Source organism: Wocania arenilitoris, from assembly GCF_021728535.1.
Taxonomy (GTDB): Bacteria; Bacteroidota; Bacteroidia; order Flavobacteriales; family Flavobacteriaceae; genus Wocania_A; species Wocania_A arenilitoris.
On sequence record NZ_JAKKDU010000016.1, the window covers coordinates 1 to 57,671 of the forward strand.

The 57,671-nt window shown below is 31.2% G+C and carries 56 protein-coding genes and 1 pseudogene; 27 read left to right on the forward strand and 30 right to left on the reverse strand.

Annotated elements, in window-relative coordinates:
* Positions 1–233 precede the first annotated feature (233 nt).
* Together L3X37_RS12615 and L3X37_RS12620 are read right to left on the reverse strand one after the other, a co-directional pair.
* Positions 234–806 carry a cupin domain-containing protein gene (locus L3X37_RS12615; RefSeq protein WP_237240534.1) on the reverse strand — a complete coding sequence of 191 codons (573 nt, stop codon included), beginning with the start codon at positions 804–806 and terminating at the stop codon, positions 234–236.
* A 579-nt stretch (positions 807–1,385) separates the two neighbouring features.
* Positions 1,386–2,519 carry a DUF7486 family protein gene (locus L3X37_RS12620; protein ID WP_237240535.1) on the reverse strand — a complete coding sequence of 378 codons (1,134 nt, stop codon included), beginning with the start codon at positions 2,517–2,519 and terminating at the stop codon, positions 1,386–1,388.
* Positions 2,520–3,032: 513 nt separating this feature from the next.
* On the opposite strand from L3X37_RS12620, the gene L3X37_RS12625 reads away from it, so the two are divergent.
* Entirely contained in the window at positions 3,033–3,224 is a 192-nt protein-coding gene (locus tag L3X37_RS12625) for a hypothetical protein (protein ID WP_369409901.1), read from the forward strand.
* Here the strand turns inward: L3X37_RS12625 and L3X37_RS12630 are convergent.
* From L3X37_RS12630 to L3X37_RS12670, 10 genes and pseudogenes are all read right to left on the reverse strand, one after another.
* Entirely contained in the window at positions 3,221–3,859 is a 639-nt protein-coding gene (locus L3X37_RS12630; protein ID WP_237240537.1) for a hypothetical protein, read from the reverse strand. The two genes, L3X37_RS12625 and L3X37_RS12630, sit on opposite strands and share 4 nt — an antisense overlap.
* Before the next feature lie 94 nt (positions 3,860–3,953).
* Positions 3,954–4,712 (reverse strand): peroxide stress protein YaaA, encoded by a 759-nt coding sequence (yaaA, locus tag L3X37_RS12635; RefSeq protein WP_237240538.1) that lies wholly within the window; start codon positions 4,710–4,712, stop codon positions 3,954–3,956.
* Positions 4,713–4,835: 123 nt separating this feature from the next.
* Entirely contained in the window at positions 4,836–5,285 is a 450-nt protein-coding gene (locus L3X37_RS12640) for a tRNA (cytidine(34)-2'-O)-methyltransferase (RefSeq protein WP_237240539.1), read from the reverse strand.
* A complete protein-coding gene (gene trpA, locus L3X37_RS12645; RefSeq protein ID WP_237240540.1) occupies positions 5,285–6,049 on the reverse strand; it encodes a tryptophan synthase subunit alpha in 765 nt (254 codons plus the stop codon). The genes L3X37_RS12640 and trpA overlap by 1 nt, the downstream gene beginning before the upstream one ends.
* A gap of 3 nt (positions 6,050–6,052) precedes the next feature.
* A complete protein-coding gene (gene trpB / locus L3X37_RS15460; protein WP_369409902.1) occupies positions 6,053–7,234 on the reverse strand; it encodes a tryptophan synthase subunit beta in 1,182 nt (393 codons plus the stop codon).
* Positions 7,235–7,276: 42 nt separating this feature from the next.
* A pseudogene (locus tag L3X37_RS15465) lies at positions 7,277–7,873 on the reverse strand (phosphoribosylanthranilate isomerase); the annotation flags it as partial.
* Complete coding sequence (gene trpC / locus L3X37_RS12655; protein WP_237240542.1) at positions 7,870–8,655, reverse strand: indole-3-glycerol phosphate synthase TrpC; 786 nt, start codon at positions 8,653–8,655, stop codon at positions 7,870–7,872. The gene trpC and the pseudogene L3X37_RS15465, both read right to left, overlap by 4 nt.
* Complete coding sequence (trpD, locus tag L3X37_RS12660) at positions 8,652–9,644, reverse strand: anthranilate phosphoribosyltransferase (protein ID WP_237240543.1); 993 nt, start codon at positions 9,642–9,644, stop codon at positions 8,652–8,654. Before trpD ends, trpC begins: the two co-directional genes overlap by 4 nt.
* A 12-nt stretch (positions 9,645–9,656) precedes the next feature.
* Positions 9,657–10,223 carry an anthranilate synthase component II gene (locus L3X37_RS12665; protein WP_237240544.1) on the reverse strand — a complete coding sequence of 189 codons (567 nt, stop codon included), beginning with the start codon at positions 10,221–10,223 and terminating at the stop codon, positions 9,657–9,659.
* A 1-nt stretch (position 10,224) separates the two neighbouring features.
* A complete protein-coding gene (locus L3X37_RS12670; RefSeq protein WP_237240545.1) occupies positions 10,225–11,631 on the reverse strand; it encodes an anthranilate synthase component I family protein in 1,407 nt (468 codons plus the stop codon).
* A gap of 350 nt (positions 11,632–11,981) precedes the next feature.
* Here L3X37_RS12670 and L3X37_RS12675 point away from each other — a divergent pair, with 350 nt between their 5' ends.
* The 5 genes from L3X37_RS12675 to L3X37_RS12695 all read left to right on the forward strand — a co-directional run bounded on the left by L3X37_RS12675 (position 11,982) and on the right by L3X37_RS12695 (position 14,663).
* Positions 11,982–12,530: a redoxin domain-containing protein gene (locus tag L3X37_RS12675; RefSeq protein WP_237240546.1), complete on the forward strand. Its 549-nt coding sequence runs from the start codon at positions 11,982–11,984 to the stop codon at positions 12,528–12,530.
* Positions 12,531–12,541: 11 nt separating this feature from the next.
* Positions 12,542–13,165 carry a thioredoxin family protein gene (locus L3X37_RS12680; RefSeq protein ID WP_237240547.1) on the forward strand — a complete coding sequence of 208 codons (624 nt, stop codon included), beginning with the start codon at positions 12,542–12,544 and terminating at the stop codon, positions 13,163–13,165.
* Between the two features lie 293 nt (positions 13,166–13,458).
* Positions 13,459–13,776, forward strand: a complete 318-nt coding sequence (locus tag L3X37_RS12685) for a rhodanese-like domain-containing protein (RefSeq protein ID WP_237240548.1) — start codon at positions 13,459–13,461, stop codon at positions 13,774–13,776.
* A 7-nt stretch (positions 13,777–13,783) separates the two neighbouring features.
* Positions 13,784–14,179 carry a rhodanese-like domain-containing protein gene (locus L3X37_RS12690; protein ID WP_237240549.1) on the forward strand — a complete coding sequence of 132 codons (396 nt, stop codon included), beginning with the start codon at positions 13,784–13,786 and terminating at the stop codon, positions 14,177–14,179.
* Positions 14,180–14,351: 172 nt separating this feature from the next.
* The gene (locus L3X37_RS12695) at positions 14,352–14,663 is read left to right on the forward strand and encodes a hypothetical protein (protein ID WP_237240550.1); all 312 of its coding nucleotides are present in this window, start codon (positions 14,352–14,354) and stop codon (positions 14,661–14,663) included.
* Between the two features lie 76 nt (positions 14,664–14,739).
* Here L3X37_RS12695 and L3X37_RS12700 read toward each other — a convergent pair whose 3' ends face one another.
* From L3X37_RS12700 to L3X37_RS12720, 5 genes are all read right to left on the reverse strand, one after another.
* Entirely contained in the window at positions 14,740–15,579 is an 840-nt protein-coding gene (locus L3X37_RS12700) for a GIN domain-containing protein (RefSeq protein WP_237240551.1), read from the reverse strand.
* 166 nt (positions 15,580–15,745) lie between these two features.
* Positions 15,746–16,483, reverse strand: a complete 738-nt coding sequence (locus L3X37_RS12705; protein WP_237240552.1) for a head GIN domain-containing protein — start codon at positions 16,481–16,483, stop codon at positions 15,746–15,748.
* 107 nt (positions 16,484–16,590) lie between these two features.
* Complete coding sequence (locus L3X37_RS12710; RefSeq protein ID WP_237240553.1) at positions 16,591–18,411, reverse strand: PspC domain-containing protein; 1,821 nt, start codon at positions 18,409–18,411, stop codon at positions 16,591–16,593.
* Positions 18,408–18,749 (reverse strand): PadR family transcriptional regulator, encoded by a 342-nt coding sequence (locus L3X37_RS12715; RefSeq protein ID WP_099564330.1) that lies wholly within the window; start codon positions 18,747–18,749, stop codon positions 18,408–18,410. The genes L3X37_RS12710 and L3X37_RS12715 overlap by 4 nt, the downstream gene beginning before the upstream one ends.
* Positions 18,750–18,964: 215 nt before the next feature.
* The gene (locus tag L3X37_RS12720; protein ID WP_237240554.1) at positions 18,965–19,411 is read right to left on the reverse strand and encodes a DUF4870 domain-containing protein; all 447 of its coding nucleotides are present in this window, start codon (positions 19,409–19,411) and stop codon (positions 18,965–18,967) included.
* A gap of 144 nt (positions 19,412–19,555) precedes the next feature.
* On the opposite strand from L3X37_RS12720, the gene L3X37_RS12725 reads away from it, so the two are divergent.
* The 3 genes from L3X37_RS12725 (at position 19,556) to L3X37_RS12735 (ending at position 21,268) form a co-directional block, all read left to right on the forward strand.
* On the forward strand, positions 19,556–20,011 hold the full coding sequence (locus tag L3X37_RS12725) for a DUF4442 domain-containing protein (RefSeq protein WP_237240555.1): 456 nt from the start codon (positions 19,556–19,558) through the stop codon (positions 20,009–20,011).
* Positions 20,012–20,144: 133 nt separating this feature from the next.
* Positions 20,145–20,945, forward strand: coding sequence for a TIGR00266 family protein (locus L3X37_RS12730; RefSeq protein WP_237240556.1), 801 nt, complete (start codon positions 20,145–20,147; stop codon positions 20,943–20,945).
* Between the two features lie 125 nt (positions 20,946–21,070).
* Positions 21,071–21,268 (forward strand): hypothetical protein, encoded by a 198-nt coding sequence (locus L3X37_RS12735; RefSeq protein ID WP_237240557.1) that lies wholly within the window; start codon positions 21,071–21,073, stop codon positions 21,266–21,268.
* Positions 21,269–21,300: 32 nt separating this feature from the next.
* Here the strand turns inward: L3X37_RS12735 and L3X37_RS12740 are convergent, their stop codons facing one another.
* Entirely contained in the window at positions 21,301–22,245 is a 945-nt protein-coding gene (locus L3X37_RS12740) for a LysR substrate-binding domain-containing protein (RefSeq protein ID WP_237240558.1), read from the reverse strand.
* A gap of 105 nt (positions 22,246–22,350) precedes the next feature.
* Between L3X37_RS12740 and L3X37_RS12745 the strand changes: the two genes are divergently transcribed.
* The 3 genes from L3X37_RS12745 (at position 22,351) to L3X37_RS12755 (ending at position 26,543) form a co-directional block, all read left to right on the forward strand.
* Positions 22,351–22,824, forward strand: a complete 474-nt coding sequence (locus L3X37_RS12745) for a Dps family protein (protein WP_237240559.1) — start codon at positions 22,351–22,353, stop codon at positions 22,822–22,824.
* Between the two features lie 171 nt (positions 22,825–22,995).
* Positions 22,996–25,737 carry a T9SS type B sorting domain-containing protein gene (locus L3X37_RS12750; protein ID WP_237240560.1) on the forward strand — a complete coding sequence of 914 codons (2,742 nt, stop codon included), beginning with the start codon at positions 22,996–22,998 and terminating at the stop codon, positions 25,735–25,737.
* Between the two features lie 32 nt (positions 25,738–25,769).
* Positions 25,770–26,543 (forward strand): 3-keto-disaccharide hydrolase, encoded by a 774-nt coding sequence (locus L3X37_RS12755; RefSeq protein WP_237240561.1) that lies wholly within the window; start codon positions 25,770–25,772, stop codon positions 26,541–26,543.
* 16 nt (positions 26,544–26,559) lie between these two features.
* On the opposite strand, the gene L3X37_RS12760 is transcribed toward L3X37_RS12755, so the two are convergent.
* From L3X37_RS12760 to L3X37_RS12775, 4 genes are all read right to left on the reverse strand, one after another.
* Complete coding sequence (locus tag L3X37_RS12760) at positions 26,560–27,933, reverse strand: DUF2231 domain-containing protein (RefSeq protein WP_237240562.1); 1,374 nt, start codon at positions 27,931–27,933, stop codon at positions 26,560–26,562.
* 3 nt (positions 27,934–27,936) lie between these two features.
* A complete protein-coding gene (locus L3X37_RS12765) occupies positions 27,937–29,385 on the reverse strand; it encodes a DUF1501 domain-containing protein (RefSeq protein WP_237240563.1) in 1,449 nt (482 codons plus the stop codon).
* A gap of 3 nt (positions 29,386–29,388) precedes the next feature.
* Positions 29,389–32,523, reverse strand: coding sequence for a DUF1553 domain-containing protein (locus tag L3X37_RS12770; protein ID WP_237240564.1), 3,135 nt, complete (start codon positions 32,521–32,523; stop codon positions 29,389–29,391).
* Between the two features lie 739 nt (positions 32,524–33,262).
* Positions 33,263–33,970, reverse strand: coding sequence for a peptidylprolyl isomerase (locus L3X37_RS12775; RefSeq protein WP_237240565.1), 708 nt, complete (start codon positions 33,968–33,970; stop codon positions 33,263–33,265).
* Between the two features lie 114 nt (positions 33,971–34,084).
* On the opposite strand from L3X37_RS12775, the gene L3X37_RS12780 reads away from it, so the two are divergent.
* From L3X37_RS12780 to L3X37_RS12805, 6 genes are all read left to right on the forward strand, one after another.
* Positions 34,085–34,957, forward strand: a complete 873-nt coding sequence (locus tag L3X37_RS12780) for an alpha/beta hydrolase (protein WP_237240566.1) — start codon at positions 34,085–34,087, stop codon at positions 34,955–34,957.
* Between the two features lie 17 nt (positions 34,958–34,974).
* Positions 34,975–35,616 (forward strand): NUDIX hydrolase, encoded by a 642-nt coding sequence (locus L3X37_RS12785; RefSeq protein WP_237240567.1) that lies wholly within the window; start codon positions 34,975–34,977, stop codon positions 35,614–35,616.
* 59 nt (positions 35,617–35,675) lie between these two features.
* Positions 35,676–36,473 (forward strand): lysophospholipid acyltransferase family protein, encoded by a 798-nt coding sequence (locus L3X37_RS12790; protein ID WP_237240568.1) that lies wholly within the window; start codon positions 35,676–35,678, stop codon positions 36,471–36,473.
* A 31-nt stretch (positions 36,474–36,504) separates the two neighbouring features.
* Entirely contained in the window at positions 36,505–37,098 is a 594-nt protein-coding gene (locus L3X37_RS12795; protein WP_237240569.1) for a class I SAM-dependent methyltransferase, read from the forward strand.
* A 124-nt stretch (positions 37,099–37,222) separates the two neighbouring features.
* Positions 37,223–39,514: a DNA topoisomerase 3 gene (locus L3X37_RS12800; RefSeq protein ID WP_237240570.1), complete on the forward strand. Its 2,292-nt coding sequence runs from the start codon at positions 37,223–37,225 to the stop codon at positions 39,512–39,514.
* Entirely contained in the window at positions 39,501–40,088 is a 588-nt protein-coding gene (locus L3X37_RS12805) for a pseudouridine synthase (protein ID WP_237240571.1), read from the forward strand. Before L3X37_RS12800 ends, L3X37_RS12805 begins: the two co-directional genes overlap by 14 nt.
* Here the strand turns inward: L3X37_RS12805 and L3X37_RS12810 are convergent.
* The 4 genes from L3X37_RS12810 to L3X37_RS12825 all read right to left on the reverse strand — a co-directional run bounded on the left by L3X37_RS12810 (position 40,085) and on the right by L3X37_RS12825 (position 43,306).
* The gene (locus tag L3X37_RS12810) at positions 40,085–40,726 is read right to left on the reverse strand and encodes a DUF8845 family protein (RefSeq protein WP_237240572.1); all 642 of its coding nucleotides are present in this window, start codon (positions 40,724–40,726) and stop codon (positions 40,085–40,087) included. The two genes, L3X37_RS12805 and L3X37_RS12810, sit on opposite strands and share 4 nt — an antisense overlap.
* A 4-nt stretch (positions 40,727–40,730) precedes the next feature.
* Positions 40,731–41,225, reverse strand: coding sequence for an RNA polymerase sigma factor (locus tag L3X37_RS12815; RefSeq protein WP_237240573.1), 495 nt, complete (start codon positions 41,223–41,225; stop codon positions 40,731–40,733).
* A gap of 87 nt (positions 41,226–41,312) precedes the next feature.
* Positions 41,313–41,981 carry a lysoplasmalogenase gene (locus L3X37_RS12820; protein WP_237240574.1) on the reverse strand — a complete coding sequence of 223 codons (669 nt, stop codon included), beginning with the start codon at positions 41,979–41,981 and terminating at the stop codon, positions 41,313–41,315.
* A 533-nt stretch (positions 41,982–42,514) separates the two neighbouring features.
* Complete coding sequence (locus tag L3X37_RS12825; RefSeq protein WP_237240575.1) at positions 42,515–43,306, reverse strand: phage tail-like protein; 792 nt, start codon at positions 43,304–43,306, stop codon at positions 42,515–42,517.
* 191 nt (positions 43,307–43,497) lie between these two features.
* Between L3X37_RS12825 and L3X37_RS12830 the strand changes: the two genes are divergently transcribed.
* The 5 genes from L3X37_RS12830 to L3X37_RS12850 all read left to right on the forward strand — a co-directional run bounded on the left by L3X37_RS12830 (position 43,498) and on the right by L3X37_RS12850 (position 46,715).
* The gene (locus tag L3X37_RS12830; protein WP_237240576.1) at positions 43,498–44,226 is read left to right on the forward strand and encodes an energy transducer TonB; all 729 of its coding nucleotides are present in this window, start codon (positions 43,498–43,500) and stop codon (positions 44,224–44,226) included.
* Positions 44,227–44,622: 396 nt separating this feature from the next.
* On the forward strand, positions 44,623–45,048 hold the full coding sequence (locus L3X37_RS12835; protein ID WP_237240577.1) for a DUF2141 domain-containing protein: 426 nt from the start codon (positions 44,623–44,625) through the stop codon (positions 45,046–45,048).
* A gap of 366 nt (positions 45,049–45,414) precedes the next feature.
* Positions 45,415–45,573 (forward strand): YqaE/Pmp3 family membrane protein, encoded by a 159-nt coding sequence (locus L3X37_RS12840; RefSeq protein WP_237240578.1) that lies wholly within the window; start codon positions 45,415–45,417, stop codon positions 45,571–45,573.
* A 29-nt stretch (positions 45,574–45,602) separates the two neighbouring features.
* On the forward strand, positions 45,603–46,325 hold the full coding sequence (lipB, locus tag L3X37_RS12845) for a lipoyl(octanoyl) transferase LipB (protein ID WP_237240579.1): 723 nt from the start codon (positions 45,603–45,605) through the stop codon (positions 46,323–46,325).
* A gap of 15 nt (positions 46,326–46,340) precedes the next feature.
* Positions 46,341–46,715 carry a hypothetical protein gene (locus L3X37_RS12850; protein WP_237240580.1) on the forward strand — a complete coding sequence of 125 codons (375 nt, stop codon included), beginning with the start codon at positions 46,341–46,343 and terminating at the stop codon, positions 46,713–46,715.
* Between the two features lie 17 nt (positions 46,716–46,732).
* Here the strand turns inward: L3X37_RS12850 and L3X37_RS12855 are convergent, their stop codons facing one another.
* The 4 genes from L3X37_RS12855 to L3X37_RS12870 all read right to left on the reverse strand — a co-directional run bounded on the left by L3X37_RS12855 (position 46,733) and on the right by L3X37_RS12870 (position 52,551).
* The gene (locus tag L3X37_RS12855; protein ID WP_237240581.1) at positions 46,733–48,193 is read right to left on the reverse strand and encodes a sulfatase; all 1,461 of its coding nucleotides are present in this window, start codon (positions 48,191–48,193) and stop codon (positions 46,733–46,735) included.
* A 462-nt stretch (positions 48,194–48,655) separates the two neighbouring features.
* On the reverse strand, positions 48,656–51,013 hold the full coding sequence (locus tag L3X37_RS12860; protein WP_237240582.1) for a TonB-dependent receptor plug domain-containing protein: 2,358 nt from the start codon (positions 51,011–51,013) through the stop codon (positions 48,656–48,658).
* Entirely contained in the window at positions 51,006–51,902 is an 897-nt protein-coding gene (locus L3X37_RS12865) for a FecR family protein (protein WP_237240583.1), read from the reverse strand. Before L3X37_RS12865 ends, L3X37_RS12860 begins: the two co-directional genes overlap by 8 nt.
* 133 nt (positions 51,903–52,035) lie before the next feature.
* Positions 52,036–52,551, reverse strand: a complete 516-nt coding sequence (locus tag L3X37_RS12870; protein ID WP_237240584.1) for an RNA polymerase sigma factor — start codon at positions 52,549–52,551, stop codon at positions 52,036–52,038.
* Positions 52,552–52,699: 148 nt separating this feature from the next.
* Here L3X37_RS12870 and L3X37_RS12875 point away from each other — a divergent pair, with 148 nt between their 5' ends.
* The 4 genes from L3X37_RS12875 (at position 52,700) to folD (ending at position 57,562) form a co-directional block, all read left to right on the forward strand.
* A complete protein-coding gene (locus L3X37_RS12875; protein ID WP_237240585.1) occupies positions 52,700–54,463 on the forward strand; it encodes a hypothetical protein in 1,764 nt (587 codons plus the stop codon).
* Positions 54,464–54,778: 315 nt separating this feature from the next.
* The gene (ffh, locus tag L3X37_RS12880; protein ID WP_237240586.1) at positions 54,779–56,107 is read left to right on the forward strand and encodes a signal recognition particle protein; all 1,329 of its coding nucleotides are present in this window, start codon (positions 54,779–54,781) and stop codon (positions 56,105–56,107) included.
* Between the two features lie 85 nt (positions 56,108–56,192).
* A complete protein-coding gene (locus L3X37_RS12885) occupies positions 56,193–56,567 on the forward strand; it encodes a four helix bundle protein (protein WP_237240587.1) in 375 nt (124 codons plus the stop codon).
* 116 nt (positions 56,568–56,683) lie between these two features.
* The gene (gene folD / locus L3X37_RS12890) at positions 56,684–57,562 is read left to right on the forward strand and encodes a bifunctional methylenetetrahydrofolate dehydrogenase/methenyltetrahydrofolate cyclohydrolase FolD (RefSeq protein ID WP_237240588.1); all 879 of its coding nucleotides are present in this window, start codon (positions 56,684–56,686) and stop codon (positions 57,560–57,562) included.
* Positions 57,563–57,671 lie beyond the last annotated feature (109 nt).

The window sequence follows — 57,671 nt, forward strand, 5'->3', positions numbered from 1 at the left end:
TTAAAAAAATGGCTACACAATAGCGTCAACAATATGAGTAATGACCTTATTAAATCCATAACGAGTAATTACCATTATACAAATGCTTTCAATACGACTTTATGAATTTAAATTGGTATTATACACGTCTTAACTTAATTGTTTAATCATAAAGAGTCAAAGATAGGGATAAGGTTGTGATATACCCAGAAGCCTAGACTTCGGCAACATTGATAATCCTCTTCTTTTATTACTTAAACAAATTTCAATTTGTATTTTCCGCAAATAGTAGTAACCTTTTCCATGTCTGGTGGTCCAGCGGGTAGTTCCGCTAATTCCGAAAACATACCTTCTAAACCAGCCGGAAAAATACTCAACATAGCTCGAGCTTTTTCTTCTCCGACAACTCTCCACGAATGAGGTATTCCTTTAGGGCAAAAAATCAAGTCTCCTGCTTTTAAAGTTGTTGTTTTATTACCAACGCTCATTTCTACTTGACCAAACAATACTTGGAAAACTTCATCCTCATTCTCGTGAATATGTGGAGGAATTCCTATGCCTGGTTCATTGTTCTGTTCAATTAAGGTGTATTGTCCGTTGGTGTCTTCACCAGTCAACTTAATGTTTTGATTGTCTCCTAAAACATTCAATTTATTTCCTTCGTTTTGTTTAACGATTTTTGGCTTTTGTAATTTTGTAACTTCTTGTTTTGAAGGCTCATTTGTACTACTCTTCTTTAATTCAGATTTACAAGCGTTAAGCATAGGAACAATTGGCAATGCTCCTATTCCTATTGCTGTTGATTTCAAGAAATCTTTGCGTTCCATAATATTTAGTTTTGATTGGTTAGTCTATATTGTGCCTCTTGCACAATTGCTTGTTAAATATACAGAAATTTCTTATTTTGAAGTATGCAAGGCAAGAAAGAATACAGAGCCTCTAAATATCTATGTTTAGAATACCCTATGCGTACTGTATGTCTACAACGGTTTAGTGTATGATTTCGTTACGGAAAAATCGGAAATATTTTCCCACGTTAAAAACAAATATAATTCATTTCGTTTTTCTTTGATTCGGCAATTTATTTTTTACCTAGTTTGAGTAAATTCAGGAGTTTTCAATTCCACAAACTTGCTAATGCATTAAAGCTAAAGTATAGATAAGGTTTCGTTTGTAATGAACTTTATCGGTTGTTAAACGAAGGTGTCAATTTTTTCTGATAAAGTCAAATACGTAAAACAACTAGTAATTTAATTTCTATCCCAAAATTATTATGAATTGGATGACTTTAGATTTATCGCTTTTAACTTGATGATCTTTAACTGTGGTATTTCCATTAGTATTAAAAATCAAAAAAATGGCCGAAGCTTCTTCCGACCATCAATTTACTTTCTACTAGATTTTATTTATTGGGTTATGGCTTTTAAATGTGCATATACAGGATTGCCTTGAACTGTTAATTCTACCTTTCTTTCAAAAATTTTAATTCCTTTTACATCATTCAGTTTGCCATCTGGAGCAAACGCTTTTACGCCATAAAAGTTTTCATTTTCACCGATAGCTTTTACATGAATAAGGTTTCCTGAACGGCTAATACCTTTTACATCAAGTTTAGCATCAGTTTCAGTTATAGCTTTAATGTTGTATATTTTCCCATCGGTACCTATAGCTACTATTGGAGAATATTCGTCCTTGCTATCAAGTATTTTTACAGGTAATGCATATCCATCAACAAAAGCTTTAATATTAATAAAACTATGTTGTTTAGAATCTTGAATAGCTTTTACATCAAATTTATTGCCATCTGCATCAAAAGCTTTTACATTTAAATTTTTACCTTCAGGAGTTACAGCTTTAATATTCCAGATAATTCTTTTAAATTCACTTTCTTTTTTCTTTTTCGACTTACCAGAAATTTCAAAATCGTCTTCGTTCGCTGCAGGATGCATTGCTTTTATATGCGCATGAATATCAACACCATTAAGTGACATCTCTCTGTCTTTAGAGTTAATTTTTATACCTTTAATGTCGTTTTGTTCTCCTGTTGGCGAAATGGCTTTAACACCATAAAACTCACCTTTTTTAGAAATTGCTTTTATAAGAACTATATTTTCAAATCTTGCAACTCCTTTTACATCTAGTTTTTCACCCTCTGGAGTTATAGCTTTTATATCGTATACGTCTCCACCATTAAAGGCTTTAATTGGCTTAAGTTTATCTTTGCTCACTAACATTTTTACAGGCAGTTTTTTATTACCAACAAAAGCTTTTACATTTAAAAAACTACTTTGATCTGAGTTTTGAATTGCTTTAATGTTTAATAAATTACCTTCTTTATCAATGGCCTTGATATCTAATGTTGTGCCATCTGGTAATACGGCATTAACATTCCAAAGAATATCATTAACTTTTGCTATTTCTTTTGTGGTTGTTTTAGCTTTTAAAGAATCATTCTTACAGGCAGTAAACAAAAATAAAAACCCTAATAAAAACAAATAGTTAAAGACCGTTTTACTTAAATAATGTCTTGATTTTTCCATTGAATATAAATTTTACTTGTGTAAACAATAAAAGTACAATTAAAAGGAAAGAAGAAGAATGACTTTTGTCATGTTTTAAAAATATAGAAGAAAAAGGCTTTCATTTTAATTTAGCATCATTTGCAGTCTATATTAAAAGATTTATTGTTTTGGATAAGTGAAATTTAAGGTTTGTTTAGCCTGTTTGTACAAGAATAGTGCGTTTTTGTGTTCGATGATTTTCCGTAGGAAAATCAGAGTGACCAAATACATACTAGCCTTTTGATTTAGAATTAAACTTAAGCATTATTTTTATACATTGAGCCAGTTGCACAATGGCTTGATATATACAGAAAATTAGTATCTTATTACAAGCAAGGTAATAAGATATATCAAGAAAAGTTGTTCAACAGTTTCCAGTTGAGCACTCGAGTTCCGAGAGACAATTTTTATCGTAGATTATCAGAGGTTATGGATTTGAACTTTCTGCGTAAAGAGACGCAAATCTATTAAGGTTCATGTGGTCAAAAGAGTATAGATCCTGTTGTGTTCGTTAAATTCTTTTTGGTGGGTTATTTAGAGAACATTATAAACGACCGCAAACTGGTACCCCATTGTAGCATGCGGATGGAAAAATTGCATTTTGTTTTTTTGGATCTCAAAATTATGATTTACCGATTTTTAATAAAATGTGGTAAATCACGATGCAGATTTTTCATTAATTAAATATTCTTACTCGCTAATAACTTTTCAACATCCTGAATAGTAGCTCTAAACAATTTTTTATTAGGTTTTGTCATGTGTTGAGATTCTGAATATATTTCTTCTAAAATTTCTTTGGCTTCAGTTTCTTTATTTCTACTAATTAGAAATTTTGCAAGTACAAATCGTTCGTTATAAAATGAGTAACGAATATCAATAGCTCTTAAATTAGTTTCAGCTTCTTCAAACTTATCGAGTTTTTCTAAAGCTAAACCGTACAAAAATTGTGATTTTGATTTTTTAAATTCTGGATGGTCTTTAATTTTTTCAGCGTATAAAATAACATTATCAAAATTTTTAATATTAAAATAGGCTTCAATAAGTTGTTTTATGACGTAAAAATCGTTTTGCATATTGCCTTCTATGGCTTCTAAATAGTGCGGAATAGCATTGTTATAGTCTTTAATTTCTAAAAAGGCATCAGCTAAATTAAAACGGTTTTGGTAAGTTTTAGAAAATTGAAGTTGTTTTTCTAAATCTTTAATTTTTTTGGTTGGATTAATTATATGAGTTATTTCGCTGGTAATTTTTTCAGCATCACGTTTGTTGTAAACTTGTGTTATTAAATAGATTATAGAGCCTATAATTGGTACAAACAAAATTAAAAAGAACCAATAATATGAATTTCTATTTTTTATTATGTGATAAAAGCAGAATACTTTAAGTGCAATTATTATATAATAAATCATTTAGCTAACGTATAAAAGCAAGTTCGGTTTCTGTACTCATAGGTTCGCTAAAATTATAACCTTCATAATTAAAGCCTTTTAAATCATCTATTGTTTTTGCGTTAGTATCTATTATATAACGCGTCATGTAACCTCTAGCAAGTTTAGCAAACGTCATAATTGTTTTGTACTCGCCGTTTTTAAAATCTTTAAAATTTGCTGTAATTACTGGTACTTTTAATGCTTTTGTATCAATAGCTTTAAAATACTCATTACTGGCTAAATTTAAAAATAACTCGTTGTCTTCTAACTCCTCATTTAAAGCATTTGTTATGGTTTTACGCCAAAACTCATATAGGTTTTTGTTTTTTCCAACAGGAAATTTAGTTCCCATTTCTAAGCGATAAGGCAGTATTAAATCGGTAGGTTTTAATAAACCATAAAGACCAGAAATGATACGAACTGTATTTTGCAATGTTTCTACTTTTTCATTTGGAATGTTATATACATCTAAACCTCTATAAACATCACCACTAAAGGCATACACAGCTTGTCTTGCATTTTCTTTTGTAAAAGGCAATTGCCAATCTTGATTGCGCAGATAATTTAGCTGTCCTAAATTATCTGAAATATTCATGAGCTTTGATAAGTTTTTAGCAGATTTCTTTTTCAACAATTTATTTAAACGTTCAGCTTGTTTTAAAAAACAAGCTTCGGTTGAAAGATTGATTGGTATTTCGGTTTCAAAATTTAATGACTTTGCAGGTGATAATACTAACTTCATTTAAAATGTGTTTTATTAAACCAAATTTACAATTACTAATTTACATTTAAAATCTAAATTGGTAAATATAAATGATGGAACTATAAATGCAACTAATACATTATTATTTAGCAAAGTTTTAAACTATATGTGTTTTAAGCCTTCATAAACTACTATGCTTACTGCATTGGCTATATTCAAGCTTCTAACATGCTTGCTGTATAAAGGAATTTTATAAACTTGGTTTGAATATTTTTCGATAATAGATTTTGGTAAACCTATAGATTCTTTTCCAAATACTAAAAACATATCATCCTTAAAGGGGATATCCCAGTGGTTTTTATTACCATGGCTAGATAAAAACACCATGTTAGTATTTTTGTTTACCTCAAAAAATTCATCAATATTCTCATAATAAGTAACTAATAAATGCTGCCAATAATCTAAACCAGCACGTTTTAAACGTGTGTCATCAATTTCAAATCCAAATGGTTTTACTAAATGTAGATGAGAACCTGAAGCTAAAGCTAATCTGCCAATATTACCAGTATTGTTGGGTATTTCAGGTTCTATAAGTACAATATTTAAAGCCATTAATCTAGAATATGCTTTACAAACGCATCTACTGATTTTGCACCATGCTTAGTCACATGCTTTACAAACGCACTTCCAATAATAGCACCTTTAGCATACTTAGTGGCTTGTGTAAACGTCTCGTTGTTGCTTATACCAAAGCCTATTATTTGTGGGTTTTTTAAATCCATTTGTGCAATACGTTTAAAATAGTCCGTTTGCACATTACCAAAACCAGATTGTGCTCCAGTAGTACTAGCGCTGCTCACCATATAAATAAAACCGTTAGAGATAGAATCAATATATCTAATACGTTCATCGCTAGTTTGTGGTGTAATTAAAAACACGTTAATTAAACCATACTTTTCAAAAATTTCTTGATAATGTTCATGATATACATCAACAGGTAGATCGGGGATAATTAGTCCATCTATGCCCAATTCTTGACATTTTTTACAAAATGCTTCCACACCATATTGAAACATTGGGTTAAAATACCCCATAATAATTAATGGAATAGAAACTGATTTTCTAATATCTTTCAACTGATTAAAAAGCACCTCAGTAGTCATTCCATTTTTTAAAGCTTGTGTAGAACTTGCTTGTATAGTTGGGCCATCGGCTAAAGGATCACTAAAAGGTAATCCAATCTCAATCATATCTACACCATTTTTTTCTAAATCTTGAATGATAGAAACTGTATCGTTAATGTTTGGATAACCTGCTGTAAAATATATAGAAAGAAGCTTTTTGTCTTCTTTTAGTTTTTGATTTATTCTATTCACAATTTATATTTTAAAATAATCTATATAATTTTCTAAATCTTTATCACCACGTCCTGATAAACTAACAACAATTACATCATCAGGTTTAAAGGTTTTCTGTTCAAATATGGCTAGAGCATGCGAGCTTTCAATGGCAGGAATTATTCCTTCTAGTTTGCATAATTCTAGTCCAGCTTTCATAGCTTCATCATCAGTAATTGATAAAAACTCTGCTCGCTTTGTTTTACATAAATGTGCATGCATTGGGCCAACACCAGGATAATCTAATCCAGCCGAAATGGAATATGGCTCAGTTATTTGTCCGTCGTTAGTTTGCATCAACAAAGTTTTGCAACCATGAATAATACCTTCTTTTCCTAAAACAGATGTGGCAGCACTTTCTCCAGAATCTACACCTAAGCCAGCGGCTTCAACAGCAATAATGCTAACATCTAGTTCGTGTAAGTAATGATAATAAGTGCCCGCAGCATTACTGCCACCTCCAATACAAGCTACAATATAATCGGGGTTTTCTCGATTCTCTTGCTCTTTTAGCTGCCATTTTATTTCTTCAGAAATAACTGCTTGAAATCGGGTTACCATATCTGGATATGGATGTGGGCCAATAGCAGAACCAATAATGTAGTGCGTATTTACGGGGTTATTAATCCAATCGCGAATAGCTTCGTTTGTGGCATCTTTTAAGGTGCGACTTCCTGATAATGCAGGTACGACTTTAGCACCAAGCATTTTCATTCTTGCCACATTTGGTGCTTGTCTTGCAATGTCAATTTCACCCATATAGACAATACATTCTAGCCCCATTAAAGCACAAACAGTTGCTGTGGCAACACCGTGTTGACCTGCTCCTGTTTCGGCAATAATTCTAGTTTTAGCTAAGCGTTTAGCCATTAGAATTTGACCAATGGTATTGTTTATTTTGTGTGCTCCAGTATGGTTTAAATCTTCGCGCTTTAAGTAAATTTTGGTATTATATTTTTCAGAAAGACGCTTCGCAAAATAGAGTGGAGAAGGGCGACCTACATAATCTTTTAAAAGTTGATCGAACTCGTTTTTAAAATCAGGTTCAGTCATTACTTTTAGATAGTTCTGGCGTAACTCTTCTACATTTGGATAGAGCATTTCTGGGATAAATGCACCTCCAAATTCGCCGTAATATCCTTTTTCGTTTACGTTGTAATTCATAATTTCTGTCATTCCTGCGAAGGCAGGAATCTGTTTAAATTTTTTTAAATCTTCAATATTTTTTAATCCAGGTTCTATTTCAAATTTACTATTTATATCTAAAGCATAGCAATACTTTGAAGCTTCACTTTGTTGAAATTTTTTAATATCCTCAATTTGATTCAATCCAATGCCGCCGCTTAAAAAGAATGGTGTTGTAGAAGGGTAGTTGTTTAAAACGCTCCAATCGAATGTGTATCCGTTACCTCCTGGCTGTTTACCTTTCGTATCAAAAAGAAAATAATCTACAATACCTTCATAAGGTTTTAAAACACTAAAATCGAATTCGTCTTTTATTGAGAATACTTTGAAAATTTCAATGTTTTTAGATTGTAATTCTTTACAATAGTTTGGTGATTCTTTCCCATGTAATTGAACCGCTTTTAATCCATGACGTTTAATTTTGTCAATTACAACATCTATATCAGCATCAACAAAAACTCCTGTTTTTTTTATGGATTTTGGTAATTCTGGTATTGATTCAGTATCAAAGTTTCTCGCGGAATTTTTATAAAATATAAATCCAAGATAATCAGGTTGCAATGAAGCAACTTGTTTAATATTATCTTGATATTTCATGCCGCAAACTTTCAGTTTCATTTTTCTAATTTATTTATAAACTCTGTTGCACTTTCTCCTGGATTATCCGTTTTCATAAAGTTTTCACCTATTAAAAAACCTTGATAGCCATAAGGTTGTAATTCTTTAATAGCTTCAATATTACTAATGCCACTTTCTGAAACTTTTACAAAATCATCTGGAATAAGGTTGCTTAAACTTTTACTGGTGTTTAAACTAACATTAAAGGTTTTTAGGTTTCTATTATTAACACCCAACATGTCTAAACTAGGCATGACAGATTTGTTTAATTCTTCTTTGTTATGCACTTCCAAAAGTACCTCCAGATTCAAACTTTTTGCAAATTCTGAAAATTGTTTTATTTCGTCTCTAGATAGAATAGCAGCAATTAATAAAATAACGTCAGCGCCATAGGCTTTAGCTTCTAATAACTGATATTCATTAATAATGAATTCTTTTCTTAAAAGCGGTAAATTACAGCTTGCTCGTGCAGTTAGTAGATCATCTAACGATCCTCCAAAATATTTTCCATCTGTTAAAACAGACATGCCGCAAACACCAGCAATTTGATAGCCTTTGGCAACATCCAGAACATTTAAACTATTATTTATTACAGATTTTGAGGGAGAACGACGTTTGTGTTCTGCTATAATTCCAGAATTGCTATTTCGTAATTTATGAGCCAATGAAACAGTTTCTCTATTGAAAAGCACAGAGCTTTCAAGTTGAGAAATTGGAATCAATCCTTTTCTAAGGTCAACTTCCTTACGTTTATCAATTATTATTTTGTCTAAAATGTTCATTTGCTTAACTCAATTAAAGTATCTAAACTTTGCTTTGCTTTACCAGAAAATAACGATTCTTGTGCCAATTGAAAGCCTTCTTGATGTGAAATTTGCTTGCTAGTTGCAATAGCTAATCCTGCATTGGCGCAAACCACGTTGTTTTGTGCTTCTGTACCTTCTCCACTTATAATATCTACAAATATTTTTGCGGCATCTTCAACTGTGTTTCCTCCAAAAATAGCTTCTTGAGTTATCGTTTTTAGCCCCAAATCTTCTGGTGAGAATATTTTTTCAAAATGATTAGAAACAATTTTAGCTTTTCCAGTTAATGAAATTTCATCATAGCCATCTAAGGCATAAACAATATTGTAGTTATGCCCAGAGTTTTGATGTAAAAAACTATAAAGTCTTAAAACTTCTAAATTAAAAACACCAAGTACATGATTTTTTGGAAATGAAGGATTAACCAAGGGCCCCAACATGTTAAAAAAAGTCTTCACACCTAATTCTCTTCTTATTGGAGCAACATTTTTCATGGCGGGATGAAATAATGGTGCATGTAAAATACATATGCCAGCTTTATCCAAACAGCGTTTTAAAAAATCTTTATCGTTAGAAAATTTTACGCCTAAATTTTCCATAACATTTGATGAACCCGAAGTTGATGAGACACCGTAGTTACCATGTTTAGAAACATGAACACCAGCTCCAGCAGTTATAAAAGATGATAATGTGGAAATGTTGAAAGTATTTTTTCCATCGCCTCCGGTACCCACTATATCTATGGTGTTAAAATCACTAAAATCTATCGATACACAAAGTTCTAAAAGGGCATTTCTAAATCCTGTTAGTTCTTCAATAGTGATACTACGCATCATATAAACAGATAGAAAACAGGCAATTTGGCTTGGGTTGTACATATCATTTGATACGTTAACAATAATCTGTTTTGCCTCCTCTGTTGATATGGTTTCGTGGTTTATTAATCTGTTAAGAATTTCTTTCATTTTTTTCTTTACCTAGTTGTTAACCCAATTTTCTAATATCTTTTTTCCGTCAGGTGTTAAAACAGATTCTGGATGGTATTGCACGCCTTTAACATCATACTCTTTATGTCTAAGAGACATGACTTGTCCGTTTGAATCAAAGGAAGTGGCTTCTAAGCTATCTGGTAAATTTGGATTTACAACCCAAGAATGGTAACGCCCAACTTCAATGTTTTTTTCTAAGTCATTAAAAATATATTCATCATCTACACTTATAGATACATTAGTTGCAACGCCATGATAAACATCATCCAAATTAACTAATGAACCTCCAAAAACTTCGCCTATAGCCTGCTGTCCTAAACAAACCCCTAATATGCTTTTGGTTGGTGCGTATCTTTCAATAATAGCTTTTAATAAACCTGCTTCATCAGGAATTCCAGGACCTGGTGATAACACAATTTTATCAAAAGGTTCTGCATCTTCTAAAACTAATTTATCGTTTCTTAAAACGGTAACATCACAGTTTAAATCTTCTAAATAATGAACAAGATTATATGTAAAACTGTCATAATTGTCTATAACTAATACTTTTTTCATTTTAAATGTCTTCTGCTAATTTAATAGCTTTAGTTAATGCGCCTAATTTATTATATACTTCTTGTAACTCATCTTCTTTATTGGACTTAGAGACTAATCCTGCTCCTGCTTGCCAATTTAGTTTGTAATCTTTACTTAAAAACGTACGAATCATTATGGCGTGATTAAAGTTGCCATCAAAATCCATAAAACCTATTGCGCCACCGTAAAATCCACGACTTGTTTTTTCGTAATCCTCAATAAGTTGCATGGCTCTGTGTTTTGGAGCACCGCTTAAAGTTCCCGCAGGAAATGTATCCGCTACCACTTGCATGGTTGAAGTTGTATCGTGTTTTATTCCTGTAACTTTACTCACTAGATGAATCACGTGCGAAAAGAATTGTACTTCTCTATAAGTTTCAACTTTTACTTGACTTCCGTGGCGGCTTAAATCATTTCTAGCCAAATCCACCAGCATCACATGTTCAGCATTTTCCTTATCATCGTTTTTTAATTTTTCGGCTAAAACCTCGTCTTTTTCGTAATCTCCAGTTCTTTTGTATGTTCCAGCAATTGGATGAATTTCGGCTAATCCGTCTTCTACAATCAATTGCGCTTCTGGCGAACTTCCAAAGATTTTAAAATCACCATAGTCAAAATAAAATAAGTAGGGTGATGGATTTATACTTCGTAAGGCACGATAAATATTGAAATCATCGCCTGTGAATTCTTGGGAAAATCGTCTTGATAGTACCAGTTGAAATACATCACCGCGTTGACAATGTTTTTTAGCTAATTCTACATGTTCTTTAAATTCCTCATCAGTCAAATTAGACATGATGCCCCCTTTAGAATTAAACTTATAAGAAGCAAAATTCTGTACATTAATTAGTTTGTCAATTTCATCGATGTTATTTTTAGCTCCTTCATAGCAATGCGCAAAAATATAAGCTTCATTTTTAAAATGATTGATGGCTATTATGTTTTGATAAACGGCATAGTACATGTCTGGAATAATAACTGAATTTTCTTTTTTCCCAATTTCTACATCTTCAAAATAGCGCACTGCATCATAAGCTGTATAACCAAATATACCATTGTTGATAAATTTGAAATTATCTTCAGATTTAGTATTAAACTTCTTAGTGAAATTATAAATTTCATCTACTACATTAACACCATCTTTTATTTCTATGGATGTTGAACTTCCATCGGGAAACGTTTCAGAAATCACTTCATTCTCTACCTTAATAGACGCAATTGGATTGAAACAGATGTACGAAAAGTTTTTATGATTTCTGTGATAGTCACCACTTTCTAATAAGATACTATTTGGGTATTTATCTCGAATTTTATAATACACTGTAACGGGTGTAATCGTATCTGTTAAGATTCGTTTGTGATGTGTATATAGACTAAATTTTTCCATATGTTTTATGAAAAAAGGCTTGTCGTGAATGACAAGCCTTTTCGATATTTTAAGTTTAAATATACTAGGATTTTACTTCACGAATGTTAGTTTCGAAAGTGCCACCACCAAGTATTATTTAAAATTGTATTCATTTTTATTTTTTACTTAGGCCAAATATAGAAATGAAAATAGTATTACACAAAACTTTAGTTAAATTTTTACATAAAAGTTTGTTAAACTATAATATTTGCAACAAACTATTAATTAATTTTAACCTTATGAAACTTCCATAACGAGATTTTGATGCCCAAAGAAATGATTATATGGAAGCTACATATGACCGATAAAAGCAAAATAATTGTAGACACATGAAATTAAAGATGCTAATTATTGCCGTACTATTAATTTGTAGTTGTGCAGATAAGAATAAGGAGACAGAAGCAGCTACTCAAAACACTAAAAAGGAAGTGGTTATAACTAATAATGAGTCAAAAAAAATTGATTTAGAAGTCTATAATTTTGCAGGGTTTGAAAAGTTTTTGAGTAAAAAGGACGATAAAATTTATGTTATTAATTTTTGGGCAACTTGGTGTGCGCCATGCATAAAGGAATTACCTTATTTTGAAAAATTAAATGAAACTTATAAGAATAAAAATGTTGAAGTTATTCTGGTAAGTCTTGATTTTTCGCATTTATATGAAAAAAAATTAAAGCCATTTATTAAGAAAAAACAGCTCCAATCTAAAGTAATAGCCTTAGATGATGCAGATATGAATTCTTGGATTCCTAAAGTAAATGAAAAATGGTCAGGTTCAATACCAGCAACTGTAATTTATAAAAATGATGAACGTAAATTTTTCGAGAAATCATTTAATTACGAAGAGCTTAAAAAAGAAGTTGAAGATTTTTTTAATTAAATACTATAATTATGAAAAGGATAATAAAATTAACATCTGTAATGGTTACTTTTTTCTGTTTAAGTGCTTTTACAATAATTAATTCAAACCTTGAAGAAGAAGGTTATAAAATTGGAGACCTAGCTGAAGACTTTTTACTTAAAAATATTGATGGTAATATGGTCTCGCTATCCAATTACAAAGATGCTAAAGGATTTATCATTACGTTTACTTGTAATACATGTCCTTTTGCTGTTATGTACGAGGATAGAATTATAGCTTTAAATAACAAATATGCTAGTAAGGGTTACCCTGTAATTGCCATTATGCCAAATAATACAAATATTAAACCAGGAGATAATTTTAATGCTATGAAGCAAAGAGCTCAAGAAAAAGGCTTTACTTTCCCATATTTAATTGACGAGCAACAACATGTTTACCCTAAATTTGGCGCTACAAAAACACCGCAGATTTTTATTTTACATAAAACCCAAAAAGGTAATGTTGTTAAATATATTGGGACTATTGATGATAATTATAAGAATGCATCAGCAGTTAATACAAAATATGTTGAAGATGCTGTTGACGCTTTATTAAAAGGAAAAGAAGTTCAAGTCACAGAAACTAGAGCAATTGGCTGCTCTATTAAAATCTAAAAATTAAACGTTTATTTTCGCTTTCGCAGAAAACTAAATATTTTAAAGCCAGAGTTATGTACTTTGGTTTTTTTAATTCAACTTATCTTAACTTTTTGTGTTTAACCGAAAATGAATTAAAATTTATCCATAAGAGGCGCTTTTTGAAATGCATAGCAGCGATACGAATAAGAAAAGTAACAAAATATGGATGCATTTTGGCCATTTTTCAGGAAATAGAAAAAGTCAAGATGAGTTCATTCATTATTTATTCAGATGTGTTAAATTTGTAAAAATAAATTTCAAATAAAAAAATGGAACATTTAAGTCAAGAAGAATGGGTGTCTAAACTAGAGAAAGATGATAATGCCGTTATTATAGATGTAAGGACTGATGATGAGGTGTCAGAGGGTATTATTGCTAACGCTATTCATATAGATATTTATAAAGGGCAAGAATTTGTTAATGAGATTGAAGAGCTAGATAAAAATAAGAGCTACTACGTATATTGTAGATCTGGGAATAGAAGTGGACAAGCTTGTAGCATAATGAGTCAATTAGGTTTTGAAAATGCCTATAACCTTGAAGGTGGAATTTTAGAATGGGAGGGTGACCTTGTAGATTTAGACTAAAAAACATATGAAACAAATATTAGTTTTAATACTATTATTAATTTCGATACTTGTAATCTTTAGTTGTAGTAAGAGATTACCAAGTAAAGCTAAATTGATTTCTGCAGAAGACATGCAAAGCCTTTTGAAACAAGATAGTGTACTATTAATAGATGTTAGAACACCAAAAGAGTTTAATGCAGGCCATATTAAAAATGCTTTAAACATTAATTTTTTTGCACCTACATTTACTGAAGATATAAAAGCAATAGATAAAGAAAAACCTGTTATTCTCTACTGTCGTTCAGGAAAAAGAAGTGCTAAAAGTGCTAAAAAATTTATTGAAGCTGGTTTTACAGATTTATACAACTTAGATGGTGGAATAATTAAATGGAAACTGGAAGGTTTTAATATAGAAAAGTAAAATACTTTATATTGCATTTTATGCATTTGAAAGGGTATTTTGTACTTAATAATTATTTCAACTTCTTTTTTTGGTACTTTACCTTTTTTATTTTTTAGCATAGTTCTTTTTTTTTACTTTTATACTGATATGTTTAAATAGTACTAAAAAAAACTACCTAAGAGAAAAAGTTATGGGAAACGGTGTGATAATATTGTCGATAATAGCATTATTATTTTTAAGTATTTATGGATTTACTTACGGATCGATTGCTTTAGCTAAAGTTAAGCAAAAGAAGGCTGAAAAAAAGGCTTTAATGCTTGAAGAAATTAGGCTTGAAGAAAGAAAAAGAAGACAAGCTATTAGAGATGAAAAGTTAAAAGAGCAAAATAAAAGACGCGAAGAAATTAAACGCGAACTTAAATTGCTTGAAGAAAAGAAACTCAATAATGAGAGATTAAATGCTATGCGAGTTGAGAAAATGAAAGAGAAAAAAGTAAGTTAAAAATATATTACAAATATAAAAAAGCGCAGTACTTTAAATTTAAAGTACTGCGCTTTTTTATTGGTTATAAAGGGTCTTAGTTATTTTCTCTTTTTTGAATTTTTGAGGTGTTTTCAAATTTGTTAATAGTTATTTTAGGGTTACCGTATAAATAAAGCCCACTAGAACCAGATAAAGAAACCGTAATATTGTCTGTAATTTCTAGCGTCGCATCGCTTGAAGTTTCCGAAAAAAGATTACAGTTTTTTACAGTAAAATTTTTGCCGTTAAATTGTGAGTTATTATCTGTTCTTAAAAGTAAATCGTCACTATGTCCCTCAATTTTAGCGTTAGTACGTTGGTATAAATCGGCAACTAAAATTGGGGAATAAATTAAAGCTTCTAATTTACTGTAGCCATTTAAAACTATTTTGGTACTATCGGCAGTTAAATTAAGTTTAACTTTAGATTTATCTAGACTTTCAATATTAAAGTTGTTAGATTCTATAGTTAATGAAGCTTTAGAGTTTCCTATAGTTTTTAAACTGCCATTTTTTAATTCCATAGTAGCTAACGATAGTATTTCACTATTTTCTCTAGTTTCAATATGAGTTAAAAAATCATCATAGCTTACTTTTATATTTAACCTTTTTTTTGATACTATTCTTTTAGTTTTATTAAATGAAAGGACGCTATCTCTCACATTAAAAGTGATAAATTCATGAAGATTATCATCAGTTTCTATTTCGACTGAAGGTGTTTTACTGTATATAATTTCAATTTCGAAATCTTCATCAACAATAATAGTATGAAAAGCGTCTATTGGAGTTTGTGTTATGGTTACATTTCTGTTGCCTTTAACCTTTTCCATTTTTTGAGCTTGTACTAAAATACAGGCGCTAAATAAGAAAATAAAAGGAAGGGCTTTATTTTTCATTTTATTTTGGATTAATTGTTTTGATAAGCTGTATCAATTATTTAGACACATTAGAAGACCTAAAGTCACTAACAATTATTACTTATAAATTAAAAACCACCCCAAACTACAATTGTAGTTTAGAATGGTTTATAAATTGGTTGGCTATTTTGAGCTTGGTTGTTTCTTACTGTTTTATAACACTACCAGACGAACTCTTATTTTTATTTACTTTTTCTGGGTTTCCATAGTACTTTATATCGCCACCACTGGATGCGCTTGCAGTAAGTTCTTTTGAAGTGTTTACAGTAATATCTGCTCCACTTGTAGCTTTTACTTGACTTGATTCTGCAACTAGATTAGCTGCTTTAATATCGCTACCACTTGTAGCTTCAGCAATTAATCTTCCTGTTTTACCAGATAGTTTTAAATCGCTGCCACTGGTAGATTTGCACTCAAGCGTTGAAGTGCTAACCTCTAATTTCATATCGCTTCCACTGGTTGATTTTAATTTTAAATGATTTGCATTAATTGTATTTGTAGAATAAACATCGCTACCACTTGTTGAAGTTATTGCCGAAATATCTTTAAAGCTTAGCATTATTTTTTTTGAAGATGCTCTACCAATATTTTTACTTGTATGAATTTTTAAAACACCATCAACAACTTCGGTTAAAATAAGTTCATGAAGATTTTCATCAGCTTCAACAGTTATACTTTCACTGTTAGCTTGTGTTAAGTATACATCTAAACCTTCAGTAGCTTTAATAGCTGAAAATGATTCGGTGATATTTCGTTCTTCAATTTGCACATTACCATTACCACGAACTCCAGAGTTCATGTTAATATCAAAATTGCAGGAAAATAAAGTTAGGCTTAATATTGCAAGTAATGTGGCTACTATAATTTTTGTTAGTGTTGTCATAATTGTTTGTTTAGATTGATTTTATTTTTTATAATTCAAATATCTACAATGTTTAAATCAATATTTAACTTAAATATCCGAATTGTCGATTTTTAATGATGAGTTGTTTATTGGTTCTCTTTAGATTTTATTGAAATACCATCGCCATCAATGTTTACATTAATATCATCTCCATGGGCTTTTACTCCGTTTTTATCAATTTTTAAACTAGAGCTGTCTACAGTTACCTTTAAACCTTTTTCATTTATTTTTAAACTAGAATCTTCACCTTTCACATCAACATCTATTTTATAATCTTCTTCCTTTTCTTCAACAGGGCAGTTTAAGCACTCCGTTTTATCTTCTAGAATTCTCAAGTAATTGTTAGTGTTATGGTATGTAACAATAGTTCCTTTAGAATTATGATAGTAAAAAAACGTTTTCGAGTTTTCGTGGCATTTTATAACACTACCTTCAGGTAAATATAAAGTGAGTACTATCTCTTGATCGCTAAATTTATTACTAGAATCAGTTGTGAAATAAGAATCTAAAAGTAGCATATCATCTTTTAAAGCATAATTATAGTTTATGTTTTTGGCACGTTCTATAGCTTTTTCATAACTTCTACCATCTGCACTTCTATCAATACTTAAGGTAGCTAAAGAGTCTGTAGTAGATTTAACTATAATAGTAATGTCAGATGAGTAAATAGTTTTATCCCCATTTTCGTTATGAATAAGTTTAAACGATTCTCTATGTCTGTTTCCTCCATTATTATACAAATCGTTGCCTACCATTTTTAAATTTATAGTATCGTTTGCAGTAATTTGCAACTCCTTTTTTTCTATAACACGTTCATCAAAAGCATGTTCGCTAGCTTGTCTTACACCTACTACAACTAATCCGATAATAGAGATTAACCACACACCTAATAGTGTGAATTTTGCAATATTACCAATCGATTTTAAGTTGTTGATTAGAATCTTTAAACCTAAATAGAATAGGAAAAAGAATGGAATACCAATTGCAAAAAGTGTTAGAAGTGAAGCTAACCAAATAGGAGTGTTACCTGCATTAGCAATATTAGCATAGTCTAACCAAGGGATGTGTATTATATCTACCACACCAACTGAAAACAATGTAACTATTAAGGCGATAAGTGTCGTTGCACCTACTATCATTAATATAATACCAATAAACTTTGCAAATATTTTAAAGAAGAACATTATGACTTCTCCAATGGTATCAAAAAAAGTTCTTGACGACGATTTTATTTTATTGCCTTGTTTTTGAAAATCTACTTTTTTTGCAGCATCCGATACCGAATCTGTTACATTTTTGGCAACATCACTTACGGTTTCAGTTACATTTTCAAAGCCGTCTTTAATTTTTTTTTCGATGTTGCTAATGTTAACAGGTTCACCTGTCATCATTATTTTTTCCGAAGTCGTTTTAGCCTCAGGTACTAAAATCCAAAGTAATATGTATAATAGAATTCCTGTACCAGCACCAAATATTAAAATTATCCAAGCTAAACGTACCCATAGCACATCTATTCCAAAATAATGCCCTATTCCAGATGATACACCACCTATGTATGAGTTATCAGTATCTCTAAATAATTTTTTAGATGCTGTAGTTTTTCTTTTATAAGTCTGTTGAGGTTCATCTTCAAAAATCTCGTCATCTACCAGATAATCTTCAGGTTGCCCCATTATGGTAATCACTTCGTCTACTTCTTTAATACGTATAACTTGTTTATCGTTTTGCACACGTTCGTTAAAGAGTTCTGCTATACGAGCTTCAATGTCTGATATAATTTCAGAACGACCTTGAGAGTCTGTAAATGAACGTTTTATAGCCTCAAGATAGCGTTGCAATTTTAAGTATGCATCCTCATCTATATGAAAAAATATACCTGCTAAATTTATGTTGACTGTTTTATTCATTTTTTTGTTGTTTTTTGGCTTGTTACTATAGTTACTGCGTTGTGTAATTCGCTCCAGGTCGTGTTTAATTCTTTTAAAAACAATTTCCCTGTTTCTGTTAATCCGTAATATTTACGCGGTGGTCCAGAGGTAGATTCTTCCCATCTGTAATTTAAAAGACCTGCGTTTTTAAGTCGTGTTAGTAGTGGGTAAATTGTACCTTCTACAACAAGCAGCTTTGCGTCTTTAAGGGTGCCTAAAATCTCTGCTACATATGCATCGTCGTCTTTTAAGACTGATAGTATGCAGAATTCTAATACGCCTTTACGCATTTGTGCTTTTGTGTTTTCTATCTTCATATTCTAAAGCGTTTTAATATTATGAAACTGTTCATTTTTTGATTGATTTTTGATGATTTATTATTGATTAATTTTATTATTTTTTAATTCGGGCGTTACCCTCTGGGTCGGGCTTTTCGTTACAAGTCCTCGCTCGTGCCTCGCTGTGGGCTTTCCACTGCAATCCCTAACGCGGACTAATCTGCCTTTTTAGTGTGCAATGCATAGTCATAATGCTATTTTAAAAAGTTAATAGTTAACGGATAATGATATATTTCGCCATCTCTAGCTTTTAAACTTGCAATTACAATAAAAACAAGCTCTAAAATAAAACCTATAATAGCAAAAGCTCCTAGCGTACCGCCTATATAAAGTAGTGGTGATGGTTCTCCTATATTAATATGAAAATCATGAAACCCATTAAAATCTATAAAGTCTAAACCGCTAAAAATTTTAAAAATAAAAAACGGAATTGTAAGCGTTCCTAAAATAATAGCATATAATAAAATACTTATTTGAAAATTTATAGCCTGTTTGCCATGTGTATCTATAAACTCAGATTTATCTTTATTAGTAACCCATAATATTATAGGGCCAATAAAGTTTCCAAACGGTATTAAAAACCTACTAAAGGTTGATAAATGAATAAAAGTAGCGATGTTTTTTTGATGATTGTCTAACATGATTTTAAAACATATAATAGTTTCTTATGCAAATATATGTCTAAAAAAAGGTATTATGTTACGCATAGTACTAAAAATTAACAAAAATTTAACAAATTGATATGTCAATTATTTTCAATAATTTTGATTAAAATGAATTACAAAATGAAGTTAACACCTAGTAAAATAAATACATTCAACATTTTTAAGCTGCCAGCAGTTTTCTTAATGGGAGTTAGAGTTAAATCTATTAATAATAAAGCGTGTATAGTTACTGTAAAACATAGATGGATTAATCAAAACCCATTTAAATCTTTATTTTGGGCGGTACAAGGTATGGCTGCAGAACTTACAACAGGTGCTATTGTTATGGCTAAAATTCAAGAAAGTGGAAAAAAGGTTTCTATGTTAGTGACTTCCAATAATGCCACCTTTACTAAAAAGGCAACGGGCAGAATAACCTTTGTTTGTAACGATGGAGAACTAATAGATAAGGCGTTGCAAAAAACTATAGAAACTGGTGAAGGGCAAACCATTTGGATGAAATCTGTAGGAACTAACAAAGAAGGAGTAGTGGTTTCAACCTTTAATTTTGAGTGGAGTGTTAGAGTAAAGCAATAGGCATATAAGGTATATAACGTTTCACTTAGCGTCTTAGCAACTTTGCGAGATTTTTTTTGGAATTTAAAGGTTGAAATTTGTAACAAAATCCTAAACAAATCAACATATAAACAAATTAACAAAAAATAATAAAATGACAGCACACGAAGTAGATTATAGAATATATGGCGAAGAAATGCAATATGTAGAAATAGAACTTGACCCACAAGAAGGTGTAGTAGCCGAAGCGGGTAGTTTTATGATGATGGACGATGGTATTAAAATGGAAACCATTTTTGGCGATGGCTCTCAAAAAGACACAGGCTTTTTAGGGAAAATTTTAGGTGCTGGAAAACGTATACTAACTGGCGAAAGTTTATTTATGACAGCTTTTTATAATGATTTAGTTGGTAAACGCAATGTCTCTTTCGCATCACCGTATCCTGGGAAAATTATTCCGATTGATTTAACCGAATTTGGAGGTAAATTTATTTGTCAAAAAGATGCTTTTCTATGTGCAGCAAAAGGCGTTAGTGTAGGTATTGAGTTTTCAAAAAAATTAGGACGAGGTTTATTTGGTGGCGAAGGTTTTATTATGCAAAAGCTAGAAGGTGATGGTATGGCGTTTGTACATGCTGGCGGCACAATGGCTCGAAAAGAATTACAAGCCGGAGAAACACTTCGTGTAGATACAGGCTGTATTGTTGGTTTTGATCAAACAGTAGATTACGATATTGAGTTTGTAGGCGGTATTAAAAACACCATTTTTGGAGGTGAAGGTTTGTTTTTTGCTAAGCTACAAGGTCCAGGAACTGTTTATGTGCAATCGTTACCATTTAGTAGGTTAGCAGGACGTGTTTTAGCAAGTGCTCCGAGAGGTGGTGGTAAAGATAAAGGCGAGGGTAGTGTGCTTGGTGGTTTAGGCGATTTATTAGGTGGGGATAATAGATTTTAAGTGTTAAATTTTCTTTAATTTACCAAAAAAATACAATTTTTTATTAACTTTATATGTTTAATAAAATATACGAAGCTTATACAAAAATCTACTTTTAATTTAAACCAATAATCCTAATAGTAATTATGGCGAGAGCAATGCTAGAGTACACCAAAACAGTACTAAAAAAAGTAAGTTTTGATACGACGTTGTTTTGCAAAGAAGTACAAAAGGCAGTAAACCGATTGCTACCTTACGAGATTGAAGAGCTTAAACTTTTTATTCATTCTCTAGTGCAGCAGAACCCAGAATTAAATCAATGTTTAATTTATTTAAAAGTATAAAAAAGAAGCGACCATCGGTCGCTTTTTTAGTTCTATTTGTTTGAAGAAATTGGACTAATTATTTCTACATTTTGAAAAGCGATTGCACCACGAATAATGCCTGAGATAACGTCTTGTAAAGCTTCAATAATTTGCATTTTTAATTCGCTTTTGTGGTATATTAAACTAACTTCTCTTGCTGGAGTTGGTTCATTAAAATAGTGTAGGTTTTCTTTTTCTTTTTCTTTTATATCTAAAGTGTGTAAATAAGGTAAAAGCGTCATGCCTAAACCTTCGTTCGATAATTTTATAAGTGTTTCTATACTGCCACTTTCTAATTGAAATTGGTCATCTGTATGATTTTTAAAAGCTTTACAAAGATTAATTACGCCATCTCTAAAACAATGTCCGTCTTCAAGGAGTAACATATCACCAATATCTAAATCTGACACATTAATCTTTTTGTTGTTATATAAACGATGACCTTTAGGAATGTAACTTACAAAGGGCTCAAAATAAAGTACACGTTCTTTAATTATTTCGTTTTCAAGTGGCGTTGCAGCTATGGCTGCATCTAAATGACCTTCTGTAATACGCTCTATAATTTCTTCAGTTGTTAATTCTTCAATTTTAAGCTTTACTTTAGGGTGCTTTTTTATAAAAGATTTTAAAAACATGGGTAATAAAGTTGGCATAATAGTAGGGATAATTCCTAATTTAAACTCGCCACCAATAAACCCTTTTTGCTGATCTACAATATCTTGAATTCTATATGATTCGTTAACAATATTTCTAGCTTGATTAACAATTTTTCTACCAACTTCGGTAAGTTCAATGGGTTTTTTGCTTCTATCAAATATTTGAACTTCAAGCTGATCTTCAAGTTTTTGAATCTGCATACTTAGCGTGGGTTGTGTAACAAAACATTTTTCAGCAGCTTTGGTGAAGTTTTGATTTTCGGCTACAGCCAAAACGTAATATAATTGGGTAATTGTCATAAGTATCAATTTAGGCTATAAAAATATAAAAACTATCAATAAAACTTATAGAAACTACTGTTAATTATAAATTAATTTTGTTGTGAACAATAAAACAAACATAAAATGACACTCAATAGTTTAGGATTAGACACAAAAAAAACAAAAGAAATAGCAACAGATTTAAATCATTTACTTGCAAACTTTCAAATATATTATCAGAATTTAAGAGGTATTCATTGGAATATTAAAGGAAAACGTTTTTTTGATTTGCATGTAAAGTTTGAAGAGTTATACACAGATGCTAATATTAAAGTTGATGAAATAGCAGAAAGAGTATTAACATTAGGCGAAACTCCATTACATACTTTTGAGGATTATACCGCGGTTGCACAAGTTCCTGTTGGCAAGAATATATCTAAAGACGATTTATCGGTACGTTTAATCGTTGATTCTTTAACGGAACTTTTAAAAATTGAAAGATTAATTTTAGATAAGTCTGGTGATGCAAATGATGAAGGAACAAACTCTATGATGAGCGATTTTATTACCGAACAAGAAAAGACTATTTGGATGATGAATGCTTGGTTAGATGAGTAATTCCATTTTGCCAAAATTTTATGTTGATACTTAACATAGTCTCAATTTACAGAAATACTATTTTCATTTGGAAGTTTTTAATCTAGTTATTTTAGTATTAAATTTTATTTTCAATTTAGTTTTTGAAATGTAAGAATATAATTCTAAATTAGAATAATATTTTTATATTGTATGAAGAGAATAGTTTTAATCTTTTTTATAGTTTTTTCGTCTTTCAAGGTTTTTTCTCAATGGGTTCATACTGGAGGTCCATATGGAGGCTATACTAATGAGTTGGTTGAAGCAGGAACATTTTTAGTTCTTAACACTGGTAATGGAGGCATATATAGGTCTGCAAATAATGGAGATACATGGGAATGGAGTAGCTATGGGTTACCTTGTAATTATGGAGTTACTGCTCTTGTTGAGAATGAAGGAATATTATATGCTGCTATTGGTGTAAACGGCATATATAAGTCGTTAAATAATGGGTTATCATGGTCACCAACAAATATAGGAATAGAGGATAAGACATTTTATTCCTTGTTTGTAATTGGTGACAATATATATGCCGGAAATTCTGAAGGTGGCGTGTATTTCTCTCCTAATAGTGGAGAAAGTTGGCTAAATAAAAGTAATGGTATTTCAGATTTTAGAGCCCAGACATTCGAAGTGTTTAACTCCAAAGTTTATATAGGTGGCGCTACTTTTTCTTTAAGTCCATCAAGAGTTTTATATGAAACATCTGATGGTGGAGATACATGGACAAATGTTAGTGTTCCTAATATTGGGAGTAATGGTATAAGTTCAATGGTAGTAAAAAATAATATACTTTATGTTGGTAATGACAATACTGTTTATAAATCTACAGATCTTCTTTCTTGGAATAATACAACTATAAATAGCAATGCAACTATTGTTAATATGGGAGCAACTGCAACTGCTGTTTATGCAACAACATCCTTTGGACGATATTTTTATTCAGAGGATGATGGTGTAACGTGGAATTTGATTCAAAATATTAATGATAATACTTTTGCTAATCATTTATATTTTTCTGCAGATAAGATTATTATGAGTACTTATCGAGGGCTTTATAAGTCTACCAATATGGGACAGTCTTGGTCTGAAAGTAATGTTGGAATAGCAGCCCAACAAATTGAGTCTTTAAATTATAATAGTAATTATCTTTTTGCAGGTACAGATAATCAAGGAGTTTATAGAACTGCAGATGGAGGAGTAACTTGGTCAAATGTAAGTAATGGATTAAATGCTTTGAATTCACAAACTGTTACAGATATTGTTGTTGTAGGTGAAGATTTGTATTTAGCAACAGGAGGAGGAGTTTATTCCTCAACTGATGATGGGGCTAGTTGGGTTAGAAAATTTAACCCAGGAATTAATAAATCTGCTCAAGCACTTGATTATGATGACGGTGTTTTTGTAACAGCTGTTAACGGTAATGGAGTTTATATTTCTCAAGATATGGGTTCATCATGGGTTTTAGTAAATACTAATGGTATAAATATAGATACAAGTTACGAAAGTATAATTATTAAGGGTAATACCATTGTTGTTAGTACAGCTGATTCGGAAATATTTGTTTCAGAAGATTTAGGGAGTAACTGGAAAAACGTTTCTATTCCTATTGGTTTTTTTATTGCAAGTGATTTTGAATTTGAAAACAATAGATTATATGTTGCAACAACGCAGGGTTTATATTTCAGTGATAACTTAGGAAATAACTGGCAAAGGATTAGTTTTCCATTAGAAATTTATGATTTAATTATAGATTCTGATAAAATATATGTAGCAACAAGCTCAGGAATTTATGTAATTTCTGAAAATTATAATACCTGGGATTCACTTTGTGACGGTTTAGGGCTACAGTTTACAAATCAACTTTTAATAAAAGAAGATGTGATTTACGCTGGAACATATAACTCTGGGGTATGGAAACGTTTTAAAGTTGAAGGTGACTTACCTGTAGAAGAAGATGATTTAACTATTGGTAATAACATTATAAACTTATGCCCAAATAATTCGCCTGTAAATTTGTTTACAGAAATTGGATTATCTGAAGATATAGAAGGTCTATGGACACCTGAATTATCAAGTGGAACAGGAATATTTAATCCCTCAAGTGATTTAGCAGGTATTTATAAATTCACATACCTGAATGATATTTGTGGTTGTGAAGCTTATTCAAAAGTTCAAATTTCATTTAATGGTCTTGGAGCTGGGACTAGTAAGGATTTAGCTATTTGTAAGAGTAGTGAATCTATAGATTTAATAGAAAAACTAGGGGAAAATGTAGACCCAAATGGAATTTGGTACCCAAGTTTAATCAGTCAATCTAATATTTTTGACCCATTGCAAGACTCAGAAGGAAGCTATACCTATACTGTTCAAAATAATTGTGGAATATCTACAGCAGTATTGAATATATCTTTGTTTGATTCAGTTGAAACACCTGATTACAAAATAAATATTTCTGAATTCTCTAATTCTAATTCATTGAGTATTGATGTTAATTCTGGGTCTCAATATGAATATTCCCTCGATGGAATAAATTTTCAAATTTCTAACACTTTTTCTAATTTACCAGGAGGTAATTATACGGTTTACGGAAAAGAAATCAATGGTTGTGGTGAATTTCAAGAGGAGGTTTATATATTAAGTTACCCAAGATATTTTACTCCAAATGGAGATGGAGTTAACGATGTTTGGAATATTAAAGGTATTTCTGATAATAATTATGACCTGCTAATATTTGATAGATTTGGAAAGCTTTTAAAAACAATATATGGTGTAAATAATTATGGGTGGGATGGAGTTTTTAAAGGAAATCCATTACCTGCTACAGATTATTGGTTTAAAGTTTTATTTTATGATGGAAAACAGAAATTAGGGCATTTTGCTTTAAAAAGATAAATTTGATTAATGATGTTTTTATTATAAACAAGATGCAAAAACTAAAGTTTTCTTTATTAATAATTGCAATATTATTCTCTTGTAGAACAATTAAAAATGATGATTGGCAAGTATTATTTAATGGTAAAGATTTAAAGGGTTGGGTTACTAAAATACATCATCATGATTTTAATGACAACTACGCAAATACTTTTAGAGTAGTTGATAACAAAATACAAGTGAATTACGATGATTATGATAAGTTTAATGAGCGTTATGGTCATTTATTTTACAACAAACCATTTTCATCATATCATTTAAAATTTGAATATAAGTTTACCAATCAATGGCTGGAAGATGCACCTAGCTATACATACAGAAATAGTGGTATTATGTTCCATTCTCAAGACCCTAAAACAATTTTAAAAGAACAAGATTGGCCAATTTCAGTAGAGTATCAAACTTTAGCTGAAGAGTTAGAAGGGGATCCTAGACCAACTGGTAATATGTGTTCTCCGGGTACCGAGGTATTTTTTAATAACGAAATGGATCCACGACATTGTATTAGGTCTAGTTCTCAAACTTACAAGTGGGATGAGTGGGTTAAAGGAGATTTAATAGTTTATAAAGATTCTTTAGTTATACATAAAGTAAATGGAGAAGAAGTGCTTAGGTATACCAAACCACAAATAGGTGGTGGAGTTACAAATGGATTTAATCCCGATATTAAAACAGACGGAAAGTTACTTACCAGTGGATATATTGCCTTGCAATCTGAAGGGCAAGGTATTGAATTTAGAAATATTAAGATTAAAGAGTTCAATTAATCAACTAATTTCTCTATTATTTTGATTCCGAAATAATATTTAGTTGAGGATGAGTTTTTGATAATGCCTCAATTTTAGAAGAGGTAACCTTCGTTTTCCAAACATATAAATTTTTCAAAGTTTTTAATTCAGTTAAGTCTTTTAAACCCTCGTCAGTTATATATGTGTTATACAAGTTTATTATTTCTACGTTTTTTAGAACTTTTAAAGCTTTAAGACCTTCATCTGTAATTTTATTAGAATGAATATTTAACCTTGTTAGATTTTTTAATTGAGAAATAGATTTTAAATGCGAATCATTCAGATTGCAATTTTTTACTTTAAGCCATGTTATTTGTTCTTTAGCCGTTTCTAATGCCTTAATGTTTTCTTCAGAAATACTATCACCTTTATAAATAACAGAAATCATATTACTATTCTCTCCCATAAAATCAACTTCAAAATTGTTTTTTTCTAAACTGGAAATAGACTTAGTACTGAGCTCGTCGACTTTAACTTTTTCATAAAATGACTTTTCATTAAAATCTAAATTAAAATCTCTTTGCAAAATTCTAATAATATTTTTGTCTAATTCTTTTTCTTCCGAAAATTTAATTAAGCTATCTGCTCCTTTTTTCATCCACCATTCAATAATTTGAATTTCACCAAAAGTAAGCGGAGTTCCTCGAGGGGGCATAAATTTTTTATGTTCTTTAGGTAATGTTACTCTATTTAAAAACTCACTTTCAAGTGGTTTTTTCGTGTTAATTACTAATCCATTTTTACTGCCGTCAATGAGTTCTTTATAGTTGGTCAATAACAAGCCACCTTCTTTTTTGTTAGAGTTGTGACAACTAACACACTTGTCGTTTAGAATAGGTTGAATGATATCTTGAAACACAGAAATTGAATCTTCAGGTATTGTTTTAAAGTTTATTGTTTTGTCTTGTGATTTTGTGCCAGAAATTAGTTTAATAAAATTAGGAGCATAATGTGTTAAATAACTATCTCCATGTGTAAGACTGCCGCCTAAATGACCTGATACTGAAATTAAAACTAGTATAAATATAAGTGTCCATGAAAAAACTTTTTTGTTTAATTTAAACCTATTTGTTTTTAATAGCCAACCAAAAAATGACAGTATTGTAACAAAAACGCCAAGCCATTTATGCCAAAAAAGTGTATTGGGGTTATAATCACCTTGTAATGATAAAAGCCAGCCAATAGCAACAGATCCAATAGAAGCAATGGTACCCCAAAGTAGTGTAAAAGCAATTGCTGGATTTATATCGAACTTTTTATTTTTTATTGAAAAAAGTTGTAATAGTCCTGCCATAAACAAAAAGCCTATTGGTAAATGAACTATTAAAGGATGAAACCTGCCTAAAAATGTAATTAAATTGTCTTCCATTTTTTATGATAAAATATCTTTTACAACATTACCGCTAACATCAGTTAACCTGAATCTCCGTCCTTGGTGTTTATATATTAAGCGTTCATGGTCCACACCCATTAAATGTAATAGTGTTGCTTGAAAATCATGTACGTGTACTGGATTTTCAACTATATTGTACCCAAAATCGTCAGTAGCTCCATAAACCATTCCTTTTTTTACGCCAGCTCCAGCCATAAAAAGGGTAAAGCATTTTGGGTGATGATCTCTTCCGTAATTGGTTGCAGAAAGCGCACCTTGGGAGTAATTTGTTCTTCCAAATTCTCCACCCCAAATAACCAACGTGTCCTCTAACAACCCGCGTTGTTTTAAATCTTTAATTAATGCGGCTGTTGGTTGGTCTGTTTCTTTACATTGATTACGTAATTCTTCTGGTAATCCTCCATGATGATCCCAACCTTGATGGTAAAGTTGAATAAACTTTACATCACGCTCTACAAGTCTTCTTGCAAGTAAACAATTAGCAGCATAGGTTCCAGGAATTTTGCTGTCTGGTCCGTACATATCATAAATATGTTCAGGCTCACCTTCGGTATTCATAATTTCTGGTACCGAGGTTTGCATGCGGAATGCCATTTCATATTGAGACATACGTGCTTTAATTTCTGGGTCTTCTAACTTATTATACTGTAATTGTTGTAATTTATTAAGGTGGTCTAATTGATTTTTTCTACTTTCAGAGGAGATTCCTGGAGGATTTTGTAAAAATAGTACAGGGTCTTTTCCAGCCCTGAATTGTGTGCCTTGATGTTCAGATGGTAAGAATCCATTTCCCCATAATCGTGAATAAAGGGGTTGACCTTTTTTGTCTTTAGTAACTAAAACTACAAAATTTGGCAGGTTTTCATTATCAGAACCCAAACCATAGCTTATCCATGAACCAATTGATGGTCTTCCAGAAAACTGAGAACCTGTTTGCATAAAAGTAACGGCAGGGTCATGATTAATAGCTTCTGTGTACATGGATTTTACGAAACATAATTCATCCGATATTTCTGCTATATGAGGCATTCTATCACTTATCCAAGCACCACTTTGGCCATGTTGTTTAAATTTGAAAATAGAACCAGCTAGAGGGAATGATGTTTGTCCTGCTGTCATTCCTGTTAAACGCTGTCCATTCCTAATGCTTTCAGGTAATTCTTGCCCATTCATTTTTATTAATAAGGGCTTATAGTCAAATAAATCTAATTGAGATGGTGCACCACTTTGAAACAAATAAATAACACGCTTAACTTTTGGTGGAAAATGAGATTTTTCTAAGATAGGATCTCCGTTAGGCCCTAACAAGGTAGATGCTCCCATTTGCATAGGATTCATTAAAGAACTAAGCGCAACTGCTCCTAGACCCAATGATGTTTTATTGAGAAAGTCTCTTCGAGAATAATTTTTATTATGATTATTGCACATAAATTATCTTTTAGTATACATTTCGTCCATATTAAATAAGGTGTTTGCAACCATAGTCATAGCAGCGATTTCGCTAACTGGATATTCTTTTGGAATTTTATAATCTCCAACTGATAAATATTCTAAGGCTTTATCATTATTTTCTGTAAACTTGGATAATTCAACGGAATATAAATTACTCATTATTTCTAGTTCTTTATTACTTGGTTTTCTACTTAAGGTTAGTAAAAATCCAATTTCAAGTTGACTTTTTAATGAAACACCACCTTCTTTTTTCATGCGATAAGCAAGTGCTTTTGCTGTTTCTACAAATTGCGGATCATTCAGTAATGATAACGCCTGTAAAGGAGTATTCGTTTTTTCTCTGAATACAATGCAATTCTCTCTACCAGGCATATCAAAAATTTCCATGTATGGTGGAGGAGAGGTTCTTTTGTTAAAAGTGTACATGCTTTTTCTGTATTGCTTATCATCATGGTCTTGAACAAAATAGAGTAAGTCTTTAGAAAAATTTCCTTTTTCTATCCAAAGTCCTTTTGGTTGATAGGGTTTAGCACTTTTGCCTCCAACTTTAGTGTTTATCAGCCCGCTTGCTTTTAAAGCAATATCTCTAATAAACTCTGCCTGTAACCTGTAAGATGGTGCTCTAGCTAAAAGTAAATTGTCAGGGTCTAATTCTCGTAAGGACTTTGAGGTTTTTGATGATTGACCATACGTATTACTCATAACCATCTTTTTAATTAATTTACGTAAATCCCAACCAGATTCAATAAAATCTATTGCTAACCAATCTAATAATTTTGCATGAGTAGGAAGTGCGCCTTGATTTCCAAAATCGTTCATGGTAGTAACTAAACCTTGGCCGAAAATTAATTGCCAATATCGATTTACCGCTACTCTTGCTGCAAGTGGATTTTTAGAATCGAATAACCATTGGCTTAATCCTAATCTATCTTTAGAGTATTCATTGATATTCTCAGAAATATGAGTTGGAGTACCTCTTTCTACTTCTTGTCCGTAGTTATCATACTCACCTCTATGTAAAATATAAGTTTGTCGTTGCTTTGGCATTTCCTCCATTACCATAATTTCCTTAACAGTATCTAAGGCTTTTAGTTTATCATTTCTTAGCTCTTTTAAATTTGCAGATAGTTTTAAATAATTCTTTTCAAAAGGTTTATAAGCAAAATTATCTTGACTTGCTTTTGATTGTTGGTAAACATATGAAACTTGTTTAGTAGGTATTTCAAAATCGTAAATTGATAATTCGTCAATTTTCCCTTGAAAAATACCATTATCTCCTGTTTGTACTCTTAAAGATTTTCCTATTACCAAATTCTTTTTCGCATTTGGAATCATGCTTTTATACAACCGACTATACTCAATGCTTTGATTCACATCTTTTCCGTTTAGGTAAACATGTAGCCCATTAGCACTTTTAGATCCATCATATGTCATTAATATATGCGTCCATTTATTTAATGGAATGGTGTCTTTGGTTTTTATGTGAATATAGTTATTAGGTAAAGCACTTATTAAGCGCGATGATACTTGTCCGTTTGATTCTATGTAAAGATCCCAACCTCGGTAAAGTTCATGTTTAACACTAGAGTTTCCAATTACCGTCATAGTTTTTGTTGGAATCAGTTTGTCAATATAAACCCAAACCGATACAGAAAAAGCATCGGCAATTTGAAAAGGAGCTAAGCTTGTAATGTTTATTTGATCGTATTGATTATCAAAAATTGCTGATTTACCCTTTATTCCAGTATCTAAAGTTAATTTAGAACTAACTGTTGTTTTATTATTTCCATCTAAAATTTTCTTTTTCTTATTTGAAGAAATGCTCTCAAATGAGTGATGCAATACAGGTTTAGCTTTTTTAAATCGTTCTGAATTTTTAAAATCAGATTCAGAGAGGAAAGACTTTTTAAATTCTTTTTCTAAGATTTCTAAAGAATCAATTTTATACTGAATGCCATCGGTAATACTATCTAATTTATCGTCTGTTAAAAGCAATAATGGTCCAGAATTTCCATCGTTGCTAGTCATTCCTAATTCTTTTATATTGTTAAAGTAGGCAAACAATTGAAAATAATCTTTTTGAGTTATTGGGTCGAATTTATGGTCGTGGCATTTAGCACATTCCATAGTTAAACCCAAAAATGCAGTTCCAAAAGTATTTGTTCTATTAGTTACGTAATCAACTCTAAACTCTTCATCAATAGCACCACCTTCTGCTGTGGTTGGGTGATTTCTATTAAAGGCTGTTGCTAATTTTTGTCTCTTGGTAGCATTTGGTACTAAATCTCCTGCTAATTGTTCTGTAACAAACTCATTATAGGGTTTATTATTATAAAACGCATCAATTACCCAATCCCTCCATTGCCACATCATTCTTGCTCCATCTGCATGATATCCATGTGAATCACTATATCTTGCAACATCAAGCCACTCTAGGGTTAGCCTTTCTGCATGGTCTATAGAGTTTAGCATTGTATCAACTAATTTTTCATAAGCATTTGGATTTGTGTCATTTAAAAATGAATTTATTTCTTCAATAGTTGGAGGTATGCCTCTTAAGTCTAAAGAAAGTCTTCTTAATAATTGTTGCTTATTTGCTGGTTTATTGGGCTTTATTTTTTTCTCCTGAAGCTTAGCATAAATAAATTGATCAATTTCATTGGAAACTTCCCAAGGTAGCGAATCTGGTAATTCGGGAAGTTTGGGAGGAATAAAAGCCCAGTGCTTTTTCCATTCAGCACCTTGTTCAACCCATTTTATAAGAATGGCTTTTTCTCTTGGGTTTAACTCTAAATGAGCCTCTGGAGGAGGCATTAATAAATTGGGGTCTTTACTTAGTATACGTTTAATAGATTCACTTTTACTTAAACTTCCTGGTTTAAAAGCAAAATTGCCATTACTAGATTTTTTATAAAGACCTTCGGGTAAATCAAATCTTAAATCTGCTTCTCTAGCATTTTTGTCTGGTCCGTGACACGAGTAACATTTATCAGATAATATAGGTTTTACATCAATATTAAAATCAATATTATTTGGTAATTCTCGATATGGTATGTCTACGTATTCTGGTATGTTCTTCTTGCATCCTACAAATATTAGAAAAACAAAAGTCATAACTAGAATGATTTTAATACTTAGTAATTTACCAGTAAAAAAGGAAAGCATTTCAAGATAATTTAACAAAGCCAAATATATATATATATAATTAAAATTAAATTATGCTTTTTTGTTTAATTTTAATTAATTAAAGGTTATGTAAAGGTGTTTTTTAACTTTTATATAAAAGATTTTATTTTTGTTTATAACATTGATTCATATTTTATTAAGCCCAAATCAGGTATTAAAAAAGATATTACACCCAATTACACATTAAAATGAGCTAAAAAGGGTTTATATAATTTTTGATTATAAGCAATCGATTTTATGATTTCAATGTTTAAGTTATTATTAAAAAAATCATATAGTCATTGTTTTACGTTATCAAGGGTTTCGAACACATTGTTTTTGTAGTGTTATTCACCATGAATACCAAAGCGGGAGAGTTGTAAAAAGTTCAACCTTCCTTTTATGCTAATAAACAGCATGAAGACTTCCAGTAAAAAATCATATTGCCATTTATTTATCGGTTTCATTTTGTCAAGTATCGTTTTTATATGATATTTATACTGTGATTTCTCCTTGTAAATCAATGTAATAGTCTTTTGAGATAAACTATTAATTTATTGAATATCAAAGGGTTGGCTTGGTTTTTTAATTACTTTTTTCGGTTTGTTTTACTGATTTTCAATTGTTTAAATAAAATCTTAACGGACTATTGTAGAACATTAAGTTAAAAAGGCTACTAGGTTATTAATCAATCAATAATCTCAACATTTCTAATAAAGACGTTTTTATCAGGCCAATCTCCATCATCTGTTTCAACTGCAGCTATTTTGTCAACAACAGCCATCCCTTTAATTACTTTTCCAAATACAGTATAATCACCATTTAAAAAATGAGCTCCCCCTTTTTGGCAAACAATAAAAAACTCAAAAGGAGAGGCTAATTTGTGCGGATTATCAATTTCTCCACTTGGCATAGAAATAACACCGCGGTCGTGTTTAAACCCTTTTTTTGTATCTGTTGGTAGTAAATACTTTCCAATATCAGCTCGTTTTCTGGCGGTCTTTCTATCATCACTATTACCACCCTGAATTATAAAATTATCAATAACACGATAAAATTGTGTGCCATTAAAATATTTTTGCTTTGTTAAAAAAATAAAGTTAGAGCGGTGATACAAAGTTTCGTTGTACAATAAAATGTCAATAGTGCCAAAGTCTGTAGTAATACGCACTTTGTTTTCTTTATGCTTTTTGTTGTAATCTTGAAAAAAATACATTGCATTTTTATCATTTAGTTTAGGGTATTTGCGTTCTTGTTCTTCGGTAATTACAACAGGTTTAACTTTCTTTTTAGTTGAAGTTGTTTTAGGAGGCTCAGAAATATTTTTCTTTTTAGATTGTTTATCTTTACAATTCAAAAAAAGAAAAAAAACTAGAAGCAATAATTTAAAGTGCATTTTAATAATTTTAAAATCGATATCAAAAGTAAAGATTATACAAACATTAAACAATTTGAAAAAAAATGACTTGTTTTTTTGTGACAAGTGAATTGGAAATATATAATTACTCTTATGGCACTCATAAAAATAAATAAAGTACCAGTTGTATTATTAACTTTTATTAGCCTTTTTTTTACATCGTTAAACATTGCTCAATCTATGGAAACTATATATTTATGGGCTAACCAAGTGCCTAATGAAATAAATAAAAAACATGATGCCGTTAAAACTGAAAACACCAGTGGAAATGTAACTAGACTAACAAATGTAACTAACCCTGTTTTAGAAGTTTTTAAACCAGATACAACAACAAATAATGGGGCAGGTGTAATTATTTGCCCAGGTGGAGGCTATCATATTTTGGCAATTGATTTAGAAGGCTATGAAGTTGCTAAATGGCTAAATAAGTTGGGTTTTACAGCGTTTGTGTTGCAATACAGAGTGCCAGAAAATAGGCTAGGAGCTTTAAACGATATACAAAGAGCTATTAAAGTTGTTAGGAGCAAATCAAAATTATACAATATAAATCCAGATAAAATAGGTGTTTTGGGTTTTTCAGCTGGCGGAAGTTTAGCGGCAAGGGCTTCTACCAATTTTAATAACGAAACATATAGTAAATTTGATGAAATTGATAATGAATCGTGTAAACCAGATTTTGCAGTACTCGTATATCCAGCTTATTTAAATAATGGTAATAACAATACGATAACACCAGAATTAACAATAACTAACCAAACACCACCAATGTTTATTTTTGCGACTGCCGATGATGCTTATTCAAACAAAGGTTCTTTAGTGTTGTCAAAAGCACTTATGGATTCTAAAATACCTGTAGAACTTCATCTTTTGCCTTCAGGTGGTCATGGATACGGATTAAGAAAAGGAAATATAGCTGCAGAAACATGGCCGGTTTTGGTTGAAAAATGGCTTAAAAAAAGCATTTAATAATCGCTTTTATTTGTATGAATTTTGATAAATTTTTAAAATCTATATCAGCCATAGAAAATATACCGCTTCCAGCCGAAGCATCTCACCTTAAAATGGTACCACCATTTCGTAGGGAATTATTACGTCAACAAAAAAATGCTATTAAAAATGCTAAAGAAGCTGGTGTTATAGCTTTGTTTTATCCGAATAAAGACTTTAAAGCAACCCTAGTTTTAATTTTAAGAAAAACCTATAATGGTGTGCATTCAGCACAAGTAGGGTTTCCTGGCGGTAAGTTAGAACTTGAAGATAATTCGTTGCAAGATGCTGCAGTTAGGGAAACTTTTGAGGAAATAGGTGTGCCCATAAAAGATATAGAAGTTGTAAAAAAATTAACCCAAGTTTATATACCGCCAAGTAATTTTTATGTGCAATCGTTTATTGCGATTTCTTATAAAACGCCAAAATTTATTAAGCAAGAAGATGAAGTTGAAGCCATTATAGAAGTAGATTTACTACATTTTTTAGACGATAATCTACTTATTACAAAAAAAGTTTCAACATCCTATAGTGTTGATGTTGAGGTGCCTGCTTTTAAATTAAATAATTATACAGTTTGGGGAGCTACTGCAATGATACTTAGCGAAATTAAAGATATGTTAAAGCAAATCATGTAGTTTGCAAGATTTATTACATTTGTAGCAACTAACTAACCAATTGATTTGACGCGTGATTTATGGGATTATTTAAAAAAAATCCATTCGGACATATACTTTTTGTAAAAAAATGGCTTATTAGAATACTCGGAGTTATAACGCACAGACGTTTTAGAGGCTTCAATGAGTTACAAATAGAAGGCTCTGAAATTATTAAAGCCTTGCCAGATACAAACGTACTATTTATTTCAAATCATCAAACCTATTTTGCCGATGTGGTATCTATGTTTCATGTATTTAACGCGAGTTTAAGTGGTCGTGTAGACTCTATAAAAAATGTTGGCTATCTATGGAATCCTAAGCTCAACATTTATTATGTAGCAGCTAAAGAAACCATGAAATCGGGATTATTGCCAAAAATTCTAGCTTATGTAGGGTCTGTTAGTATAGAGCGGACTTGGAGAGCAGAAGGAAAAGATATTAATAGACAGGTTAAAATGAGTGATATCTCAAATATTGGAAAAGCACTCGATGATGGTTGGGTAATTACGTTTCCGCAAGGTACAACAACACCCTTTAAGCCTATTCGTAAAGGTACAGCGCATATCATTAAACGTTATAAACCTATTGTTGTACCTATTGTTATAGATGGGTTTAGAAGGTCTTTTGATAAAAAAGGATTGCGTATAAAAAAGAAAAATATACTTCAGAGTTTTGAAATAAAACAGCCTTTAGATATCGATTATGATAATGAGTCTATAAATGAGATTGTTGAAAAAATAGAATATGCTATCGAGCAACACCCGTCTTTTTTAAAAGTTATTTCTCAAAAAGAGTTAGAAGCTTTAGAAGCATTAAATAAAAAGCGTGAGTGGTAACTCTTAAATAGGTAAACTTGTTTGATTTTGAATGAAAGGGATAGTAAAAGCAAATACTGTTGATAAATATTTATGTTCTATTCGTTTTCAAATAGTAAAGCTAGTTGAGTCTAATTCTACAGTAATAGAATATGGTTGTGGGAACGGAGATTTACTCTTTAAACTGTCTGTAAAAATTAAAGAAGGAATTGGTGTCGATAAATCTAAACAACTAATATCATTTGCTAAAAATCAAGTAATTGAAAACCAAATAAAGAATCTTGAATTTAGATTATTAGATGTATTGCAAGATGCTTATTCGGTGCCAAAGATGGACTATTCTATAGTAAGTCTTCTATTTCATATTCTACCATGGGAAAAATCGGTTGAGTTAGTTGAAAAACTTATAGCGACATCAGAAACAATAATTATTTGTGGTTTCTGTAAACCAAATAACATAAAACAAAAAATACTTCTATGGTGCGACCAAAGATTCACAGGACATTATTCTAACTTTTTAAATTATAGTAGAAATGGATTCACAGAAGGACTACTGAATTCAATAAAGCATATAAAATATAATAAGATAGATACGTTTGATCCTGTTATTAAAATTTATAAAATTACAAAAGAGGACATTAATTAGATGCATTCAAGTTTAAACAAGCCTTTTTGTTTTTCTTCAAACACAGTTAATAACTCCTAATAAATCCCTTTTTAAAACCACACCAAAATAGCTATTTTGCACTTTTGTTTTAAAAAAGAATAAAGTGAAAGTCTGTATCGCAGAAAAACCTAGTGTAGCCCGCGAAATTGCCTCTGTTTTAGGTGCAAATACAAAACACGATGGGTATTATGAAGGCAATGGTTATGCGGTAACCTATACTTTTGGGCACTTATGTACGCTTAAAGAGCCTAATGATTATAAATCTTATTGGAAAAGTTGGGACTTAAATAACTTGCCTATGTTGCCTGAAAAGTTTGAAACTAAAGTGGTTGCAAACTCGGGAATTCAAAAGCAATTCAAAATTGTAAAAAGTCTATTCGATAAAGCCGAAGTGGTTATAAATTGTGGTGATGCGGGGCAAGAAGGGGAGCTCATTCAACGTTGGGTAATGAATGAAGCTAATTATAAAGGCGAAGTACAGCGCTTATGGATTTCGTCGTTAACTACCGAAGCTATTAAAGAAGGTTTCCAAAATCTAAAACCAGCAACAGATTACGATAATTTATATTATGCAGGATTTTCTAGAGCCATTGGAGATTGGCTTTTAGGAATGAACGCCACTAGATTATACACTGTAAAACATGGTGGTTACAAACAAGTATTATCTGTTGGTCGTGTGCAAACACCAACGTTGGCTATGGTTGTTAATCGTTTTAAAGAAATAGAAAATTTTAAACCACAACCGTATTGGGAATTACAAACACTTTATAGAAATACACTTTTTAGTTATGAAGAGGGGCGCTTTCTTAAAAAGGAAGATGGCGAAGCTTTGTCAAATAAAGTAAAAGAAAGTAATTTTGAGATTGAATCTATTACCAAAAAGAAAGGAAAAGAATACGCCCCTAAACTCTTCGATTTAACAGGCTTGCAAGTGTATTGTAATACGAAATTTGGATTTTCGGCAGATGAAACCCTAAAGATTGTTCAGAGGTTGTACGAGCAAAAGGTAGTTACTTACCCTAGAGTAGATACTACGTTTTTACCAAATGATGTATATCCTAAAGTTGCAGGTATTCTTCAAAAGCTAACAAATTATTCAAAACTAACGCAGCCACTTTTAGGAAAAAAAATAAAAAAGTCTTCCAAAGTTTTTAATGATAAAAAAGTGACTGATCACCATGCGATTATTCCAACGGGGATTCAAATTAATTTGCAATACAACCAGCAACAAGTTTACGATATTATTGTAAAACGGTTTATTGCTGTTTTTTATGATGAATGTATTGTGTCAAATACCACGGTTTTAGGTAGTGCTTCAAAAGTAGTTTTTAAAACCACGGGAAAAGAAATTTTGGAAAAAGGTTGGCGTATCGTATTTGAAAATCCAAATGCAAAAGAAAAAGAATCTGGGATTTTACCAGCTTTTGAAAAGGGAGAAAAGGGGCCGCATGAACCCTCGTTTTTAGAAAAAGAAACCAAACCACCAAACCAGTTTACAGAAGCCTCTTTGCTACGTGCTATGGAAACAGCAGGAAAGCAAGTTGATGACGAAGAATTACGCGATTTAATGAAAGAAAATGGTATTGGAAGACCATCTACACGGGCTAATATTATTGAAACCCTTTTTAAAAGAAAATATATAAAACGCAATAAAAAGCAGGTGTTGCCAACGATTACTGGTATTCAGTTGATTGGCACGATTCAAAATAAACTACTAAAATCTGCAGAATTAACAGGCTCGTGGGAAAAACAATTAAAGGATATTGAAAAGGGCGAGTTTAGCGCAGGTGCCTTTATAAAAAACATGAAACGTATGGTTGATGCTTTGGTGTACGAAGTGCGTAGCGAAACCAAACGTGCCAATATTTCGCAGGCTACAGTAATTAAAAATAGAACTGCAAAAACTGCAGCAGTAAAACAAGCAGGAATTGTTGCAGAGGGTTGCCCTAAATGTAAAAAAGGACAACTTTTAAAAGGAAATACAGCCTATGGCTGCAATGCTTATAAATTAGGTTGTGATTTTGTGTTGCCTTTTAAGTTTTTAGATAAAAAAATTTCTGAAAAACAGTTTGTTAGGCTGCTAAAAAAAGGAAGTACAGTTAATTTGAAAGGCTTTAAAACAGAAACAGGAACTGTTGAAGGTTTGTTGCGTTTTGATAATGATTTTAAATTAAAATTAGAACCCAAAAAAACTTCTACTAAAGGGAAAACAGACGAATTATTTTGTCCTAAATGTAAAAAAGGAACCATTATAAAAGGTAAAACTGCCTATGGTTGTACTGGTTATAAAACGGGATGTGATTTTAAAATGACTTTTGATGCTGTAAGAGAAAAAATAAACGGACAAGCACCTACAAAAGAGCTTGTACATAAAATTTTAAATGGAAGCGTTTAAAGTAAATCATAAACATTTTATTATTTACAAACCTTATGGGTATTTAAGCCAGTTTATTAGTAATGCTAATAAACAACGCAATAAAAAATTTCTTGGAGAGCTTTATAATTTTCCTGAAAACGCCATGGCAATTGGTCGTTTAGACGAAAAATCGGAAGGGTTGTTATTAATCACTACAGATGGTAAAATGAGCGATTTTGTAAATAGTCAAAAAGTAGAAAAGGAATATTATGCACAAGTTGATGGTGATATTTCTACAAAAGTGATTGAGCAATTAAAGTTAGGTGTTAAAATTGGTTTTAATGGCACAAAGTATAAAACAAAACCCTGTAAGGTTTTTAAATTGAGTGATATACCAGATTTACCGAAGCGTTCTAAAAAAATTAGAGATGGAAGGCATGGTCCAACATCTTGGATATCAATTACGTTAAACGAAGGGAAGTTTCGTCAAGTTAGAAAAATGACATCAGCAGTTGGGTTTCCTACATTGCGACTAGTTAGAATTAGAGTTGGTAATATTAACCTTGGCGCGATGCAAGTTGGCGATGTTATTGAAGTTGATGAGTTCTTTTAAGTTTCTAATCGTTTAAGTTCTTTGTAATTTCTATTTAAGTGCTTTAATAAAATGCCATAAATTAACCAGTAAAACAATAGCAAAATACCAATTACAGTAGCCAAAATTAAAATGCTAACAATAATAATAGCTGCATAAAATTTAAAAACCTCTCCATTTGCTGATGCTTGTTGTAGTTTGGTTCCAATATCTGCATCATGATTTAGCGTGTATGATGCCCCTAGAATAGTACCAATAACAAGAGAAGCTAAATTGAATATAACATAATATTTTACTGTTTTTCTTGTTTTTAAAATATTCTCCATTAAGGCTTTTGAGTTGTCTGTTGCAGATATGTTTTTGTAATTTTTATAGAATAAATAAAAGAAATATATAAGAATTAGATAGCTAACAATGGTTATTGGAATTAATATATGATCCATATTTAATTCTTCCATTTTTCCAGATAAAGATGAGCCTTTGAAAAACAAAGAAATAATTATCCAAAAGGCGAATTCAAGTAAGCTTATAATAAAGATCCATTTTACAATGGAAGACGATTTTTTTAATATCATCTTATAAATTTCATCATAAGATAATTTAGGAAACTTATTATCATCCTTTTTCCAATCTTTTTTTAATAAATCTAATTCATCCATAATGTTACGGATTTAGTATGGTTCTTAGTTTTGTTTTAATTCTATTCATCTTCACACGCGCATTTACTTCACTAATACCTAATGTTTCACTTATTTCTTTATAATCTTTGTCTTCCAAATACAAGAAAACAAGGGCTTTTTCAATGTCATTTAACCTATGTACCGCTTTGTAAAGCACTTTTAACTGTTGTTCTTCGGTGTCATCATAATCTTCAGCCTTTATTTTAAACTCAACGCCTTCAAAATTTTGAGTGCTTATTCGGCGTTTCGATTTTCTGTAAAGTGTAATTGCTGTATTTAATCCAACACGATACATCCAAGTGCTAAATTTAGCATCACCACGAAATTTCGGGTAGGCTTTCCAAAGTTGTATGGTTATCTCTTGAAATAAATCGTTATGTGCATCGTAATTATTAGTATACAAACGGCAAACTTTGTGTACAATATTTTGATGCTTTTCTAGCAATTCAACAAAACTATGTTCTAGTTCTTTATTCAATTTGATGGTTTAGTTACACATGTAAGTAGCTTAAACATTTAAAATGTTACAGCAACTTAAAACAATATTTTTAATTACAGAAAAAAATCAAAATTGTTTTTTAATGCCAAAAACAATAAATAATTGAGCAATTGAGTAGGTAAACATAATACTAATGTTTGAAAAAGGCAATGGACTATAAAATTTATTTAGCGCCAATAAACTATCTGAAGTTATAAAAAAAAGGGCACCTAAAAAAACTAAAATAAAACTGTTTTTTGGCACACTTCCCTCTCTGTAAAAGGCTGTAATTGCCATTAATAAAATAACTAACATGTACACAACAACAGGTAATAATAAATCGCCTACTCCATCCTTTAAAAAATAAAATAAAGTTGTTGCATAAATGAGTAAAAAAACAGAGAAATAAAATATATTTTTTGAGTTGTTTTTATGCTTCAAAAAAATTAAAATATACATAATATGCGCTATTAAAAATGCAACCAAACCACTTGCAAGAAAGGTAACAGATATGGTGTCAAACATTAAAAGCACGTCGCCAAACAATGAAAATGTTAATGCTAAAAGCGTTAACCATTTTGTTTTTGCATCGAGATGTTTGCAATACTTTAAAAAGAATAAAATAAGAGATAATAAAATTAAAGGTTTTGTAAAATAATGATACGTGGTTAAACTTTTAAACGACACACAAATTAATTCTGCAATAACAATAATTGAGAAAATTAATGCGAATATTTTTTCTTTTTTGCTGAGCATTTAATAATCAATTTATTCAAATATATTCAATTCATCATTAAAATTTTACAATTCGGTTAGATTTAGTTTTTTCAAAACAAGTTAGTTTTCAGCTCAAATTATTATAAACAGAAAAGTTGCAATTCTTTTTTGTTGGTTTCTTTTGGACAATTAGTGAGGATAAAAAGAGTAATAGTTAGATAATTTGTAGGGTTTGTTTAACGGTTTGACATTAAGCGTAGTAAGATAGAAATTAAAACTTGCTTTTCGGTTAAATTATTGGCAAGTAAAATTTTTTTGGGTCAAGTAAATCGGCCCTTATTACACTTATGCATTGTTGTTATGTTGTTGTTTCTAAAAGTTTGAGTAAATTTAGTAAGTGTTTTGTAGCCCAGACAAACTAAACTTACATTGTAATTTTCACTAAGTATTTACTCGTTATAAATAAGTTGTTGCTAAAGTCTAATTTTTTGATTCAATTGAGTTTATCTCTTAATATTAAATAAGTTAATGTGTGTTGTTTTTACTTTTAAAATACTATTTTTTGAAGAGATTTATAAACCATTGAAAGTAAATATAAGATGTATTGTTCTATCATTCGCACCAAATGAGTAATGTCCACTAGCTATATACTCATTATTTGAATTTCCTCCAATAGAAATCAATCTAAATTGAGTTGAATTATACGGTATAATAACAGCACTACTATAATAGCCACTTGCTGTATTTATATTTACTGTTGTTGGTAATGCATAAGCACCTACAATACTGTTGCTAAGTACACTAGTACCCGTATATGTTGTATGTTTAGCAGTGTCAAATTGTAATCCATTAGGTAGTGTAAAAAGGTAAGTGCCACTACCGTTTGATGCTCCAGAATTGGAGTCAGCTGCATATATCATTTTAACCTCTATTTCTCCATTAGGAAGAATGCGATGACTAGCTATATCAAATTGACGAGTAGTAGCTTTTGTTGGATTTGTACCTGTACTAGATATTTGGAACCCTGCAGAATCATTTACCCAACTACCTGTACCACTTGTATTAATACGATTCCAAGCATTAGCATCCCAATAATAAAATCCCTTTATATAACCGTTAACCGAATCATCCACTGTTAAATATACTAATTGACCATTTTGAGAGCCTGAGACACCTAATGAATTTACGCGAGGCACTAAAACACCATCAGAACCAGTAACAGCTCCTAAGTGGTTAGTAGCTCTAATGTCTAGTGTAGTTTGTGGTGTGGTTGTACCAATACCAACTTGAGCAAAGGTTAAGTTAGATATTGCTATTAACATTATTGTTATAAATGTATTTATAACTTCTAATTTTTTACACATCTTTAAAATATTTTGATCTTTATACTATTTGTTTCTTAATATAATGATGTTAAGCGTTAATCAAATTTAATTAATTTTTCTTACATAATCATGTTCTTTAAGCTCTTATTTAAAGTTAAGCTTAACATGACAAAAGTCATAGTATTTGGCTTGATATTAATATACTTTTAGAAGTATAAAATGTGTGAGTCATGAAACCTAAAAAGAATCCAGAATTAGAGATAGGACGCCATAGTAGCCTGTACTTTGCTATAGGTTTAAATGTGATGCTGTTTTTGTCTTGGCAAGCTTTAGAGTATAAAACTTACGATAAAGAACTTGTAACTATTGATGTGTTAAGTATTGATGAGGAATTAGATGAAGATATTCCTATTGTTAATATTGATGCACCACCACCACCGCCACCACCCGCTGTAATACAAGAAGCTATTACAATTGTTGAAGATGTAGAAGAAGTTGAAGAAACTATAATTGAAAGTACCGAAGCAAACCAATCTGATGCTCTTGAAGAACGTATTGTAGCCGTTAGCGATGTTGATGTTGAAGAAGTAGAAGAAGATGTTGAAGTGCCATTTGCAGCCATTGAGAATGTTCCTGTTTTTCCGGGTTGTGAAGGTCAACCAAAGAAAAAAATGAAAGATTGTTTTCAGAAAAAAATTCAAGAGCACATTGTAAAGAATTTTAAATACCCAGACGTTGCTTTAGATATGAGTATACAAGGTCGAGTGTCTGTAATATTTGTTATAGATTCTAAAGGGCATACAACCAATGTAAGGTCAAGAGGTCCAGATAAGGTCTTAGAAACCGAAGCCGAAAGAATTATTGGCTTACTACCAAAAATGACACCTGGTAATCAACGTGGCAAACCTGTAAAAGTAAGTTATGCTGTACCTATATTTTTTAAGCTATATGAAAGATAAAAAGGCTTATTAAATGGTTTTATATCAATGTAAAAAAAGGCGCCCTATTTTTTTAGGTTGCCTTTTTTAGTTTTAATTTTACCTATTAACGTAAGTTCAATATAATTTATCTTTAAAATGCCTGTCATTCATCAAATTAATTGTCTATGTCAGGTTGAGCGCAGTCGAAACCTAAAAAGAATTCTAGTTTTTGAAAAACCTTTCGACTGCGCTCAAGGAGACAACTGTTAATTTATTGGCAATTTATATGAATACATAAAATTATTGTATCGAACTCAAGTTAATTAATAATTACAGAATAACATTTCATCCCTAAATAATAACAATTTGGCAAGTCGGTTTTTAAATAATCGAGCTTTTGCTTGATATTTGCTTCATAATTAAAAAATAATATCAATGAAACATCTAATTATAATAATCTATTTAATTTTTATAAATATAACTATGGGGTTTGCACAAGAAGATAGTGTAAACGAGATAGTAGTAAATATTTCGAATTTAAGTAGTAATAAAGGCCAAGTTTTAGTGGGGCTTTACAACACTGAAAAAAGTTTTTTAGGAAATGGGTTTAAATATTTTAAAACTAAAATAGAAAACAATAGTTGTAAAGTTGTTTTTAAAGATATTCCAAATGGTACTTATGCCATTTCGTTTTATCACGATGAAAACGAAAACAATAAAATGGATACTAATTTTATAGGTATTCCTAAAGAAGATTATGGTTGCTCAAACAATGCTAAGGGTTTTATGGGACCACCAAGATGGAAAGACGCAAAATTCCAAATTCATAACGAAACAATCACACAAAATATTAAACTTTAAAAAAGAGAAAAAATGAAACATTTAATAATCATAGCAACACTTTTAGTGTCTGGAATAGTATCAGCTCAGAGTAATTAAGAAAAAGGCATGCAAAAAGCATTTCAGCTTTAGGGAAGTAATCAATCAACTGAAGCATCAAATTTATTTGAACGTATTGCAAAAGCAGAACCAGATAATTGGTTACCACTATATTATATATTACGCAGCACAAATTAATATTGTTACTAGTTTTGGCGAAAAGGATGTAGAAAAACTTTCAGCACAACTTAAAAAAGCACAAAATTTAATTTATTAACTAGTGTGTTTTGTAACAAAAAGCAAAGGCTTACGTCAAATAATTGAATCATCAATTAAATAAATCAATACATGAGTATCTGGAGAGTTTTGCTTTCAATTATTTGTCCGCCTTTAGCAGTTATAGATAAGGGTTGTGGCTCTATATTAATCACTTTTTTATTATGGCTTTGTGGCTGGGTACCCGGTGTTATTGCTGCGCTGGTTATTATTAATAATCCAAATCGATAACATATAAAAATATCGTAATTTTGCACTCTATGAATAAGACAATAGAACTGCAAGATTTAGGCAATAAAGACTACAAACAAACTTGGGATTACCAAGAGCAGTTGTTTAAAGGCATTGTAGATACTAAAATTAAAAACAGACGAGAAGATGCTGGGTTAGAAACTAAAAACTATTTTTTGTTTGTAGAGCATCCGCATGTTTATACCTTGGGTAAGAGTGGCGACTTTTCTAATTTACTTGTTTCAGAAACCGAATTAAAAGAAAAAAACGCCACCTTTTATAAAGTAAATAGAGGAGGAGATATAACCTATCATGGTCCTGGGCAAGTAGTTGGTTACCCTATTTTAGACTTAGATAATTTTTTTACCGATATACATAAATATCTACGCTTTTTAGAAGAAATGATAATTTTAACCCTTGCCGAATACGGTTTAAAAGCTGAAAGAAGTAAAGGCGAAACAGGTGTTTGGTTAGATGTTGGAACACCATTTGCCCGTAAAATTTGCGCCATGGGTGTACGTGCTAGTCGATGGGTAACTATGCATGGTTTTGCACTTAATGTAAACGCTAATTTGGGCTATTTTGACCTTATGATACCTTGTGGTATTCGAGGTAAGGCGGTTACTTCTTTAAATGTAGAACTTGGTGTAAAAGAAGTTTCTATGGAAGAAGTAAAAGAAAAATTGCTAAAACATTTTAAAGCACTTTTTGAAGCTAAGCTTATAAAAAATGAAAATAAAGCGCTTTTTTAAAATACTGCTATTAGTATGCTTATTCCTTTATCAATGATTCTTACTGGTTTTTTAAGTATTATTTATCATATAAAAACTTTAAAACATTATAGTTTGAATTTTGTTTATAAAGATTTTAAGGATGCTGTTTTATGGATAGGTAACTTACTCTTAGCTATATCTATTTTTACAATGGCTTTCTTTATGTTGTTTGCTATATATAGTCTTAATGAAGTAGACTTAAGCTTCGAATTTATTTATATGTTTATTTTTTGTGGTATTATTTTATTACTAGGAGTAACGCTAATTTTGGAAGAAAGATTATTATATAGAAAATATGTTTTTTTTAAAGAACAATCCAGAATAAATAAGATTGATGATATTTCAGGCCATAAGGGTGATAATCTTTAAGTTTTTAGCACAAGACTCTAGTCGTAATTACCAAGAGGCTTCTTTTTAGAATAATTAATGCCTAAATCGTTAGTTCTTACTTCTTTTAGTTTTTTTGCTAATTTCTTTTTAAACTTCACCACAACTTTGGCATAATTTGGATTGTGGGCTAAATTGGTAAACTGTTTTGGGTCGTTTTCCATATCAAAAAGCTCCATACCTGCTGAAGCATCTTCGTTGTATTGAATATAAGCCCATTTATCATCTCGTAATAAAAAGGTTTTCCCGCCTTGCGATACACTAAATGCCATATCTCTAACTTTCTTTTTAGGCTTATCAATGGTTTTTACTAAGCTTTTTCCTTGTATGTGTTTTGAAGGTTTTAAACCTGCTAATTCAGAAATGGTTGGATATAAATCAATCAGCTCTACAAACGAGTTGCAAACAGCTGCTTTTTTACCAGGAACCTTTATAATCAATGGAACTCTAACCGATTCTTCATGTAAACTCACTTTCATCCAAAAATTATGCTCGCCTAAATGAAACCCATGATCGGAAGTGAAAATAACAATGGTATTAGCTTCTAAACCTTCATCTTTAAGTGTTTTTAATACTTTGCCTACTTGCGCATCCATATACGATACCGATGCATAATAGGCAGCAATTGCTTTTTTTTCTTGTTCTAAATTCATTTGTGCGTTAACACTAGTAACGTAATTAATACCTCGTTTTGGTATATCGTCCCAATCGCCATCAACTTTTTTGGGTAGTGTTACCTCGCTAAACGGATAGGGTTCAAAATACGGTTTAGGTGCCACAAAAGGTACATGAGGACGCACAAAACCAACAGCTAAAAAGAAAGGTTCGTTTTTGTGTTTTTTAATAAGTTCTGAGACTTTTTTAGCTGTTTTTCCATCTGAGTGAACTAAATCATCGCCGTCAGCTTTTACAATAGTCATAACATTTCCGCCTTTTCTTTCAATTTTCCCATCAGGGTTTCCTTGAACCAATTCTGCATCACCAATGGCTTTCCATTCAGGTCCTTGACTGTTAAAACGTTCAGTCCATGAGGCTTCATCATCTTGTCCGTTCGAGCCTGTTTCAATATCAATAGGAACACCCATATGATAAATTTTACTCACTCTAGCTGTATAATAGCCATTGTCTTTAAATAATTGAGACCATGTTTTTCTTTCGTTTCCAATATTTTTTCTACCACTTACATAGCCAAAAGTAGTGGTGGCGTTTGGGTAGTAACCCGACATAAAAGACGCTCGAGATGGCCCACAAACAGGATATTGCGTATAAGCTTTAGTGTATTTAACACCTTCTGAAGCAAGTTTATCAATGTTTGGTGTATGGCATGCTTTATTTTCGTAAGATGAGACTGCGGTTGCTGTTAAATCATCAGAAATAATAAACAGTATGTTTGGTTTTTTGTTTTGAGAAAATATGGTTATACTGAATAAAAAGAGTAAAAGAAAGGTGAGTTGTTTCATGTTTATTAGCAGGTTAATTTAGCTGTATTTATAAAGTTTTGTTTCAATAAACTTTATAGAATGTTATACAAATTTCGTTTTTTTTTATAATTTCAAGTTATTAAACCCACATTATGCTTTAGAGATTAGAATTGTTAATTTTAAAATTTCACAAAGCATTGATGTGTAGTTCATTGTAATGCATCTTTCTATTGCATAATTCAGGTTAAAAGACTTTTGGGCAACGGAGTCCTCCTTTAGGTTCATTATGGTGGCTTATAATCTTATGAGTTTGTTTAGGTATAGAAAGATGTTAAAGATAGCTTTATCTACGCAAAAAAAGACCTTGGATGGACGGATTATTCTCCCAAATTAATAATTTAAGCCCACCTTTTGTTTATTCCTAATGCATAATTCGGGTTTAAATATTGAATAGCATTTTTAGTATTAGATTAAAAAACGAGTGAAAAGTTTAAATTATATTTAAAAATTAACCCGAATGCTAACGTTTGGTGTAATACCTAAGGATTGGTTTTCTACTTTGTTAACCATATTATCAGAATCTAAAGTGTAGTAGGCGTTAATTATGTTTTTCTGATTAAAAATATTCCATATTGAAGCACCAACAATAGCACGCGCCGTGTCTGAAACATCGAAAGCGTAGGTTGCAGAACAATCTGCACGCAAATAATCGTCTAAGTTACTATCGTTAGGTGAGGCGTATGTAATAACATTGTCATCTGGATTGTCATTTGCGTAATCTGGTAACGTAGTAGGTTTTCCAGAGTGCCAATTTAAACCCAATGCAAGCTTAACATCATTATAGGTGTAAACTCCAGAAAGCGATATAGCATGACGAATATCGGCATTGTTAGGAAACGGATTGCCATTATTTAAATCTGGAAATGTGTAATCGTTTTTACTGTAAGAATAACTTAGCCATGTGCTAACAACATTGTTAAACTGTTTGTTTACCAAAAAGTCGATGCCTTTAATTTGATAGCTACCAACACTATTTACAAATTGATATTGGTTTTGAAACCCTTGACTACGCGTAGTAATACCATCCACCTTTTTGAGATAACCTTCGGCACTAATTAGTAATTTATTTTTGTTGAAATGAATACCCGCTGAAGCTTGCTTGCTTTTTAAAATAGGAACGGGATAAATATTTTTGTTATTTATAACTTCAGTATCTGTTTCATTATTAGATAATATCCAACGTCGGTTTTCAATACCTAAAAAATCATTTTGCAAATCGATGATTTGAGTTGTAGTTTGACTTTTAAGTTCACCTAATAACTCAAGCCTGAAATTATTTAAAAAGCGTTGACTAAAGCTTAATCGAGGCTCAAAAAGCGTTGTGCTAAAATTTGGAAAGTAGTTTACTCGATTACCAAGATTTAATTTGGTTTTAGCATCGTTTGATAAAAACGCCCCTTCTACATAAAGTGAATGACTGCGAACAACATCTTTAATATAACTTCTGAAAATAGGATTGTTAACATCTTCTAAATTACTAATGCCTACTTCAATAAATTGATAGCCACCATTAAATTTAAAATTACTGTTGGGCTTGTAATTTATATCTAGTTTTGCTGAGCCATCAATAACTTTGTTTTCTTGAATTAAGCGTTGTTGATTTATAACATCAAAATTAGTAGCATCCAAATCGTATTTGGTAACATAAACTTGTGCTGTAGTTGAAAGATTTGAGCTCCAATCTCTTGTATACGAAAACCCAAATGCTGAGTTTTGCTGAGATAATTTGCTGTTTAAAGCTTCATTTCTATCATTAATATTGGCTTGTTCTTCGTAATCTAATTTATTATTTGCATTAAAAAAATGAAGTCTTATTTTATCTTTTTCTGTAATATCGTATAAGAATTTTGCGGTTATATCATAAAAATAAAACGATTCATTTTTATCGATAGCATCATCATTTAAGCTAAAATTTGTTAAATCGGAATCTTGAAAAACACGTTTTTTATAAAGGTCGTAAGTTGGTGTGGTTACTAAATCTGTAACCGAACGACGTGTAGAAATTTGCAATTCGGTATTATGAGTTAATGGAATTTTAGCAAAAACATCGGCATTTATTAAATTAAATCCACCACCAGCTTTAAAAGTGTTATCAATTTCATTGGGCATTTGCATATCAATAATACTAGAAATACCATCACCATACTTTGCTGGTGTGCCGTTTTTTGAAACGTTAACTTGTTTTGTAGTGTATGGATTAAAAGCCGAAATTAATCCGAAAAAATGCCCCGATTGATACATTTTAATACCATCCCAAAGCAATAAATTCTGATCGTGTGTGCCACCGCGAATATTAATGTTAGACACAGTTTCATCAATACTTAAAACTCCAGGAAGCGACTGTATGGTTTGTAAGACATCGGGTTCTATTAACCCTGGAAGTATCCCAAAGGTTTCGGGTTTTATAGTAACTTTACCATCATTTAATTTTGTAATACCAGTGGTTAAGTAATTAGTTATTATAACTTCGTCTAGCCGTTGTGTATTGGTAAACGATTTATCTCTTTTACGTGCTTTTATGGCAATAAATCGATTATTTAATAACTCAAAATCTAGTTTAGTTTCTTTTTTTAGAAAATCTAATACCGCTTCTAGCGTTAAATTTTCGTCTGGAATAGCTGTTTTTTTATCTTTAATAGTAGCATCAGCATAAGAAAAACTAATGTTGTATCTGGTTTCAATAATTTTTAAAACTATGGCAAGAGTCTGTTTTTCTTTTTGAACAGTTTGAGAACTTAAAGTCAAAATATTCAAAAAAAACAATAGTATAAAGATAGAAAGTGTACCTTTTCTACTCACGCTTTAATGTTATAGAATTATTGTCTTTACTATGTGTTAAGTGTAAAGGTACGGTAATGTTTTTTATTGCAACATCAATATTGTTATGAGGGAAACCAACAGTAACGAGCTCATCAGAATTTATATTTAAAAGCGTAATATTTACATGATATTGTCTTTCAAATTCTGCAATAACTTCTTTAAAAGGAAGACTTTTAAATTGACTTTCGTTATTTAACCACGAAGGTGTTAAGCGATTTTCTTTTTCTTTAGCAATTATTTTCCCATCGATAATTAAAAAACTGTCACCAGGTTTTAATTTGGTTTCTTGGGTGTTGTATGTAACGCCAACTAATCCTTCGTAGCAAATAACCTCAAAATAATTGTCCCGTTGTTTTACATTAAATTGAGTACCATAAACCGTTACGGTTCCTGATTTTGTAATAACATTAAATGTAGAGCCTTTGGCAACTTTAAAAAAAGCTTCGCCATTAAGTTCTACTTCGCGCTCTTGTTTCCAATCTTTTTTATTAAATACTAACAACGATTTAGCATTAAGCGAAACACTTGAAGCGTCTGGTAATTCTATAGTAGTTTTTTGAGCAAATTGAGTAGTAATAGTAGTATCTAAAGTGGTTGTGTAATAGTATAAACTAAAACAAACAGCAAGTATAGCGGCAACACGCATTAATGGTTTTATCCAATGTGTAGTTTGCTTTTTAGTGCTTTTAATTTTAGATAATACCTTATCTAACTCTGCCGAAGTATTATAATCTTCAGCCTTAAAAGCTTGCAAGCTGTTATTTAACTTCGCTAAATCATCGTAATCTTCAAGGTTTTTAAATGCCTCAAATTCCTGATCATTTAGATCGTTATTTAACCATTTCGATATGAGTTCTTCTCTATTCATGATTTCGTATTCAATTATATAACAGTTAACTTTTATTTTTTCCTACCCTTGTTTTTAAAAAAGTTCAAAATTTAATATTTAACGTTCAAGATTATGCTGTTTGATTTTGAATTTTAAACTCAAAATATTGAACTTAAAGTTCCTTAATATCTTCCCTTAATTTTTTCAAAGCACCATAAATACGTTTTTCAACCGCTTTGGTCGAGATGTCTAAAAGTTCAGCAATTTCTTTAAAACGCTTTCCTTCAACTCTATTCATCATAAAAGCTACGCGCTGTGGTTCGGTTAAATTAGCTAAGGCTTTTTGTAACTTGTCATTATACTCTGCTTCCTGCATTAAAAATTCAGGGCTTTCGTTGGTAGACATTTTGGGTTTTGTTTGCTGGTGTTTTAATACCACTTTTTGGTGCGCTGCTTCATTCAACATTAAATTATTTGCGGTAGTAAACACAAAACTTTTTGCTTTATCAGGCGAAATTTTGGCACAGTTTTGCCAAAGCTTAATAAAAGCTTCCTGCACTTTATCTTTTGGGTTTAACAATGCACCAAACTTATAGTATAAAAAGTTATGCAAATCCTTAGAGTGTTTATTAAATATGGAAGAAAAAAGGCGTTCCTCGCAAATATTATTGTGTAATTGTTTACCCATTGTAATTGGTGCTTAATGCTACTAAAATACCTTTTTTGGAGTTTAGATTTTGATTTTTTTTGGAATTTTTTTGATGTTGAGGGTAGGAATTTTTAAAGTTATCCTGTTTTATATTCAAAATGCTATGTTTAACCCAAATTTTAATATCATGAAAACTAAATTAAAATCATTATTACTATTACCTTTTTTTGCCCTTTTAATGTTGACGTCTTGTCAAGAGGAAGTTGTAGATATAACACTTCCAGCAGAGACTGAAGCACAAACGCTTACTGCCAATGCTCCTCTAACTGCTTTAATAACTGCGACGTCTTATAAGGACGGGTCAAAAGATAACATCCTTGATAATGCCAGTTGTTTGTCTGTTGAATTACCTGTTACTGTAGTTGTTAACGGACTTGAAATAATTATAGATTCTGAAGAAGACTATAAAGTTATTGAAGCTATTTTTAAGCAGTTTGACGATGACGACGATCGTTTACAATTCATTTTCCCAATTACAATTGTTACTACAGAGTACGATGATATTGTAATTAATAATGCCAATCAATTAAAAGAATTTGTTGATGAGTGTAGAGGAGAAAATGAAGAAGATGACGATATAGAATGTATCGATTTTAAATACCCAATTTCTTTTTCGGTATACGATGCTAACTTTCAAGTTATTGATGTTGTTGAAATTGAAAACGACAGACAATTACACAAATTTATTAAGCGTGTTAGAGAAGAATCTGGATTTTTCGCAAGCCTTAACTTTCCTGTAACTATGGTTTTAGCTGATGGTACAGAAATAGTTGTAAATAATAACCAAGAGTTAGAAAGAACCATAAATGAAGCTAAAGATGCTTGTGATGAAGATGATGATAACGATTATGGTGATGACGATTTTACAAAAGAACGTTTAGACGAATATTTAAAAATTTGCCCATGGGTAGTGCATGAGTTTAAAAGAAACAATCAAGATAACACTGCTGAGTATAAAGAGTATGCTTTAAACTTTAAAGAAGATGGTGTTGTAAGAATGCGTGCTAGAAATGGCGATGTATTAACAGGTACTTGGAGTACTCGTGTAACTGATAGAGGTGCGCTTTTAAAATTAGAATTTGATACGCTTGCAGACTTTACTTTAGAATGGGTTGTTTACGATATTGAGTATGGTAAAATTAAACTATACGAAGTTGGTGGAAACAGAATAATTATGAAGAAAAACTGTGATGTAGTTATCAATATTACTAAAGAGCGTATAGAAAACTATTTAAAAGAATGTTTATGGAGAGTTACTAGATTAGAAGTTGATGGTAACGATAATGAAAAAGATTATATAGGAACACCATTAAAGTTCTTTAATGATAATGTTGTGAAAATTAGAGTAAACGGAGAGTTTGTACAAGGTACTTACGAGATAGCGGTGACTAATAACAGATTCTTTTTACAAATCTTTTTAGACGATAGACCTAATTTAAAATTAGAATGGTTAATTACCTTCTTAGAGCCAGGTTTAATTAAATTAGAGTCTGAAGATAACAGAATGGTGTTAAAAAGACATTGCCCTGATGGAGATGATGATATAAACTTTATTGGTGATGTACTTATAACAGGACAATGGGAAGTAGCTTTGTATAAAGATGATGGAGTAGATGAAACACAAGATTACTTAATGTACACTATTGATTTCTTAGAAAACGGATGGATAAAAGTAACCGATCCTAATAACGGAATTATTGATGGTTCATGGTTAACTTACAGAAGTGACGGACTTTTAAAACTAGCACTTAATTTTGGATTAGAGGCACCTTTTAATGAGTTTAATGATAGATGGAAAATTGTTGAAGTAACTCAAACACGTATAGAGCTTAAAGATGTTAGTGGTGGTAATGGCTCTGAAGATATATTAGTCCTTGAGAAAAAAGAATAATTATGTTTTTGGTGAAAAGGAAACTCAGCTTTTTCGGTTGGTTAGGTTAATTATTGATTAGGTTTCCTTTATAAAAGCTGTCAAACTCTAAGTTTTGACAGCTTTTTTTTATTCTCTTTTTTATAGTTTGTCACTTCTACAATACGCCCTAAATCATTAAATCGAAAATATTTTCTTCAGTTTTTTACTGAAGTAACAATTAATTTGTCATTCCCATGAAAACGGGAATCTATCTAAAAGAAAAAACAAAATAATTCTTTACTTTTGCAGCTTGATTCATAGGATAAATCTATACTTAAAATTTCAACAAAAATTATGTTTAATAATTTAAGCGATAAATTAGATAAAGCCTTACACGTTCTTAAGGGGCACGGTAGTATTACAGAAGTAAATGTAGCCGAAACTTTAAAAGAAGTACGTCGCGCATTGTTGGATGCCGATGTTAACTTTAAAATAGCTAAAGAATTTACCAATAGAGTTAAAGAAAAAGCTTTAGGTCAAAACGTATTAACTACGTTACAACCTGGACAACTTATGGTAAAGATTGTTAAAGACGAGCTAACCGAACTTATGGGTGGCGATGCCGAAGGTATTAACCTTTCTAGTACACCAAGTGTTATTTTAATGTCGGGTTTACAAGGTTCTGGTAAGACTACATTTTCAGGAAAACTAGCAAATTATCTTAAAAATAAAAAAACTAAAAAACCACTTTTAGTAGCTTGTGATGTATATCGTCCTGCTGCGATAGACCAATTACATGTTGTTGGAGAGCAAATAAACGTTGAGGTTTTTAGCGATAGAGGAAACAACGATCCTGTTGCCATTGCACAAGCAGGTGTTGCCCATGCTAAAGCTAACGGATTTAATGTGGTTATTATAGATACCGCTGGTCGTTTAGCTGTTGATGAGGTCATGATGACCGAAATATCTAACATTCATAAAGCCATTCAACCGCAAGAAACGTTGTTTGTTGTAGATTCTATGACAGGGCAAGATGCTGTAAACACTGCAAAGGCCTTTAACGATACCTTAAATTTTGATGGTGTTATTCTAACTAAATTAGATGGTGATACCCGCGGTGGAGCTGCTATTTCTATTAAATCTGTAGTTAATAAACCCATTAAGTTTATTGGTACAGGAGAAAAAATGGAAGCTATTGATGTGTTCTATCCATCACGTATGGCAGACCGTATTCTCGGAATGGGTGATGTGGTATCGTTAGTAGAACGCGCGCAAGAGCAATTTGATGAGGTTGAAGCTAGAAAACTTCAAAAGAAAATAGCGAAAAACCAGTTTGGATTTGATGATTTCTTAAAACAGATTCAACAAATTAAGAAAATGGGGAATATGAAAGATCTTGTCGGTATGATTCCAGGTGCTGGAAAAATGATGAAAGATGTTGATATTGATGATGATGCTTTTAAAGGTATTGAAGCTATTATTCATTCAATGACACCAAAAGAAAGAAGTAATCCTTCTGTTATCAATGCGAGTAGAAAAAAGCGTATTGGTAAAGGTTCGGGTACATCTGTTCAGCAAGTTAATCAGTTGCTCAAGCAATTCAATCAAATGAGTAAAATGATGAAAATGATGCAAGGTGGTGGCGGTAAAAAAATGATGCAAATGATGAAGAATATGCGCTAGTTTACAGTCTCAGTCTCAGTCTCAGTCTCAGTCTCAGTCTCAGTCTCAGTCTCAGTCTCAGTCTCAGTTTGCAGTTAAAAGAAATATGGATTTTAAACAATTATTGGCTTACAAAAAGGCATTTGATTTAGCAATGGATATTTTTGAAATATCGAAACCCTTTCCGAAAGAAGAAACCTATTCTTTAACAGATCAAATAAGAAGAAGTTTACGTTCAGTATGTGCAAATATCTCGGAAGCTTATTGGAAAAGAAGGTATCCAAAACATTTTATTAGTAAATTGACTGATGCAGATGAAGAAAACTCTGAAACTAACACATGGCTAGATTTTGCATCGTCTTGTAACTATATTTCGTCTAGAGATTACGCAAAATATATAGAAAAAAGTAAAGAAGTAGGGAAGCTAATAAATTATATGATTAACAACCCAGATAAATTTGGAGTAAAAACTGAAAACTAATTATAAGCATGAGTAAGTTAGCAGAGTAAGAGCTGCGACTGAAAATTAATTATAAGCATGAGTAAGTTAGCAGAGTAAGAGCTGCGACTGAAAACTGCGACTGAAAACTATTTAGTATGACAATTTTAGACGGAAAAAAAACAAGCAATGAGATTAAAGAAGAAATAGCTAATCATGTTAGTTCTATGATTTTAAAAGGCGAAAGAGTGCCACATCTTGCTGCAATTTTGGTAGGTTCTGATGGAGCGAGTATGACTTACGTTAATGCTAAAGTAAAAGCTTGTAAACTTGTTGGGTTTAACTCTACGCTTATTGAATTACCAGAATACACTTCCGAAGAAGATTTGCTTGAAAAGATTAACGAATTAAACACAAATGATGATATTGATGGTTTTATAGTACAGCTGCCTTTACCAGAACAAATTGATGAGCAAAAGGTTTTAATGGCTGTTAATCCAGAAAAGGATGTTGACGGATTTCATCCTGTAAATGTTGGAAGAATGGCTTTAGATTTGCCAACTTTCTTGCCAGCAACACCATACGGCATTATGGAATTATTGGAGCGTTATCAAATAGAAACTTCTGGAAAAAATGTTGTTGTGATGGGGCGTAGTCACATTGTTGGTCGTCCAATGAGTATATTGATGAGTCAGAAACGAAAAGCAGGCGATGCAACCGTAACTGTTGTACATAGCCGTTCAAAAAACTTATCACAAATAACTAAAGAAGCTGATATAATTGTTGCGGCCATTGGAATTTCAGAATTTTTAACTGGCGATATGGTAAAAGAAGATGTTGTAATTATTGATGTTGGCATTACTCGTGTTCCAGATGCAACCAAGAAAAATGGCTACAGATTGGCAGGCGATGTACATTTTGAAAGTGTAAGTAAAAAAGCCAGTTACATTACTCCTGTTCCTGGTGGTGTTGGTCCAATGACGATTGCCATGCTACTTAAAAACACGTTATTAGCAAGAGAGAAGCATGTAATTTAAAACTCGCCTTAGATTTAATCAATATTGTAAGTTTTTTTTCTCTAAAAGCATTTTTGTTTAAAAAATTTCTTCATTAATTAATATAAATTTAACATTGTGTTATATTTGT

Bases quoted from the DNA above. Each gene is read 5' to 3' on its own strand.
- L3X37_RS12765 (WP_237240563.1), bottom strand. From the start codon at position 29,385: ATGTGCAATAATCATAATAAAAATTATTCTCGAAGAGACTTTCTCAAT.
- L3X37_RS12735 (WP_237240557.1), top strand. From the start codon at position 21,071: ATGGCGAGAGCAATGCTAGAGTACACCAAAACAGTACTAAAAAAAGTA.
- L3X37_RS12850 (WP_237240580.1), top strand. From the start codon at position 46,341: ATGCTTATTCCTTTATCAATGATTCTTACTGGTTTTTTAAGTATTATT.
- L3X37_RS12640 (WP_237240539.1), bottom strand. From the start codon at position 5,285: ATGGCTTTAAATATTGTACTTATAGAACCTGAAATACCCAACAATACT.
- L3X37_RS12760 (WP_237240562.1), bottom strand. From the start codon at position 27,933: ATGGAAGACAATTTAATTACATTTTTAGGCAGGTTTCATCCTTTAATA.
- L3X37_RS12810 (WP_237240572.1), bottom strand. From the start codon at position 40,726: ATGGATGAATTAGATTTATTAAAAAAAGATTGGAAAAAGGATGATAAT.
- L3X37_RS12670 (WP_237240545.1), bottom strand. From the start codon at position 11,631: ATGGAAAAATTTAGTCTATATACACATCACAAACGAATCTTAACAGAT.
- ffh (WP_237240586.1), top strand. From the start codon at position 54,779: ATGTTTAATAATTTAAGCGATAAATTAGATAAAGCCTTACACGTTCTT.
- L3X37_RS12615 (WP_237240534.1), bottom strand. From the start codon at position 806: ATGGAACGCAAAGATTTCTTGAAATCAACAGCAATAGGAATAGGAGCA.
- trpB (WP_369409902.1), bottom strand. From the start codon at position 7,234: ATGAATTACAACGTAAACGAAAAAGGATATTACGGCGAATTTGGAGGT.
- L3X37_RS12755 (WP_237240561.1), top strand. From the start codon at position 25,770: ATGCAAAAACTAAAGTTTTCTTTATTAATAATTGCAATATTATTCTCT.
- L3X37_RS12685 (WP_237240548.1), top strand. From the start codon at position 13,459: ATGGAACATTTAAGTCAAGAAGAATGGGTGTCTAAACTAGAGAAAGAT.
- L3X37_RS12620 (WP_237240535.1), bottom strand. From the start codon at position 2,519: ATGGAAAAATCAAGACATTATTTAAGTAAAACGGTCTTTAACTATTTG.
- L3X37_RS12720 (WP_237240554.1), bottom strand. From the start codon at position 19,411: ATGTTAGACAATCATCAAAAAAACATCGCTACTTTTATTCATTTATCA.
- L3X37_RS12775 (WP_237240565.1), bottom strand. From the start codon at position 33,970: ATGCACTTTAAATTATTGCTTCTAGTTTTTTTTCTTTTTTTGAATTGT.
- L3X37_RS12700 (WP_237240551.1), bottom strand. From the start codon at position 15,579: ATGAAAAATAAAGCCCTTCCTTTTATTTTCTTATTTAGCGCCTGTATT.
- L3X37_RS12770 (WP_237240564.1), bottom strand. From the start codon at position 32,523: ATGACTTTTGTTTTTCTAATATTTGTAGGATGCAAGAAGAACATACCA.
- L3X37_RS12840 (WP_237240578.1), top strand. From the start codon at position 45,415: ATGAGTATCTGGAGAGTTTTGCTTTCAATTATTTGTCCGCCTTTAGCA.
- L3X37_RS12745 (WP_237240559.1), top strand. From the start codon at position 22,351: ATGACACTCAATAGTTTAGGATTAGACACAAAAAAAACAAAAGAAATA.
- L3X37_RS12825 (WP_237240575.1), bottom strand. From the start codon at position 43,306: ATGTGTAAAAAATTAGAAGTTATAAATACATTTATAACAATAATGTTA.
- L3X37_RS12875 (WP_237240585.1), top strand. From the start codon at position 52,700: ATGAAAACTAAATTAAAATCATTATTACTATTACCTTTTTTTGCCCTT.
- yaaA (WP_237240538.1), bottom strand. From the start codon at position 4,712: ATGAAGTTAGTATTATCACCTGCAAAGTCATTAAATTTTGAAACCGAA.
- L3X37_RS12830 (WP_237240576.1), top strand. From the start codon at position 43,498: ATGAAACCTAAAAAGAATCCAGAATTAGAGATAGGACGCCATAGTAGC.
- trpC (WP_237240542.1), bottom strand. From the start codon at position 8,655: ATGAACATTTTAGACAAAATAATAATTGATAAACGTAAGGAAGTTGAC.
- L3X37_RS12740 (WP_237240558.1), bottom strand. From the start codon at position 22,245: ATGACAATTACCCAATTATATTACGTTTTGGCTGTAGCCGAAAATCAA.
- L3X37_RS12725 (WP_237240555.1), top strand. From the start codon at position 19,556: ATGAAGTTAACACCTAGTAAAATAAATACATTCAACATTTTTAAGCTG.
- trpD (WP_237240543.1), bottom strand. From the start codon at position 9,644: ATGAAAGAAATTCTTAACAGATTAATAAACCACGAAACCATATCAACA.
- L3X37_RS12805 (WP_237240571.1), top strand. From the start codon at position 39,501: ATGGAAGCGTTTAAAGTAAATCATAAACATTTTATTATTTACAAACCT.
- L3X37_RS12695 (WP_237240550.1), top strand. From the start codon at position 14,352: ATGGGAAACGGTGTGATAATATTGTCGATAATAGCATTATTATTTTTA.
- L3X37_RS12675 (WP_237240546.1), top strand. From the start codon at position 11,982: ATGAAATTAAAGATGCTAATTATTGCCGTACTATTAATTTGTAGTTGT.
- L3X37_RS12835 (WP_237240577.1), top strand. From the start codon at position 44,623: ATGAAACATCTAATTATAATAATCTATTTAATTTTTATAAATATAACT.
- L3X37_RS12865 (WP_237240583.1), bottom strand. From the start codon at position 51,902: ATGAATAGAGAAGAACTCATATCGAAATGGTTAAATAACGATCTAAAT.
- L3X37_RS12710 (WP_237240553.1), bottom strand. From the start codon at position 18,411: ATGAATAAAACAGTCAACATAAATTTAGCAGGTATATTTTTTCATATA.
- L3X37_RS12690 (WP_237240549.1), top strand. From the start codon at position 13,784: ATGAAACAAATATTAGTTTTAATACTATTATTAATTTCGATACTTGTA.
- lipB (WP_237240579.1), top strand. From the start codon at position 45,603: ATGAATAAGACAATAGAACTGCAAGATTTAGGCAATAAAGACTACAAA.
- L3X37_RS12705 (WP_237240552.1), bottom strand. From the start codon at position 16,483: ATGACAACACTAACAAAAATTATAGTAGCCACATTACTTGCAATATTA.
- L3X37_RS12885 (WP_237240587.1), top strand. From the start codon at position 56,193: ATGGATTTTAAACAATTATTGGCTTACAAAAAGGCATTTGATTTAGCA.
- L3X37_RS12855 (WP_237240581.1), bottom strand. From the start codon at position 48,193: ATGAAACAACTCACCTTTCTTTTACTCTTTTTATTCAGTATAACCATA.
- L3X37_RS12730 (WP_237240556.1), top strand. From the start codon at position 20,145: ATGACAGCACACGAAGTAGATTATAGAATATATGGCGAAGAAATGCAA.
- L3X37_RS12780 (WP_237240566.1), top strand. From the start codon at position 34,085: ATGGCACTCATAAAAATAAATAAAGTACCAGTTGTATTATTAACTTTT.
- L3X37_RS12790 (WP_237240568.1), top strand. From the start codon at position 35,676: ATGGGATTATTTAAAAAAAATCCATTCGGACATATACTTTTTGTAAAA.
- L3X37_RS12680 (WP_237240547.1), top strand. From the start codon at position 12,542: ATGAAAAGGATAATAAAATTAACATCTGTAATGGTTACTTTTTTCTGT.
- L3X37_RS12715 (WP_099564330.1), bottom strand. From the start codon at position 18,749: ATGAAGATAGAAAACACAAAAGCACAAATGCGTAAAGGCGTATTAGAA.
- L3X37_RS12750 (WP_237240560.1), top strand. From the start codon at position 22,996: ATGAAGAGAATAGTTTTAATCTTTTTTATAGTTTTTTCGTCTTTCAAG.
- L3X37_RS12665 (WP_237240544.1), bottom strand. From the start codon at position 10,223: ATGAAAAAAGTATTAGTTATAGACAATTATGACAGTTTTACATATAAT.
- folD (WP_237240588.1), top strand. From the start codon at position 56,684: ATGACAATTTTAGACGGAAAAAAAACAAGCAATGAGATTAAAGAAGAA.
- L3X37_RS12785 (WP_237240567.1), top strand. From the start codon at position 34,975: ATGAATTTTGATAAATTTTTAAAATCTATATCAGCCATAGAAAATATA.
- L3X37_RS12870 (WP_237240584.1), bottom strand. From the start codon at position 52,551: ATGGGTAAACAATTACACAATAATATTTGCGAGGAACGCCTTTTTTCT.
- L3X37_RS12820 (WP_237240574.1), bottom strand. From the start codon at position 41,981: ATGCTCAGCAAAAAAGAAAAAATATTCGCATTAATTTTCTCAATTATT.
- L3X37_RS12795 (WP_237240569.1), top strand. From the start codon at position 36,505: ATGAAAGGGATAGTAAAAGCAAATACTGTTGATAAATATTTATGTTCT.